This is a genomic window from Nonomuraea sp. SYSU D8015, from assembly GCF_008065375.1.
Taxonomy (GTDB): domain Bacteria; phylum Actinomycetota; class Actinomycetes; order Streptosporangiales; family Streptosporangiaceae; genus Nonomuraea.
This window is the reverse complement of the sequence record NZ_VJYI01000040.1, coordinates 1-54,204: the sequence shown is the minus strand read 5'-3', so window position 1 is coordinate 54,204 and position 54,204 is coordinate 1. Positions and strand designations below refer to the sequence as shown.

Below are 54,204 nucleotides of genomic sequence, written 5' to 3'. Positions count from 1 at the left end.
GTTCACCGCGGCAACCGGCACCACGTCGCCTTCGGCTACGGCGTGCACCAGTGCCTCGGGCAGAACCTCGCCCGGGCGGAGCTGGAGATCGCCTTCTCCACCCTGTTCAGGCGCATCCCCACCCTGCGGGTCGCCGTGCCGGTGGACGATCTGCCCTACAAGCACGGCAATCTCGCGTACGGCATCCACGAGTTGCCCGTCACCTGGTAGGCCGAGCATGCGGATCACCGCGGACACCACCGCCTGCATCAGCGCCGGCATGTGCACGCTCACCGCGCCAGAGGTCTTCGACCAGGAGGACGACGACGGACTGGTCGCGGTACTCCGCCCTGAGCCCCCCGAGGAGCTGCGCGAGGCCGCAGCCGCGGCTGTCCGGCTGCGCCGCTGACTCAGCTCAACGAATCGACACAACAGGAAGGGACGAGCATGTCTGGCCTGCAGGAGAAGGTAGTGATCGTGACGGGTGGCGCCCGCGGGATCGGTGCGGCCGTGGCCGCCCGCATGGCTCGGGACGAAGCCAAGGTGGTAGTCACCGACCTGCTCGACGAACAGGGTGCGAAGACCGCCTCCGCGATCGGGGGCCTGTTCCTCCGTCACGACGTGACCAGCGAGGATGACTGGAAGAGCGTGGTTGAGGCGACCGTCGAGCGCTACGGCCGGGTGGACGGCCTGGTCAACAACGCCGGGATCGCCGCGGGGGCACCTCTCGAGAGCGAGACGCTGGAGCAGTTCGAACGGGTGCTGAAGGTCAACCTGACCGGGGTGTTCCTCGGGTTGAAGGCGGTCATCGAAGCGATGCGGGCGGCCGGCGGCGGCTCGATCGTCAACATCGCCTCCATTTCGGGACTGATCGGGCTTCCTGGGGTCTCGGGGTACGGGGCGTCCAAGTGGGGCGTCCGCGGCCTGACCAAGATCGCCGCGGCGGAGCTGGGCCGCCACCGGATTCGAGTCAACGCCGTCAACCCGGGCGTCATCTACACCCCGATGACCATGGAGCGTAACGCGCAGTTGGGAGAAGGCAACTTCCCGCTGGCCCCGCTGGGCCGGATCGGCGTCCCGGAGGAGATCGGCGAGGCGGTGTCCTTCCTCATCTCGGACGCGGCCTCGTACATGACCGGCGCGGAAATCACGGTGGACGGCGGCTGGACGTCCGGACAAGCCATGATGACGCAGCACCTCGACACCACCGACAGGACCACCCCGGGGCGGCGCTGATGGCTCGCACTCGCAGCCCGCTCGTGGCGGTGGTGGACGATGGGCGGCTGCTGGGCGCCGTGACGCTCCAGGCGCTGCTGGACTGGGCGGTGGCCGCGTGACCGTCACCGCATGGGCGGCGGTGGCGGTCTTCTTGGCCGCGTACGCGCTGATCGCCACCGAGAAGATCCACCGTGTCGTGGCGGCGCTCGGCGGAGCGGGGATCATGCTGCTGATCCACGCCACCGACGCCGAAGCGGCCTTCTTCTCTGAGTTGACAGGCATCGATTGGAACGTCATCTTCCTGCTGCTCGGGATGATGGTCATCGTCGGCGTGCTGAAACTGACCGGGATCTTCGAGTACTTGGCGATCGGGGCGGTCAAACGCGCCAAGGGGTGTCCGGACCGGTTGATGGTGCTGCTGGTGGTGATCACTGCGATCGCCTCGGCGCTGCTGGGCAACCTCACCACCGTGCTGCTGATCGCGCCGGTGACGTTCCTGGTGTGCGAGCGGCTGGCGCTGCCGGCGGCGCCGTTTCTGATCGCCGAGGCGATGGCCTCCAACATCGGCGGCGCCGCCACGCTGGTCGGCGACCCGCCGAACGTCATCATCGCGAGCCGCGCCGGACTGAGCTTCAACGACTTCCTCATCCACATGACGCCACTCGTGATCATTCTTATGGTCGTCTTCATCGGGATGTGCCGGATCCTGTTCCGCAAGTTCTTCCGCTACGACCCCGAACGGGCGGCGGAGGTGATGGCGCTGGACGAGCGCGAGGCCATCGCGGACCGGCGGCTGCTGTGGCAGAGCCTGGCGGTGCTGGCCCTGGCGATGGCGGCGTTCGTGCTGCACCCTGTGCTGCACTACGAGCCGTCGGTGGTGGCCATCTTGGGCGCGGGCATCCTGGTGGCCGTCACGAAGGTCACCACGCGGGGCGCGATCGGCGAGGTGGAGTGGCCGACCCTGGTGTTCTTCGCCGGGCTGTTCGTGATGGTGGGCGCGCTGGTGGAGACCGGCGTGATCGGCCAGATCTCACGGGCCGCGGCCGAGGCCACCCAGGGACAGCTCGGGCTCACCACGATGGGCCTGCTGTGGGCCTCCGCCGGGCTCCAATGTGGTCATCCTGGGCATCGCGGCCCGCAACGGCACGCCGATCAATTTCTGGCAGTTCACCAAGTATGGCCTGGTGGTGACCGTGGTCACTATCGCGTTGTGTGTGCCGTACCTATGGCTGCGCTACCTATGGGCCACGCCGGCCACATTACAAGGGCTGGGCGAGTGGGCCGGTGCAGTTCTGCGGACGAGGTGTGGGGAGGCGCTGACGCTCGCGTCGGCGCTCTCTGCGGCCTGGCCGTGCGCCGCACGGTCCGCCGTGCCGGCTGACAGGCCAGGTCTGTCAGGAGGCGGTCCAGCGCCGATGGGCGGTTCTTACTTAAGCCGTGTTGGTCTCCCACTCCCCGGGCAGTCCCGGGCAGCAATGGACTGCGACTTCCCGGCGAGTGGACGACCTTGATGTCCCCGTCTCAAGACCGGTCAGCGCCGCTGCCCAAGGAATACCTGATCGTCGGCTGAGTGCAGGGGCGAGATGGCTATGCTCGGAGATCATCCCGTCGTACCAGGCGGCTGCTCCGGCTCTCGGCCATGGCCGGGCTCATGCCTGCCATGGGAACCGTTCGGCGAATGCCGGTCGCAGATCCGACAGCCACAGCGCATGGGGGTCGTAGTCGGCGAAGAACGGCCTGCCCACCAGTGCCGGATCGCGAGCCTGGAGGAGGTGCAGCACGAACACCTGGCGACCGCCGACCTCTGCCACGCCGTCGACGCACACCTTGCCGGGAGTGGCCGACATCGACGGGCCCCGTACTGTCCGGCACAGCCCCGACACCGACGCATAAGCATCCCGGAAAACCTCGAACGCCCTGGCCAGCGGGACGGCGAAGTAGTCCTGCGGACCGGTGTCGCGCTCCACGAACATGTAGTACGGCACCATGCCCATCACGTGCTGGCGCCGCCACATGGCCGCCCAGGTGCCCGGCTCGTCGTTGATGCCCCTGATCAGCGGCGCCTGCGTGCGGATGACCGCGCCGGTGCCCGCAATGCGCTGGACGGCGTGGCCGACCAGCTCCGGCTCCAACTCGCGAGGATGGGAGAAGTGCGCTTGGAAGGCGAGCGTCTTGCCGGCGGCCACCACACGTTCGAACAGGCGCAGGGTGTCGTCGGCATCGGGATCGCTGACGAAGCGCTGTGGCCAGTAGGCCAAGGACTTGGTGCCGATGCGCACCGATTCGATCTGCTCCAGCTCCAGGAGCGGCTCGATGTAGCGCCGCAGCACCGGCTCGCCCATGATCATCGGATCGCCGCCGGTCAACAGGACGCTGGTGATCTGGGGATGGGCACGAACATAGGCGATGATGCGATCGATCTCGCCGGTGGCCATTTTCAGATCCGGCTCACCCACGAACTGGGCCCACCGGAAGCAGTAGGTGCAGTACGCGTGGCAGGTCTGTCCCTGCTTCGGAAACACCAGCGCGGTCTCGGGATACTTGTGCTGTACTCCGTTGACCGGCTCCTCATCCATGCTCGGCACGTTGAGCTGGAGTTGTCCGGCGGGGTGCGGGTTGAGGCGAGCCCGGATCTCGCTGGCTCCGCCTGCGGCGCCTCACGTCTGATCAGGCCGGCCAGCCGCGCGACGTCCTGCGCAGGCAGCATGTCCGGCTGCGGGAACACCAGCCGGTAAATCGGGTCGCCGGGCGCCGCCGACCAATCGATCAGCTCGTCGAGAACGTAGGCGTTGACGCGAAAGGGAAGCACGGTCGCCACCGCACGCACCGCAAGGCGTTCCTCTGTGCCGAGGCCCGCACGTCGAGTGAGGTCGTCCAGGTGCTTTCCACTGTAGGCGCGAAAACGACGTGTCGTGCCGAAGGAGGTGCTTGTCACGAGTGCCTTTCTGGCCGGATGAATTGAGACATTGCCGACCAGACTTCCCGGCGCACCGCGCACACCATACCAGGGCAATTCACCCTCACGCGGGTTTTGGGAACATATGCCCTCCATGTGTGCTCGCCTCCCGCTGTCGCGAGGAGACGTGCAGGCCATAACCCACTCGAACGGGGCCGAGCATGATGCCGCCGAGTTCCCGCGCAGCGCACAAGACATCCAAAAAAGCCCGAATTGCCTGTGGAATTGGCTCAAGGGACACCGACGCCACGACGAAAGGGTGACGGGGTTCAGATTTCCCTGCAGCGTAGGAGCAACATGGCGGCATCGTCCTGCAATGGTCCGTCAACATGGGCCACAAGATCCAGGCGCAGCTTCTCCAACGCCTCCTCAGGGTCATCGCCGTCCAGCAGATGCAGGCGTTCGGCAAGCGGGTAAAAGCGCCCTCTTCGGTCGCGAGCCTCGATCACCCCGTCGGTGTAGAGGAGGATCTGATCGCCGGGTTGGAAGGGGATCCGGTGCGGTTGCGGCCGCTGTGCCTGAAGTTCGGACAGGCCGAGTGGCGCGGCGTAGGCGTCCGGTTCGGCAGGGACGACCTTCCCGTCGGCGCGTAGCAGCAGCGGAGCCGGATGACCGTAGTTGAGCAGCGTCAAGGTCTCATCGGCGGCTTCGGCGACGATCGCGGTCACGAACTCCTCGCCGGACAGCCGCCGGTTCAGCGCTCTTTCCAGGCGTTCGCTGACGCCGGGCAGATCGGCTTCGTCGTGAGCGGCCTCGCGGAATGCGCCGAGCACGGTCGCCGCGCTCTCGACCGCTTCCAAGCCTTTGCCTTGCACGTCCCCGACGATGACGCGTACCCCGGTCGGGCCCGTCACCACCTCGTACAGGTCTCCGCCGATGCGGGCCTCGGCGTTGGCGGAGGTGTAGGAGACGGCGACCCGCAGGTGCCCGGCACGGCGCGGCACCGGGCGTAGCAGTACCCGCTGTGCCACCTCGGCCACCGACCGGACGCTGGCCAGTTCCTCCTCACGCTGCTGGCGTCCTATCGCGGCCAGGACACCGGCGGCCGTCACGCCCACGATGGAGATCAGGCTCAGATAGCCCTGGCGCGTTCCGATCAGTTCGTCATAGACGCTCAGCAGCAGCGAAAGCGCCAAGGCCACAAGTCCGATGAAAATCGTCCGGCGGACCCGTCCGACCAGACTCGCGAACGCGGGGCCCAGGGCAAGCAGCGACAGGTAGCCGTACTGAGGCCCGGCCAGGACATCCACGACCGCCACCACGCCCATCATGACGAAGGGCCAGGCAGCCATCGATCGAGCCGCACCCTCCTGACTCATCCATGGGCGACTCGTCACGTGTGGCCTCCAGGGGGAGATCGGCAACTGATTGCCGACCAGACTTCCCGGCGCACCGAGGCAACTGTAACCCGCGTGCGCCTCACCTGACAGCCTGCCGCGAGACCCGGACCCGCGCGGCTGACGTGACCCGCGCGGTTCTGTAAGCTGCCCTGACGTATGTCCCCAAGGGCGTACATGGTGTGCCGGGAAGTCTGGTCGGCGTCATGGCAGAGCTCCCGACAAGACGAAATGCAGATCACCATGTGCCCCATTTCCGCCCCCATGCTGGGCGGCATCGCGTGAACCAGCCGATTCTCACTGCGCTCCTGCTTGCCGCAGGGCTCGCCCTCGCGATCGCCGCACAGCGGTACCGCTGGCGCCTCTCGCTGCGCACGACTCTGCTCGTGGCCGTGAGCCTGCGTGTGGCCGTCCTGATCATCGCCGCCGCCGGGGACTGGCAGCCGGTCGACTTCGTGCAAAGCTTCCGACCGGCCGGAGAGGCCATCCTGCGGTATGAGGACCCGGTGCTGTCCACCGACGGATCATGGCGGTTCTTGCCCATGATCCCCTACGCCTACGCCGCCACGCTGGCCGCCGGCATCCCCTGGGAGGTCGGCGGGCGGCTCGTCACCGTCGTGGCCGATGTCGGCTTGGTCATTCTGGTCGGCAAGCTCGCAGGCGGCCGGCACGAAGCGCTGCGACGCTTCCAGTACGCCTGCTGCCCTCTTGCCGTGATGGTCGCCTCCATCCACGGGCAAGTGGAGCCGGTCTCCCTGGTGTTCCTGGTCGGCGCCTACCTCGCGGCGCGCTCCGACCGCGGGCTGGCCGCCGGGGTCTTGTTCGGGCTGGCCCTGTCCGCCAAGAGCTGGCCCATCGTCCTGCTGCCCGTCGTGCTGATGATGCTCACGACGTGGCGGGGACGACTCATCGCGCTCCTGGCCTCCGGCGCGCTTCCCCTGCTGTTCTTGGTCACACTCCCGCTGGGGGCCGGCACGCCTGTCTCGCGCCTGCCTGATGTGGTGGCGATGCTGCGATGGGTCCGGCCCATCGTCGGCGAGTGGGGTTGGACGGCCTGGTTGACGGGTGGCAACTGGGCCTTGGAACCGGCCTACGCGACGGTCGGCCAGGTGTTCATCTATAGCGTGCTGATCGCGGCCTTCTGGCTGTGGCGCCGCGGCGACCCGGTGGACCTCACCTCTGCGATGCTGTTGGCCTTCATGGTGGTGACGCCGCGGCTGGGCGCCCAATACCTGTTGTGGTTCGTTCCTTTCCTGATCGCGCGCCCGACCCGGTGGAGCCAGACGGCGCTGACGGCCTGCGCTGTGTGGGCGGGGCTCGGCTACATCTACCTCACCCAGTTCAACTACGCCGATTGGGCCCACCACCACTCGTGGTGGGCCATGAGCTCGGTCCTGGTGATCCCGTTCCTCGTCCTGGCCATGCCCTGGGACAGGAGAAAACCACCGGGCCGCAATATGCCGCGACGTGCGGCATCCAAAGAGGTAGCGGCAGCGAACGTATAGCGGGATCGGACAGCGCGTGCGGATCTTTTCAAAGGTCGCCAGCGAACGGAACCACCCATGCGCCTCCTTGTAGGGAACCCGAGCGTGAGTGGCTCCATGCCGCTGCTACAGGCGCAGGTCTGGTGGCGATCGACCTCCACTGTTCATGGCGCGCCACTGCTCGTCCAGTTCCGCTACCGCTGTCTTGGCGACCCGCCAGTTGTGAAGGTGCGACAACGCCACCCATGTCGGCCAGCCTGTGAAGAAGCCGGCAAGCAGGAAGGCGAAGCAGATGTCCACAGGGCCGAGCGGTCGCGGCGTCAATCTCCCCTGCTGGTGCCAGATCCGGGCTTGACCGTCGGAAAGGTGATCGAGCGGCTGCCGTACCGTGCCGCTCCGTTTCACGCCGACCTCGTCCGGCCACGTCACCCTCGCGACGATGGCATGCTCCTCCACCACCTGCGCGACGATTTGGCGGTGTGTGGCCCGGTAGTCGTGCAGTGCGTCGACAAGCACGCCGGTGGCCGGCACGCCGGCGGCGCACCCGACTATGAATGAGAGAACGGCCATGATGGTGCGTGGGCTGGACCAGCGCCGATGGGCGACAGCCGCAGGGATGGTCAAGCCGGGCATTGCATCCTCCCGGGTGGGGCGATGTTGCCGACCAGGCTTCCCGGCGCACCATCGCCGACGTTAACAGTGCGGAACTCTCGGCACCAGACTGTCGGCCTTGGTAGTGGTCCGGGCTGCTGGATGGTTTCGTGACACGGACATCAAGGGACGATCACGGAAGCTTTCTTACGTGGAGGCGGAGATGCTGTCGTTGTGATCTTGGCGGTTCTTGATAAGTTGTCCGGAGGTGTGCCGGGAAGTCTGGTCGGCGGGTCCTTATCCGCTTTGCCCAGAAGGATGTGCGCCCGCCTGGCCACCCGCATCGGCATCCTCCACCACGGCCGCCTCATCGGCGAACACGACGCCGACCACCTGGACCGCCACCGCCGCCAATGGGACGTGCCGACCAGACTTCCCGGCTCACCTGAGTGCAGCCTATGACGAATCGGACGGTGCGGGCAGAGCCTACAAGTGAGCCGACTTCGGCAGCGTGGCTCCATGGACGCCCGCCGCTACCCGCTGCCGCTCACGCTGTGGCCTGCGAGCTGAGTTCGGCCGGGCTGGCCGCGGAACAGCGTGATCACTGGAGTGAGCTGTGCTGGTGGTGCTGCCAGCGTTCGAGCAGGGCGGGTATCTCGCTCAGCAGGAAGTGGTAGAAGTCGCGCATCTGGGTCAGCCGCCGGTGGGCGGGGTCGTCGGCCGGGGTGGTGTCGATGCCGGTCTGCGCGGCTTGGAGCATGATCTGGATGACGGTGTTCTGGCTGGTGAAAAGGGTGGCCCAGGCGTCGTCACGGAGACGGTAGTGCTCGCGGCGGCTGCCGGGAGCGGGCAGGCGTTCGATCAGGCCGACCGACAGCAGTGATTTCACCGCCGCGGAGACCGAGCCGGCGCTGGCGTCGAGCCGTTCGGCGATCTCGCCCGCGGTGACGCTCTGCTGGTCGGTGAAGAGGAAGACGGCCAGGGTGCGCGCGGCCATGCGCTGCAGTCCGCCGTCGGCCAGGGTCAGGGCGAGATGTTCGGCGACCTGCCACCGGTCTTGTCTGTCGCTCACGAGCGCAGGATATCGAATCACGCGAGTGCTTCAGAAGTTTCTGAAAATTCGCTATGTTGCGTGTATCGGGTTCCGCCGTATGGAGCGCCGATGGTGTGCCGGGAAGCCTGGTCGGCGATGTGACATCCGCTCCGTCCATCAAGGAGATGACCGGCGATGACCCTGCTCAGCCGCCTGTTCGATGTGCTTCCCGCCATCCGGCACCCGGTGCGCCTGCGGCGCGACGTCGAGATCCCCGCCGCCGATGGGGTGCGGCTTCTGGCCAGCCACTACTACCCGGCCGATGTGGACAAGGCGCCGCTGGTGCTGTTGCGCAGCCCGTACGGCCGCGGCAACGCGCTGGACCAGCTGCCGAAACTGCTGGCCGAACGCGGCTACCAGGTGCTGTACCAGAGCCTGCGCGGCACGGCCGGCTCCGGCGGCCGCTTCGACGGCTTCACCATCGACCCGGCCGACGCCGACGGCACGCTGAGCTGGCTGCGCGCCCAGCCGTGGTTCGGCGGCGTGCTGGCCACCTGGGGAGCCAGCTACCTCGGCTACGCGCAGTGGGAACTGGCCGCCCGTGAGATCCCCGAGTGGAAGATCGCCGTCATCCAGGACGCCCCGGCCGAGTTCGCCCACCGCTTCATGTACCCGGGCGGGGCTTTCGCGCTGGGCAACGCCCTGGGCTGGGTCCAGCTCGTGGACCGGATGTTCACCAGCGGCTACTCCGTCACCCGGCAACTGCTCAGCATGATCACTGCCGCTCGTAAGCTCCGCGACGCTACTCTGGCGCTTCCGCTGAACGAGGCCGACCTGGTGCTGACCGGACACCGCGTCCCCTGGTTCGGTGAGTGGATCGAGCACGGCCCGGACGAGGCCTATTGGGCCCGCACGGACCACCGTGCGAACGTCGCTCGCATGCCGCCCGCCGTACACTTGCAAGGCGGCTGGGACGACTTCTTCCTGCCGGGCATGCTGGCCGACTACGCCGCGCTGCGGGCCGCGGGACGCCAGGTGAGGCTGCTGATCGGGCCATGGGGGCACGGCAAGGGCCTCTACACCCGTCACGGCATGCGCGACGCGCTGGCCGCGTTGGACGCCGCGCTGCTGGGCGGGCAACCGCCGTCGGGGGTGCGGTTGTTCATCACGGGCGCGGACCGCTGGCAGGAGCTGCCCGAATGGCCGCCCTCGCATGAGCCGACCTCCTGGCACCTGCACTCCGGCGGACGGCTCAGCGCTGAACCCGCCACAGAAGGCGTACACCCCAGCCGCTACCGCTACGACCCCGGCGACCCGACTCCCACGGTCGGCGGCACCGCGGTCGGCCTGTCCGCCGGCCGCAAGGACAACCGCCGCATCGAGGCCAGGCCGGACGTCCTCACCTTCACCTCCGATCCGCTGCCGCACGACATCGACGTCATCGGCCCGGTCAGAGCCCGCCTGTACGCCCGCTCGTCCCTTCCGCACGTCGACTACTTCGCCCGCTTGTGCGACGTGTCACCCGGTGGCCGTTCGACCAACCTGTGCGACGGCATCGTCCGTCTCAGCCAGCCCGGCGACGTCCGGACCGCCGACATCGACCTGTGGCCGCTGGCCCACCGCTTCGCACGTGGCCATCGGATCCGGTTACAGGTCTCCAGCGGCGCCCATCCCCGCTTCGGCCGCAACCCCGGCACCGGCGACCCTCTCGCCACATCACGCGAGCTGCGCTCATCCAGCCACGAGATCTTCCACGATCGGGACCGTCCCTCCGCCATCTGGCTTCCCGTCTTGTCTGGAGCGTCATGAAACTGCTGGTCCTCGGCGGAACCCACCACGTCGGCCGCGCCGTCGTGGAGACCGCGCTGGAGCGCGGCGACGAGGTCACCACGCTCAACCGCGGCCTCAGCCGGGGGCCGGCGCCCGGCGCCCGGGCGTTGATCGCCGACCGCACCGACCCCAAGGCGGTCCGGGCCGCGCTGGGCCGGCAGGAGTGGGATGCCGTCATCGACACCTGGGCCTGGGCACCGCGCGTGGTCCGCGACAGCGCCCGCCTGCTGGCCGACCGAGCCGGGCACTACGGCTACGTCTCCAGCCGCGGCGTCTACCGCTGGCCCTGGCCGCCCGCCGCTGACGAGAGCGCTCCGCTCGTGGACGGCGAGGCGGCGAGCGAGGACGCCGCCGACTACGCGGCCGCCAAGCGAGGCGGGGAACTGGCCGCCCTCGAGGCATTCGGCGAGCGTGCCCTGCTGGCCAGGGCCGGCATGATCCTCGGCCCGTACGAAGACGTCGGCCGCATCCCATGGTGGCTGCGCCGCCTGGAAAAGGGCGGGCCGGTGGTGGCGCCCGGTCCCGCCGATGCGCCGCTGCAGTTCATCGATGCCATGGATCTGGCCGTCTGGATGCTGAGGTCGGCCGAGAACGGCGTCGGCGGCACGTTCAACGTCGCCGGACCGCCCGGCGCTGTCACGATCGGCGAACTGCTGCAGACAGCGCTGGAGGTGACCGGGTTCGACGCCCGGCTGCTGTGGGCGCCGCCGGACCTGCTCCGAGAAGAGGGCTTCGCGCTGGGGATGGAGTTCGGCCTGCGCTACCCGCACGACCCGGCGCCCACCGGTATCCACGACGCCGACGTCGGCGCCGCTCTCGCCGTCGGCCTGACCTGCCGACCGCTGCGGGAAACGCTCGCCGCCACGTGGGCCTGGCTGCAGGCCGAAGGCGACCCACAGCCGCGCCCCGACGCCCCTTCACCCGACACCTGGCTCGACCCCGCCGCCGAGCGGCGCGTCCTCGAACAGCTCTGACCCCCACCAGCTTCAGCAAGGAACCTTTATGCGCGCCGTCATCATCGGAGCCGGCATCGCCGGCCTGGCCACCGCCCTCCGGTTGTCCCAGATCGGCTGGGACAGCCTCATCGTCGAACGCGCTCCGCAGCGCCGCAGCGGCGGCTACGCCGTCACCTTCGGCGGCATCGGCTACGACGCCGCCGAGCGGATGGGCATCCTGCCCGACCTGGAGACGAAGGCCTTCGTCACCGAGGAGCTCGTCTACCACCGCCCCGACGGCCGGCGTCGGTTCTCCCTGAACCGCGAGACGATCGCCGCGACCATGGGCCCCCGCTCGATGAACATCCTGCGCGGCGACATCGAAACTGTCCTGTACGACAAGGTCTGCGACACCGCCGAGATCCGCTTCGGCACCACCATCACCGCCGTCGACCAGGACGCCCACGCCGTCCATGTGACCCTGAGCGACGGCAGCGTCGAGCACGCGGATCTGCTCATCGGCGCCGACGGCCTGCACTCGGCCACCCGCGCCCTGCTCTTCGGCCCCGAGCGCGACTTCCTGCTCGACCTTGAGCACAAGGTCGCCGTCTACATGCTCGACAAGCGCCCGGCCGCCATCGCCCCCGGCACCACCGGCACCCTGTCGTCCGGCGGCCGTACCGTCGCGGTGATCAGCGTCGGTGACGGCCGCAACGTCGCCTTCTTCGGCTACCGCACCAGCCACGCGGTCCCGGGCGAGGACGCGGCCACGCAACTGCGCCGCGTCTACAGCGACCTCGGCTGGGTCATCCCGGAAGCACTGGACGGCCTGGACAGGACCGACTCCGTCTACTTCGACACCATCAGCCAGGTCGTGGCCCCCTCCTGGAGTCGCGGGCGCGTGGTCCTGCTCGGCGACGCCGCCTGGTGCGTCACGCTCTTCGCCGGATACGGCTCCGCTCTGGCCGTCGGCGGCGCCGACCGGCTCGGCACCGAACTGGAGCGCCACCCGGGTGACGTCGGCGCCGCCCTCGCCGCGTGGGAGGCCGCGCTGCGGCCCGAAGTGGATAGGAAACAGAAGCTCGGCCGCTGGGTCAAAGGTGTCTACGCGCCCGCCAACCCGCTGCTGCTGTGGCTGACCCAGCTCCCGCTCCGCCTGGCCGCACTGCCGCCGGTGCGCCGGTACCTGACCCGACGCTTCATCAAGGGCTGAACCGGCGGCGAGTGGTGCCGCTGTGCCGGGGCCCGCATCGGGCGCCCCCGGCTCAGTAGCGGGTGCCCGACGACGGCAGGTGCAGCGTCTGCCATCGCCAGGTGGCCCCGCCGTCGGCGAGGCCCTCGCGCCACAACACGGCGCGCAGTTGGGAGCGCCAAGAATTCCGCCGATCGCCCGTAGCCCATGGGTGTGGTGGTAGGGGAGTTCAGGCACCACAGGCCGCCTGGAGACAGGGGCTGCCGACCGTGGGCCATCCGAGGGCCTCGATCCCGACCGCGTACCTCGATCTAAAGATCGATCACGCAGGGGGTGCCCATGAGCGCAGGCATGCTTCGCCACTCAGCGAGATCGCCCGGGCACAGGACCGGGCTGGATCTGTTGCGCGCGACCACGATCTTTGCCAGGGTGGCGGGACGCCACGGGCACGCCGCTGACAAGCGGCCTCGCGTGGCCGGTGAGCCGGGAAGCCTGGTCGGCGATCTGACCCGACGTCCCCGCGTGGAAAGGCTCTCCTGTTGACTTCCCCGACCATCTACGTCTCACCCGCCGGCCAGCGGCGCGTCCGCGACTGGTGCCGAGAACGGCTGGACTCCTGGACGACAGAGCACCGCATGCGCACGATGGAGACCAGCCTGGGGACCACGGCGGTGGTCATCGCCGGGCACGGCCCCTGCGTGCTGCTGCTGCCAGGCACCAACTTCTGCGCCGCCACCCTGCTCGAGGTGGCCGATGCCCTGCTGCCAGACCATCGGGTGATCATCGCTGACCTGCCGGGCCAGCCAGGTCTGAGCGCTCCACAACGGCCCGGGCCGGGACGCCTGGCCGCCTACGGGCGGTGGGTAGGGGAGGTCGTCGGCCAGGTGAGCGCTGGACCCGCTGTGGTGGTGGGACATTCGCTGGGCGCGGCCGTGGCCCTGGCGACGCGACCTGGACCGCAGATCAGCGGCCTCGTGCTGGCGTCCCCGGCCGGACTGAGCCGAGCCCGACTGACCCCCGCTCTGCTCGGCGTCACCCTGCCCTGGCTGGCGGCTGCCACGACCGATCGCAGTCAGGCCCTGCTGCGCTACATGAGCGGCCAGACGCGCGGCATGGCCGGCGCGGACCACCGGCTGGCGGAATGGATGACGCTCGTGGCCCGACACAGCCGCACCAGCCTGGCGCCCCCGCCGGTGCCCAAACCCATCGTGCGCCGCTGGGCAGGCACTCCGGTGGTCGTGGCCACCGGAGCCGAGGATCGTTTCTACCCGCCCGCCCGCATCGGCAGGCCGGCCCGCGCTCTGCTGGGCACCGACGTGGTCGCCGTGCCGGGCCTGGGGCATCTCGGCCCGCACGAGGACCCCACACTGCTGCCCGCCCTCCTTGACCGCCTGCGGGCATAGCACGGCACGCCCTTGCCCGGGCACGGCGATTCCACGACCCGGCGTCGTCCGGTTCCAGCCGAGGGCGGTGGCCACTGGTTCGGCGATCATTGATACGTTGGTGTCAGGTGTGCCGGGAAGCCTGGTCGGCGATGTCATGTCGTCGATCTCAAAAGAGGCTTGCGGATGCGTGCGCGCGATCTGGCCACGGAGTTCCCCACCGTCGCTCTGGACACCCCCGTCGTCGAGGCCGCCCGGCTGCTGGCCGAGCAGGATCTGCCCGGCCTCATCGTGGTCGACGAGCAGGGGCTGCCCTCGAGCATCCTGCCGGGCACGCAGGTGCTGAGGCTGGCCGTACCGGGCTATTGCCAGGACGATCCCGCGCTGGCGCGGGTGGTGGACGAGGCGCACGCCGACCTGTTCTTGCGGTCGCTGTCCGGGCGGACCGTACGCGAAGCGCTGCCGAGGGAGCCTCGCGAGCTGCCGGTCACCGATCCCGATGCCACGGTGCTGGAGCTGGCGGCGTTGATGGCCCGCACGCGCAGTCCACTGGTGGCGGTCGTCGAGGGCGGGCGGCTGATCGGCGCGGTCACCCTGCAGGCGCTGCTGGACTGGGCGGTGGCCGCGTGACGGTCACCGCGTGGCTGGCGGTGGTGGTCTTCCTGGGTGCGTACGCGCTGATCGCCACCGAGAAGATCCACCGTGTCGTGGCGGCGCTCGGCGGAGCGGGGATCATGCTGTTGATCCACGCCACCGACGCCGGTGCGGCGTTCTTCGACGAGCACACCGGCATCGACTGGAACGTTATCTTCCTGCTGCTCGGCATGATGGTCATCGTCGGTGTGCTCAAACAGACCGGGATCTTCGAATACCTGGCCATCTGGGCCGCCAAACGCGCCAAGGGGTATCCGTACCGGCTGATGGTGCTGCTGGTGGTCATCACCGCCGTCGCTTCCGCGCTGCTGGACAACGTCACCACCGTGCTGCTGATCGCGCCGGTGACGTTCCTGGTGTGCGAGCGGCTGGCGCTGCCGGCGGCGCCGTTCCTGATCGCCGAGGCGATGGCCTCCAACATCGGCGGCGCCGCGACGCTGGTCGGCGACCCGCCGAACATCATCATCGCCAGCCGCGCCGGGCTGAGCTTCAACGACTTCCTCATCCACATGGCGCCGTTGGTCGTCGTCCTCATGATTGTCTTCATCGGGATGTGCCGGATCTTGTTCCGCAAGTACTTCCGCTACGACCCCGAGCGGGCGGCGGAGGTCATGGCGCTGAACGAGCGGGAGGCCATCGCCGACCCGAGGCTGCTGTGGCAGTCGCTCGCCGTGCTTGCCCTGGTCATGGTCGCGTTCGTGCTGCACCCGGTGCTGCACTACGAGCCGTCCGTGGTGGCCATCCTGGGCGCGGGCATCCTGGTGGCCGTCACCAAGGTCACCACCCAGGACGCGATCGCCGAGGTTGAGTGGCCGACCCTGGTGTTCTTCGCCGGGCTGTTCGTCATGGTGGGCGCGCTGGTGGAGACCGGCGTGATCGGCCAGATCTCGCAGGCTGCGGCCGAGGCGACGCAAGGTCAGCTCGGGCTGACCACCATGGGGCTGCTGTGGGCCTCGGCCGGGCTGTCGGCGATCGTGGACAACATCCCGTACGTCGCCACGATGAGCCCGATCGTCGCCGAACTGGTCCAGGCAGCCGGCGGCAACGGCCCGGCCCAGGTGCTGTGGTGGGCGCTGGCCTTCGGCGCCGACCTCGGCGGCAACGCCACCGCCGTCGGCGCGGCCGCCAACGTGGTCATCCTCGGCATCGCCGCCCGCAACGGCAGTCCGATCAGCTTCTGGCAGTTCACCAAGTACGGGCTGATCGTCACGGCGGTGACCATCACGTTGACCGTGCCGTACCTGTGGCTGCGCTACCTGTGAGCCACGGCGGCCGTGTCGAGGGACCGTAAGAGGAGGCCGGTGCCGCTCCGCGGGTGACGGCAGGGAGGCTTCCGCATGAAGATGGGCCTGCGGGAGAGGGGACGCCGTCCAGGTCGTGTACGCCGCGGCGAACCCGGATGAATTGCGCCCAGGGGCGCCGCCGAAGTGGGTGTCGGAGTTGGCGGAGGCCACGTACTGTGTCGTTGTCGAGCAGGACGAGAGGGCTACCAACCCTAGGCGGGGTGTGACGATCGCGAGCAGACGGCGCTGAGCTGCGCTGGCCTTGGGCCCTGGCTCAGTGGTACGTGGTCGGCGACGGCAGGTGCGGCGGCCGCCACCGCCAGGTCGCGTTGCCGTCGGCGGCGATGCCCTTGCGCCACAACGGCGCGGGCATCAGCCGGATCATGGTCACCAGCGCCCGGTAGGCGGCCGTGGAGGTGGTCCGGGCGCCGTCCTTGCGGGCGCCTCGGGCGGTGGCCTGGGTGCGCGGGCGGCGCTCGGCGTCATAGCGACGCAGCGCGGCTTCGATCGCGGGCTCGCCGGCGAGGGCGGCGGCGAGCACGACGGCGTCCTCGAGGGACTGCCCTGCGCCCTGGCCACGATCGGGGCTCATCGCGTGCGCGGCGTCGCCGAGCAGCGCCACCCGGCCGCGGACGTAGGTGGGCAGCGGGTCCAGGTCGCAGATGTCGATATGGATCACGGCCTCGTCCGGGGTGGCCTCGATCAGCGCCGGGATCGGCTCGTGCCAGGTGGCGACCCGGCGGGCCGCCTCGGTCTTCTCCTCCTCGTAGCGGATGCCCGGTTGGTCGGCGGTGGTGACGTAGACCCAGTACGCGCGATCACGTGCGATGGGATGAATGAGGAAGTAGCCGCCTGGTCCGAGCGTGATGCTGCCGGGCACGCCGGGCACCGGGGCGATGCCCAGCCAGGCGGTGCGGCCCAGGAAGCGCGGCGGCGTGTCCGGCCACAGCAGCCGGCGGACGGTGCTGCGGATGCCGTCGGCCGCGATGACCAGGTCGGCAGTCAGCTCGCCGTCGCCGAATCCGACGCTCACACTGCTGGCGTTGTCCCGGACGGCGGTGACCTCCGCACAGGTGCGCACCCAGCCGACGGGCACCGCCTCCAGCAGCACCCGGTGCAGGTCGGCGCGGTGGAAGGCGAGCAGCGCACTCGCATCCCCGGGCCGCGCTTGTTGCAGGTAGCGGCCGTCCGGCGTGCGCAAGTTGCCGGAGGCGTGGGTGGGCACCCCGACCGCGCGGGCCCGCCCTTCCACGCCGAGTTCGGCCAGCGCGCGCAGCGCGTTGGGCGCCTGGGACATGCCGCCACCGATCTCGCCCAGCTCGGTCGTTCGTTCCAGCACCGTGGCCCGCCAGCCGATCCGGTGCAATGCCAGCGCCGCGGCCAGCCCGCCAATGCCGCCGCCGACCACGATGGCGTGTCCACTCATGGTGTCTCCTCATCGTCGGGGTGCTCGGCGCTATCAGGGCCGTCGGGGCCGTCTGCCTGCAGGGGCGGCGCGTTGTCGAAGACCTTGGCCATCCACTCGAAGGTGGCGTGCGCCTGCCGGACCCGCGCGGCACGTTCTTCGTCCGCGCCCACCAGGTCCACCCCATCGTGCGTAATGTCCATGAACGAGGCGATGGAGGCGACCTGGCGGCGCACCACGACCGCCCAGGCGTCCTCGGCCATCCGGTAGTAGACGGTCCGCTCACCCGGCCGAGTGCGCCAGGTGAGGAACTTCATGCTGGTCAGCAGCCGCAGGCTCGAGGTGAGCGAGGCGCGGCTGGCGCCGATCGCCGTGCTGATCTGCCCGGCAGACTGCTCAGGCGGATCACAGATCATCAGCCAGCCCAGCACCCGCCCCGCGATCGGCGGCACCCCATCGCGCGCCAAGTACATGGCGACACGTTCCACCCACTCCAGCAACGGCTCCTGTTCGGTCACGCCCGACCAGCCTCCTCTTGCAGTTATTTCAGTATGAGCTAAAATCCATGTATTGATCAAGTGACGTCCCGTCGCAGGGCGTTCCGTTGGTGAGCCGGGAAGTCTGGTCGGCCCGTGACCTATTGGGGTCACGGAGAAGCAGGAGGACGTCCCCATGGCCACGCCTGCTCTCAAGCCGCTACCCGGCAGCGGCGTCGCCGCCGGTGTGCTCGTACCGGTGGTGTTGTGGGCCGACGGTGCCACCCGGCCCGGCGCTGGGCTATCCGCCCGGGCGGTCCGCCCCGGCAGCCGGCGCGCCCACCACGAGCGGCCTCATCCATCAGGCGGCCGGCTTCGCCCTGTTCGCCGGGCTGAGCGCAGCCGCGTTCGTACTGGCCCGGCGCCTGGGACAGGCGAGGCGCGCCTGGGCCGTCTACTCACGCCTGTCCGGCGCACTGATCATCACCTTCGCCTTCGCCGCCGGCATCGCCTACCGCCTCGATGTTCTGGGCCTTTGGCGGCCAGCCCCCGCGGGCATGCTCGAACACCTCTCCCTGCTGACCGGCTTCGGCTGGATCATCGCCGTGGGCGTTCACCTCCTGCGCGGCCACGTCCCGGCAGGCCCGAGCACGTCCGCGGCGGGCGCTCAAGGGTCTGGACCTGTCAGCTCCCAGGCTGGATGACAAGAAAGCAGGCCGCCAACAGTCCGTCGGCGGCCTGCTGCCGCGCAACGGGAGCCGCGTTGACCGGCTCCCGCTCCGCGGCCCCTCCGACGGCAGACCACTCTGCGCTATCCCAGGTCGTCGTCGGCGAAACAGCCGCGAACTGTCGTGCCGGCTGACTACGGTGCAGCAATGACGAAGACGTGCCAGGTCTCCGGGTTGTGGCCGGGCCGTCGGCGCGGAACCGGGAGGAAGGCCGTCCTTCGCCCCGGGTGGTATGGAGGAGGATCCGCTGGTGGATGCGCCTGTGAAGTACGACATGACGGCGACGAACCTGGTGTTCCGCCGCAGCGAGGACACCGGTGATTGGGTCGCCGGTGTGGCCTATCACGTCCGTCTCGGTGGGTTCCTCCCGGCGGGTGGGCACTGGGAGAACGGGGAAACGCTGGTTGAGACGGCGCTGCGGGAAACCGTGGAAGAACTCGGCTGCCGCACGTTGATCATCCCTGGGCTGTCGTCGATGCCTGCTCCAGCTGGCTACCCGCACGCCGTCTGCCCTGCCCCCTGGTGGATCATCGACTGCAGGGCCTCCGCCGACGGCCACACTCCCGAGCCCCACCGACACCTGGACCACACCTTCGTTTCGATCTTCGAACGGGAGGTTCAGGCTCCGGAGACGGCAGTGGACTGGTTGACCAGGCAGCAGGTCAAGGACCGGGCCGACCTATCCCATGACAGCCGCCTCCAGCTAACCGTCAGCGAGGTGGTCGACTGACCGACTAGCCAGCGGGATCTAGGGTTCACAGATGCGCATGTATCTGTCCTCCTGGCGCATCGGCGACCACCCCGAGCAACTGCTAGCCCTGCTGGGCACTCCCAGCACGGACGAGGTCGCCATAATCGCTAACGCCATCGATGCCCAGCCCGAACCCGAGCGCCGAGCCGCGATCGAACGCGAGATCAACTCGCTCACCGCGCTCGGCCTGCGGCCGGTTGAACTCGATCTGCGTGCCTTCTTCGACCAGCCTCCGAACCAGGTCAAGGCCGCTCTCCGTCGGTTCCCACTGGTCTGGGTGCGGGGAGGCAACGTGTTCGTCCTGCGTCACGCCCTGGCTCGCAGCGGCGCCGATAAAGCCTTGATCGAACTGTTGCGGCAAGACGCCATCACGTATGCCGGCTACAGCGCTGGTGCCTGTGTCCTTGCCCCCGACCTGCGCGGCCTGGAACGGTGCGACGATCCACGCGCGGTGCAGGCTGCCTACGGCGCCCCGGCCGACTTCAACGGCTTGGCCCTTCTCGACTACGCCGTGGTGCCGCACATCGACTCGCCCGGCCACCCCGAAACCGAAATTCTGGGCACCGTCGCCGACCACTACCGCAAGCAGGGCATCGCCCACAGCACCCTTCGCGACGGCCAAGCCATCGTGATCAACGGCCCGGACACCCGCATCCACTGACCGGCACCTTGCCCACGAACGACGACACCTCACCGATGAACACCCCGTCGCGCGCCCCCGCGGCGGGGTGTTGCCGTCGCAGATCGTTGGCATCTTCGACGCCCGCTTCGTCGGCATTTTCAGCGCCGGGCAACATCCTGGGACGCAAAAGGGGGGACAGCGCCACACCATCATCCATCGGCAGGGTGGAGCCGAAGGGGCATCGCCACCGCCGTTGCAAGGCTTCGGCGCGACGCTGTGAGTGCACTCCCGCCCTTGGCAACATGATCGACGCGTCCGCCTGTCGGCGGCAATGGCGGGGCCGTTTGCGCGCGGGTGGCGCGGTCGGCGCGCATCAGCGCTCGATACCGAGGTCGGGTTCTCGGGCAGGCGCGGGGCGGACGCGATCTCGCAGATCACGCTGGAGGGGCGGGACCAGCGTGCGCCCTTGGCGGCGGTCGTCCACGACCTGACGCTCGCTGCGGCGCTCACGCTCGGCGTGCTCGGCGCGGGCGGCCTGTTCGATGTCGCGCCGGTCCGGTGGCAGGTCGGCACGCCTGGCCACCTCTTCCCTGACGGCGGCGAGCTCCTGCTGCAGGACGGCGTGGGAGGCGCGAGCCTCGTTGGCGCGCAGGGCGGCGTCGGTGACGTCACGACTTCGAGCGGCGCGCTGGACGGCGTCGAAGTCGCGCTCCAGTCGGCGTGGCGCCGCCGCACCAGGGGCCAGGCCACCTGCGGCGGGGCCTGCTCGGCCGCCTGGCGGGCGAGCTGCCCCAGCTCCCTGCCGTGCTCGAGGACCTCATCCAGGCGTTCCTGGTGGCGGGCCTGAAGGTCGCGGACTTCGGGCAGTTCGGTTTCCAGGTCGCGGCGACGGGCCCGGTTCCAGGGTCGCAGGGTGTCGAGCTCGCCGCTGATGACCAGTTCGCGCTGGCGCAGGGCCTCCAGCTGCTGGCGGGTCTCGGTGATGGATTGACGGATCTGCCGTACCCGGTCGGCGGCCTGGGCTGCCGCCTCGACCAGCCGCACCTGCTCGGCCAGCTGCCGGCGTTGGCCGGGCCGAGCGCTCCAGGGAGGATTTCCCGGCCAGCCCCTCGCCGCCGCTTGTCCACCGGCAGCCAGAACCGGGGGCGAGCGTGCGTGAGCGCCAGGACCCCATCAGGCGACAGCCGGACCCGGCGAGCGGGACGGCACCAGCCGGTACGCCCGCTGCGCGGGGGTCTGGGGGCGGCGGAGCCCCCAGCCACCCCGTGCCAGATGCCAGCCGGTCACCCCGTGACCACCTGGCACTGCCTCTCCTTCCGGCCGGCGCGAGCCCCGCGCACAGGGTCGGCCGAAGGCCGATCCCGCGTGACGCGAGCACAGCGAGCGCCCTGTGCGCGGAATAGCCAGACGGCCACCCACGGTGGACGGACACGGCCGTACGGACGGGTCGCCGGTCGCCTCCCGGCCATGGGGAAGATGCGGCGTCGCCGCGGGGATCGCGCGGGGCGGGGGGTGCGAACTCCGGCCTAGGCGGGGCGGCGCGAGCCCGGCTCGAAGGCGGAGCGCCAGCGGAGTCTTCGGGCCGACGCGAGCGTCGCCCCGTGTCCAGGATCGGCCTTCGGCCGATCCGAAGGACGCGAGCGCAGCGAGCGCCCTGTGCGCGGAATATGTACGGCCTGCAGCCCAGCGGGCGGGATGCGGCTCGCGTCCGCTCAACCCCGCTCGGTCTGCGGCGGGTTCAGCGGGCCGCAGGCACGCAGTGCGGCGCCCGGCCCAACGGGTTCCCAAAGGATCTTCTCCTCTTTGCTCGGATGGGAAAGGCTCGCCGCGGCGACCGGCCACGCACGGATTCGGGTCCCGGGTTCCACAAATCCGACCGCGGCTGAGGAAGATCACGAAAGGCAGGTCGTCCCGTGGGCGCAGTCTGCGGCGTGCGCCTGGGCGCACACTCGCGGCCGCCTTCGTCAAGCCGGTTCCGCGGCCATCGCGCCGCCCGGGCGGCCTCGCGGTCGGCGGGCTGGAGCTGGTGGAGCTCCTGATGAAGGAGGCGTGCGACCAGAATCAGCGCACGACGTGCGGCGGCCAGGACGTTGCCGGTATGGGCGGCCGCGCGGTCGCTGACTTGCTGCTCGCTTCAGGGCTTGACCCCTCTTGTCCGGCAGGTCTTGAGCCCGGGCGGGAATGGACAGATGAGGGCACGGTCGGCAGTCGGCTGATCTTGCTCGGATCGCGAGACGGGGAGGTCCCGCCTTCACCGGGGGCTGCAGGGGGCCGCTCGGGAGCCCAGGCCCCCGGAGCGGGTGTGCCTTCTGGCGGCACTGAGTGCTAGGCATACGAGCGGCTCGAGTACACATTCCCAGTCGCATGCCCACGCCTCTCACCCTTGACGTGCTGAAATTCCGGTGATCGGTTCTGGGGGTGGGAAGAGGCGTAGAAAGCGCTCCGTGGTGGCCCGTGGTCCAGTCAGCGTGATATCGCCTCTGGCGAGGGCGTCGTCGAGGGTTCGGGCGCGGCCGAGCAGGGCGGTCAGGGCCTGTGGGCTGGTCTCGATGAGCAGGTCCGCCTGTGCCGGGTTGGAATCGAGGCGGGTCAGGTGGAGGCGGTCGCGGTTGATCCGGAGCAGGAAATGGTGCTCGTCGAGCTGCAGGCTGACGGTGAGGTCGAGCGCTTGGTCGGCAGGAGGCGTGAACAGGGCCTTCAGTGACAGGGCGGCGGAGTCGGCGCTGAGTGGGAGGTCGTGTGGCAGCGCGGGGGAGCGGCTGCTCCAGCGGGCGAGGTCGGTGATGATGGGCTCCAGCTCAGCGCCCCAATCGGTGAGTTCGTAGATCCGGGAGCCGGCGGGCGGGGAGAGCTTGCGGCGCTGCAGGATGCCGGCCTCTCCGAGCTCGCGCAGGCGCTGGGTCAAGATGTCCGCGCTGATCCCTGGCAGTCCGGCGCGCAGGTCGGTGAAACGTTTGGGCCCGAGGATCAGCTCCCGCACCACTAGGAGCGCCCAGCGCTCTCCCACGAGTTCGAGAGCGTGCGCGATTGCGCATCCGTCGCCGTAGCTTCGCTTGCCGACCATGTTCCTATCCTACCGGCGATAGTCCGTCATCCCATCTTGCTAGTTGTATTTTCCAACTAGAGAGTTGTAGTGTCCGACCATGCAATGGCTACGAGAGGGGCCAAACATGGACGACCGCAACCAAGACAACAGGCCGCGCGCCCTCGCCGTGTTCCTGCGCGTGTACGGCGTGCTGTCACTTGCGATCTTCGCGCCGCTCTTCTTCGGATTCATGGTGCAGACCCCCTTGCTGGCGGAGGCTGGCGGCCCGCTGAACTGGACGATCTGGAACGACATCAGCTCCGGCCACGAGCACGCCCACGTGCCGCCCATGCTGTTCACGATCTACATCGTGTGGGGCGTCTTCCTCCTGGCGGCGGCTCGGGACCCGCTCGCCCACAGGTCGTTCCTGTCCTTCACGATGTGGGCCAACCTGGCCCACGGCCTGCTCATGATCGCGCAGGCGGCCACGAGCCTGGACCGCTACTGGAGCAAGTTCCTGACCGATATCCCGTTCATCCTGATCCTGGCCCTCGGCATCTTCTTCCTCAGGCCCTCCGAGAGAGTGGCGGCCGAGCGATGACCTCGGGAGATCACCCGGTTGATCATCTGTCATTGGGTGATCTCGCCTTGGCCGACGCGAGCGTCGCCTCGTGTCCAGGCTGCCTGCACGACACGCGGTGGCTCTGAGCCGGTCAGCCGCCACATGCGGAGCGTGCCGTTGCCTTCTAGTGCTGGTTACATGCTGCCCGTCAGGGCTGAACGCCACTGCGGTCACCGGATCTGGCTTCGCTGGCACTCGGCTCGCTACGTTGTCCGGTCCTGCCGGGACGACAACACGTTGACGAGAGTGGGAGGCTATGGGACGGCCGGAGCGCAAGCTGGACCCGGACAATGATCCACTTCATCGATTCGCTCATGAGCTGCGGCGGCTGCGGGAGGACGCGGGCAGGCCCAGCTACCGAGAACTGTCCAAGCGCGCCGGCTTCTCCGTGACGGCTTTGTCTGAGGCTGCGGGCGGCACGGTCATGCCCAGCCTGGCGGTCACGCTCGCGTATGTGCAGGCGTGCGGTGGCGACCAGGACACGTGGCGCGAGCGCTGGGAATCCCTGGCGAGGGAGCTGACGCCAGCCGAGTCCGAGGAGGTGGCACGGCCGTACCTGGGCCTGATGACCTTCCGTAGCCAGGACGCGCCGCTGTTCTTCGGCCGGGATCGGCTGGTGGGGCAGATGCTCGAACGGCTTGCGCATGCACGGCTGCTGGCCCTTTTCGGCCCATCGGGGGCGGGCAAGTCGTCGCTGCTGTATGCCGGGCTGCTCGCCGCGCTGTCCGCGGACAGGATCGAGAGCGGCCGGGAGTGGCCGGTGGTCTTGTTCACTCCCGGGGAGCGGCCGTTACGCAAGCTGGCCACTTACCTCGCCGATGCGCGGGCGGCTGCGGCGTACGAGGCGCTCTGCGAGGACCCCGGCGCCGTCGCCACGTTCATCGCTGAAGTCCTGGACGGCGCGCCGCCCTCGGCCAGGCTGTTGATCGTGGTGGACCAGTTCGAGGAGGTCTTCACCCACTGCACCGGGGCTGGCGAGCGCGATCGATTCATCGCCGCCATCTTGGCCGCTGCCCGGGAGCGCCGGGCCCGGGTCGTGCTGGGGGTGCGCGCCGACTTCTACGCGCGCTGCGCCGAGCATCCCGGCCTGGCTGCGGCGCTGCAGGACAACCAGCTTCTGATCGGCCCGATGGAGGAGGACGATCTGCGTGAGGTGGTGTGCCTGCCCGCCGAGCGGATGGACCTCAAGGTCGAGCCCGAGCTGGTGGAGCTGGTGCTGGAAGAGGCGAAGGGGCGGGCTGGGGCGCTGTCGCTGGTCTCGCACGCGCTGCTGGAGACCTGGCGCCGCCGTCGCGGCGCGACGCTCACGGTGGCGGGCTACCGCGCGGCCGGCCGCCTGCGGGGCGCGGTCGCGCAGACCGCCGAGCGCGTCTACACCGCCTTCACCCCGGAGGAACGCGAGATCGCCAGGCGGATCTTCCTGCGGCTGACTCTCCCCGGTGATGGCACTGAGGACGCCCGGCGCCGCGCGCCGCGCGCCGAGCTGGCCGGCGGGGCGGAAGCGGAGGTCCTCGACACGCTGATCAAAAGCCGTCTGGTCACGGCCGATGAGGAGGGCGTCACCCTCGTCCACGAAGCCCTGATTCAGGCATGGCCGCGGCTATCCGCTTGGCTGGAGGAGGACCGCGAGCTGTCGCATGCGCATCGGCGGCTGAGCGAGGCCGCCGCTGAGTGGGAGCAGCACGGCAGGGACGAGGCGTTCTTGTACCGTGGCGGCCTGCTGGCGAGTTGGGATGCCCGGCCCGCCGACCGGCTCAACGATCTGGAACGCGCCTTCCTCGACGCCGGCCGCCATTATGAGGCACGCGACAGGGCCGCCAGACGCCGCCGCGTCCGGCTGGCCCTGACCGGGCTGGTGGCAGCCGTCGTCGCGGTCAGCGCACTGGCTGCCGTCGCCATCGTGCAAGGCAACCTGGCGAGACAGCAGCGCGACATCGCGCTCTCCCGCCAGCTGGCCGCCGAGGCGCACAACGCGCTGCAGCTGTATCCCGAGCGCGGGCTGCGCCTGGCCAGACGCGCATACGCACAGTGGCCCACCACCGAGGCGGAGACCGCACTACGGCAGGGCATCATCGACCACCACCAGCTCGGGATGGTGTCCGGGTTGGGCCGCGCGCTGGGTGTGGCCTTCAGCCCACGGGGCGACCGGGTGGCGGTCACCACCGCCGACGGGCTGGTGCGTATCTGGCGGTGGGCGGGCGACCGCGTGTCCGGATCGCCGATGGCGGTGCTGCGCGGCCACGACGGCGAGGCGTGGAACCCGGCCTTCAGCCACGACGGCCGGCGCCTGGTCACCGCGGGACTCGACAAAACCGTCCGGGTGTGGGACCTCGACGGCGGCACGCCGGCCGTGGTCTTGAAGGGACATCAAGGGCCGGTCTGGGCCACGGTCTTCAGCCCGGACGGACGACACGTCGCAAGTGCCAGCGATGACGGCACCGTGCGCGTCTGGGACTCGCGCGGCATCCGGCCGCCAACGGTGCTGCGCGGGCACAAGGGCCTGGTCTCGGCCGCGGCGTTCAGCCCCGACGGACGCCATCTCGCCAGTGGCGGCGTGGACCGCGAAGTGCGCATTTGGTACCTCACGGGCGGCAGCGACCCCGTCGTGCTGCGGGGACACGAGGACCAGATCAAACGCCTGGCGTTCAGCCCGGATGGCCGGCTGCTGGCCAGCGCCTCCATCGACGAGACGGCCCGGGTGTGGCCCATGAAAGGGGACGGCGACCCCATCGTGCTGCGCGAGCATGAAGGCTCGGTGGAAGGGCTGGCCTTTAGCGCCGATGGCCGCAAACTCGTCACGGTAAGCAACGACGCCGCGATCCGCGTCTTCAATCCGGCAGGCGGGGGCGACCCTCTGGTCCTGCGCGGGCACGAGCAAGTCGTGTGGAGTGCGGCCTTCAGTACCGACGGGCGCCGGCTCGTCAGCGCGGGCGAGGACGGCACGGTCCGTACCTGGAACGCCGCAGGGCCAGGGGGCGATCCGGTTATCCTGCGCGGCCACGGCAGCGAGGTGTGGAGCGCCCGCATGTTCGCCGACGGGCGCAAGGTCGTCAGTGGCGGGAACGACGGCACCGTTCGGATATGGGACTCCACTGGACGGGATGCCCCCACCGTGCTGCGCGGCCACGACAGCTACGTGCTCGGAGTGGCGGGCGCCCCAGACGGACAGACCGTGGCCAGCGCCGGCTCCGACGGCACGGTACGGATCTGGGACGCCACCGGCAGCGTCCCGCCCCGGGTCTTGCGTGGACACGAGGGCACGGTGACCGCCGTGGCGTTAAGCCCCGACGGGCGGCACGTGGCCAGCGCAGGCAGCGACGGCACGCTGCGCATATGGCCGCTGACCGGCTCCGCGCCGCCGCGAGTCGTACAGGCAAGCCAGGAAATCGTCAGGTATGTCGCCTACAGCCCGGACGGCCGGCGTGTGGCCACGGCCGGCGTGGACGGCCTCGTGCGCATCTGGGACGCCGCCACCCTGGCCGGCCCCGTGGTGCTGCGCGGGCACCACGGCATGGTCTGGGCTGCGGTCTTCAGCCCGGACGGGCGGCGGGTGGCCAGCTCGGGCAGCGACGGCACCGTACACGTCTGGGACGTCACCGGACAGGGCGCCCCTCAGGTGCTGCGTGGCCATCAAGGCTCGGCCTGGCATGTGGCATACAGCCCCGACGGCCGCTGGGTGGGCGCCGTCGGGCACGACGACACCCTGCGCCTGTGGCAACTCGATACGACCAGCACTCCGCTGACGGTCACCGGCTTCGCCGCAACGGCGGAGAACGTCGACCTCGGCCACGGCGGCCAGGTGGTGACCGGCCACGGCGACGGCACCGTGCGGGTCTGGCGTTGCGAGGCCTGCGCCCCGATCGGCGACGTACTTGCCGAAGCCGACAAGCGACTGGCACCGGTGGGCTGATCTTCGTACGCACAGACGGACCGTGCACGGCGTTCCCGTCATCGCCACGCCGCCATGGCACGCCGGGCGAGGGTTCACACGTGAGCCACGGTCCCACTCCTCGTCGGCGCCCAGATCTCGCTCATCAGGAGGCGGAACTGGACTCCTTGGCCAGCTTGGCGGGGCCACCTCGGGCTCGGAGAACCCGTCCGCGCGGCGGGCATCACTGCGCGCCGGTTTGTCCAGCAGGAGAAACGCTTGCTGGACAACTCTTCCATGATTAACAAGGGGTGGGTGGGCGCCCACAACACAATTACGAATCGACAGAAAGGAATTCATGCGCATCACATGCAAACGAGCGGCCCTGGGCATCGGCATCATGCCCCATTGGTCGCGTCTAGCGGACCTTCCAACTCGCGTACGGGTGGCCGGACCGGCTCGACACCATCAAGAGCAGGAGTAGCCGGTGCCTGTGAACAGGACCGTCCTCCTTGCGGGCATCGCTGCGGCGATCGGCCTGCAGACAATGCTCTCGGCGGGCCCCGCCGCCGCGTCGAGCGGGAAGGTGAGCCTCTACCGCAACGCCGACTTCACTGCGCCCGCAGTCGCCCGCAGCTACACCACCTGTACAGGAACCGCCACACTCACCAGCCCCGTTGGCTCCTTCGACAACCGACCTCTGCCGGGCTGCAGCGTCATCCTTCAGACGCGAACGGGAGCGGTCTTCACGCTGTGCATAGGGCGCGGAATCGTACCCCCGGCCTACCGGGAGGCCACCCGAGCGCTCATCAAACCGGGCACGGCGCCACCGTGCATGATCACCACAGCGGCGTCCACCTAGGAACACCCTTACGACGCCCAACCAAGGTTGCACATTCTCAGGGGCGCCATCTGCGCCTGCCTGGCCACAGCTACCTATCCGAAACACATGGACGACCAGACCGATTTTCCGGCTCCTGGGCCACTCGAAGTGAGGCCGGACGCTAATCCGTGCCTGTCGTAGGCCCGCTGGAAGTCGGAAAGTGAAAGAGTGGGGATTCGATGAGAAGACGTCTCGGCATCCTGGCAGTGGCGATGTTTGTCATGCCCGCGGGCATCCTGGGGCTGGCCGGTCCAGCCTCGGCAGCAAAGGGCCCAACCAGAGCCAGTGGCTGTGTCAAGACCGGCAACAACCCGTACAGCACCTACGGGACGGCCGACAACACCACCAATCGGGTATCGGTCACCAACAAGAGGGCGGTTATCAGCGCGGAAGGGATCGGCCGCACCTACGACTGCGGTCCCGCCGGGCGGCCTCAGGCCGTACCGGACCTTACGGTGGAGATCACGTACACCGTGGACGGTTCCGCGGTCAACTGCTCGATCGGCGGGGACCTCCAGGGGAACGCCAGTTTCAGTTGCGCCAGGGACCGCAGCCGGATAACCGCTACGGACACCTACACCTGCAAGAACACGTCCACTTGCAAGCTCGGCTACAGCAGTGCGACCTTCACCGCTGCTTCCAATGGCAGAATCACCAATGTCCAGACCGTAGTGAAGGTGACGCTGTCCGGTAGCGGCGGCTCGCAGAGCGCAGCGTCCGATGTGGACATCGTGTGATGGCCGCCCGCCTCGCCGCTGCCACCGCGGCACTCGTCGCGGCCATGGTGGCCACCGTAGCGGCCCCGCCAACCGCACATGCGGCAGCCCCCTGCAGGATCGAGATCGGCGACACGACCACCGAGTATGACACGGTCAAGGGGCACGGGAGCATCAGCTCCAACGGTTGCTCGGCCTACACCGTCACAGTCAAGATCTGGCGCAGCACCTGGTACGGCTGGAAGGCCGTCAAGTCGGCCACCGTGCCCGGCCCCGGTGTGGACAAGTACGTCTTCTACTCGTGCGCGGGAACCGGCAGGCACGACTACAAGACGGTCATCACTGCGGACCCGGGCTACGCGGAGGGCGTGATCTCCAAGACCTCCAACATTCTCCGCGGAGTCTACTGCGGCTGAGTCGCCCGTCCGGTCCCGCCCGCAGTCATGGCGGGACCGCTGATGCGGTACGGGTTCGTCGCCTGCGAATCCGTACAATCCCGCGGGAGACCTGGTGCCTGGCCGATATGGCCGGAGGAGCAAGCACCCACACGCCCTTACGAAGAGCTGAAGAACGCGGCGCCAGGCTGGGGGCGCATCCCGGCCGATCATTATCGTCAACGGCAGACCACGAACCTCCACGACAAGGAGACCCATGTCATCCAAGCGGAGCGTCCGCACCATAGCCACAGCGATCGCCGGATTGTGCGTCGCACTCGCCCCAGGTCTCGCCCAACCCGCCTGGGCCGAACCCACAGGATGCCGATCAAATTTCGGATGGCAGGACACCAGCACATGGTCGAACTGCACCGGTGGCACCGGCCAACACCGAGCCGTCGCCACCTGCGCCAACGACCAGAACCGCCGCACCGTCTATGGCCCCTGGAAGCCCACCGGACCTCACAACTCCGTCACTCAATCAACCGCTCACTGCCCAACCCTGTACCCATGGGCGGTCGCCCACCGCTACCAAACCAGATAGACGCCCCCGCGAACCCCACCTCAGGCACGGGAGCAAACGCATGCGGGCATAGACAGCGGGCGCTCGCTCACCCCCGGGCCGGCAGGACCGGGGGTGAGCCAGCTGCTGCGCGCGGCCCCGGACATGCGAAAGCGGCCGCCCCGCTGGCCTGCGGGACGGGCGCCTGTTGAGCTATGCGGTAGTTGTTCTCCAGCATTCCGCCGCCGCTTCTCCGCCTCATGCCACACCTTGTGCGCGTGCGCGCCGAGCAGAGTCGCTTCAAGACCGCACGTGACCTCCATGACCAGCCCGATCAGGTCCGGATCGGCGCCGCCCTGGAGCAGCCCGACCGGTCAGGACTGATGGCGACCGCCGAATGGGCGATCCACGCCTACATAGACAAGAAGGAAGACCCTCCCCCACCCAAGATCCCCTCATTGCCCATACGAAGGGCTGGCCGACCTCCATAGGCCAGCCCTTCGCTCTTGAAGCACAGGAAACCGAGGCGAACGGAGCTCGGAATAGCGGACCTCCGTCCGGTTGCCGCGCGACTTCCAAGGACGACTCTTCGTCATGGAGGACGACGCTTCGCGATTCTCATAAATGATCAGTTGTGACAGTTCTGAGAACGCGCCAAATCGTGCCCGATTCGTCCGGGTTCTGGTTCGCAATGCGAGGCACCGGCCGGCAGCGCCTGCCGCACCCGCGGTGGCAAGACCGCGACCAAGTACCACACCGCGCGTTTCATCCTCGTCCCCTCCCTCCGGGAGGAGCTCGAGGTGCCGGTGCCCGACGACCGCGGGCCCGGGCGGCCCTGGCGGCAAGGACCGCCGATCGAGGCACTCCCCGAAACCAGCCTCGCCGCCAAGCCGATCCGCATCGGCTACGCCCGCTGCTCGACCGCGCAGCAGGAACTGCAGAGCCAGCTGGACGCCCTGGAGGCCGCGCAGTGCAAGCGGATCTTCTCCGAGAAGATCAGCACCCGCGTCAAGGTGCGGCCCGAGCTGGAAAAGGCCCTCAAACTCGCGCACGACATCAAGCAGGCCGCCCCCGACCAGCCGGTCATCCTCACCGTGCATGAGCTCAAGCGCCTGGCCCGCGACTCGGCCGAGCTGATGACCCTCTCGGCCACCCTGCAGGCCGGCGACATCCAGCTCGAACTCCTCACCGGCCCGCTCACCGGCATCTACGACCCCAGCGGCATGGGCTCCATGCTGTTCGCCGTCCTCGCCGTGGCCGCCCAGCTCGACCGCAACTACATCCGGGAGAAGACGCTCGAGGGCCAGATGGCCGCCGCGGCCAAGGGCAACCACGGCGGGCGGCCGAAGGTCATCGACGCCGACATGCTGCTGTTCGCCCGCGCGCTGAAGGACAACGGCACTCCGGTGCCGGAGATCGCCAAGAAGCTGACCATCAAGACCGGCAAGAACGCCGGCAAGCACCCCTCGGTGGCCTCGCTGTACCGGGCGCTGGCCGAGGCCGAACATGCCGATCGCGCAGGCGGTGCAGGGTGATCTCCGGTCGGCCCGCAAAGTGCGAGCCTTGCTTTCCCACCTCCCCCGATTCAGAACAGGAGTGCGCCCATGTCCGTATCTCAGGTGCGTCTGCAGGCCGAGCAGGACGGCCGCCGCTACGAGCTGACCCTGGCGGCCGTCGACGGCGACCGGGTGCAGGTGGACCTCGTCGCCGGCGACGCCGACGGGCAGCTGCTGGCCGAGTGGCGCAGCCAGCAGCCGCTGCCCAGCGGCGACCTGGCCGCGATCGCCGAGCTTCTCACCTCCGGCGCGGCCGCGCTGAGGCGGTCAGGTCCGACGATGGCGGAGCGGCGGCGCGTGCACGGCAACTCCCACCAGCCCTGGACGGCCGAGGAAGACCAGCGGCTCAAGGACCTCGCCGCCGCCCCCGGCGCGAGTATCCCGGCGCTGATGCGCGAGTTCGGTCGCAGCCGCGGCGCGATCCGGGCCCGGCTGGAGCGCCTGGGCGTCACCCAGCTCGGGATCTCCCCGGCGAGCAGCTGAACCGGCGTACCCGCATCGTGCGGTCCTTCCCGGCTGCCAGGACCTTGCCCTGGCAGCCGGGAAGGGATCTGGGTCAGTGCCGGGTGGCGGTGCGGTCCTGGTCGGTGAAGCCGTAGCGGCCGGTGCGGCTGCCACGGTCGACCATCTCGCCGGCGGTGGAGAGCGCGGCCTGGCTCAGGTCGTGGTCGTAGTGGATGGTGGTCTCCTGCCGGATGCCCAGCGTGTCGGCCACCTTCGTGACGTAGGAGCCGGCGCCCAGGAGGACGAACACCCACTTGCGCTTCTTGGCCTGCAGGCTCTCGATCCAGGGGCGAAGGCGTTCAGGACTGTACCGCTGAGAGGCGTTGTCCATGCCGTCGGACAGGATGACGGTTGATTCGTCGGTGAGTTCGGGGACCAAGCGTCGGCCTCTTTTGGCTCCACTTGGTGATCGACCGCCCATGATCTGAAGGCGAGTTTTGGTACCAGTCTGGTTGGCCGGGTTCGTGCTGGCGCGAGCAGCAGCAGGGTTGTCGGACGAAACGAATCTCCCCCCTGAGCTGGTCAACGGGTCCATGACTGCGATCTGCGGTGGCGCGCAGGGAGACGGTGCGTTCAAGACCGTTCACGTCCCCGCCGTACGAAGCGGGGGACAAGGTGGACGGGCCAGACCCGCCCGATGTGACACGCCCCGGGTATGCCCGGGGTATGTCCCCGGGTCCGCGGCGCTATGTTTTGGTGCGCCCCCGACGCGGTGCTGCGACTCTTCTCCTGCTGTTCCTCCCCAGAGAAAAGAGTCACCATGAAAAAGGCACTGGCCCTGTCCGCCGCCGTCCTGGCGGCGGGTGCCATGCTGGCCGCTCCCGCACAGGCGACCGCGCTCGACAAGACCAAGGCGCAGCGCCTGGCGATGGCGCTGACCCTGACGAAGAACACCAAGGCCAGCTACAACGCGTGGGCCCGGTTCAAAATCAACAAGGACACCCCGCAGGTCAAGGAGTACAAGTTCAACTGGAACACCGACGGCTGCTCGGTGCCCAAGAAGATCGGAAACTCTGAATACTGGAAGGGCGTCTTCAAGATTCCCTGCGATCGTCACGACTTCGGCTACCGCAACGTCAAGGCGCTGGTGAGCTCCAGCAAGTGGCGTAACACCTACAAGAAGCCCGTCGACGACGCGTTCCTCTTCGACATGGGCAACGTGTGTGTGAAGTTCTCCGGCACGAAGAAGGCGTCCTGCCGGGTGGCCGCGGCGGCGTTCTACGGCGCGGTCAGGGCAGCCACGTAGGAGGGCCACATGGCAGACTGAGCTCCGTGGTGAGAAAGATCGAGGCCCCGACCCGCATCCCGGTGCCGGGCGGCAAGATCATCAACGAGCACATCGGACAGGTGAACACCGGTGACGAGGCGATCTCCATCGCCCACATGATCGCACCGCGGTCTTGAGCAGCTTCTTCATGATGCTCCTTCTGTCGGGCGGGTTCTGGTGCCCGCCGAGAAGGAGCATGGATCAAGGGTTGAGTCAGGGCGACAGATCCCTTGGACACAGTGCGGTTCGGCCAGCAGCCGTGCGGACTTTGGTCGTCGGCTGCTTGGTCGTGGAAAACCTAGCGTCCCACTAGCGCGCTCCGAGTGGTCTGATTGGGACATACCTCCGCTATACCGCGTCTCCGTATGGTCTCACCTCGACGGGAAATCAACGGAGGGAACCATATGAAGATCATGCGTAACGCGGTCGTCGTCGGGGCCATGGGGGCCGTGGCCATGATGGGCGCGCCTGCGTCGGCCTCGGCGTCCGCGCCGGCGGCGTCGGTGACCACGTCGGCAGACTTGGCCCTCGTCGCGACCTGTTCGAAGGGGTCCTACAAGCTGAAGGTGACCGTCACCTATGTCAACGGGTTGGGTGCGCACCGCTTCCGCAAGGTCTTCTGGACGGCCTCTGGCGGCCCCACCAACGTCAAGGTCAGCCTCGTCCAGGACCGGGGCGGCCTTCCGGACGTCGCGTTCAAGTCGGTCGTGATCACCGGCAATACCGGCCACAAGGACATCCCGGCGACGCGGCCTATGGCGCATCGGGTCTTCGTGAAGCTGGCCGGTAAGACGGGTGTCACGAGCTGCGTCGGGCAGAGCGGCGTCATCTGATCCTGACCGCTCGGCGCCCGCTGTCGCGAGAGACGGCGGGCGCCGAGCGGTCAGGGCGAGGGGTGGGGGAGTTCGAGGTCGGCCGCGATGGGGAAGTGGTCGGAGGCCTCGGTGCCGATCAAGCAGCCCCCGCCAGCCCAGACAGCGTCATCGGCCGCCGCCCTGCAAATGCCCCTCGCTCGTGGCCTGTCCGGCAAGGGTAGACCCCAACCCGCATCCAACGCCGCAGGCGAATAGCGTCAGAATAGAGTCCGCATCCGAGTTTCTTGACGCATGTCTGCTGGGCCCTTGGAGTTCAATCCGAGCCGATCAACACGGCCGTCCCACGGTCATACAGCGCTGGAGATCCCGGCAGATAGCCCCAGAGCTCGGGGCCTTTGGCCGTGCGTGCTTCCCGCCGCCGGAATGATGGTCGGTCCTCGTCGCAGGTCAAGGTCGGTCGTCCTCGCTGCGCTGCGGGCGCTCCACCTTGACCTGCTCCTGCGGCCGACGGATTTGGCGGCTATCGGGAAGAGCGCGCCGGAGGTCAGCTGGGAGCCTGCTGGGCAGACTTGACGGCCTGGGTCTGGGTATAGCGGTAGGACACGGTTCCGGTCTCGATGATGTTGCCGCCGTAGGTGAGCCGATCGACGATCGCCGCGCACAACCGCAGGTCGGTAAATGTCTTGGTCCATCCCGAAAACGACTCATTTGAGGCGATCGCGATGGAAGCCCGCTCGTCCCGTTCGGTGATCACTTGGAAGAGCAGTTCGGCACCCCGCCGGTCCAACTCCATGTAGCCCAGTTCGTCAAGGCAGAGCAGCTCGAGCCGGCTGTAGCGGGCGATGGTCTTGGTGAGCATCTTCTCATCGGCGGCCTCGACCAGCTCGTTGACCAGCTTGGCGGCCAGGGTGTACTTGACCCGGTGCCCGGCCATGGCCGCTTCGGTGCCCAGCGCGATGAGCAGGTGCGACTTGCCGGTGCCCGAGTCGCCGATCAGACACAGCGGAAGGCCCTTGCGGACCCAGTCGCTGGTGGCCAGGCTATGGATCATCGCGGGGTCGATATTGGGGTTGGCCTCGAAGTCGTCTCGAGCTGGGCGACTTTACGGGCCTCCAAAGCGACGGCGTCCGCGGTCCACGCGCCCACCCGCAGCTCCGCGGCGATCCCCGCCGCCACATGCTCGTGAGCCATGTGGCGGTGCAACAGCAGCACCTCGATCAGCGCGCGGGTGCCCTCGGCCTCGCCGTGCGCCCGGCGGGCAGCGGCCCACCACGCCTCGTGCTCACGGGTGAACTTGCCCGAGCGGCGCGCCTGCTCCAACGCGGTGGAGCCGGGCAGGGCGCCGGGCTTCTTCAGCAGGATCTCCAGGTAGTGGTCCAGCTCCAGCCGCGAGCCGCCCTTGGCGATCAGCCGTTCGTGCCGGGCCACCTCCTGCCCCTTGTGGTAGACCACCAGGTGTGAGGCGTGCAGCATCACCCGTACCGCTTGCCCGATCAGCCGGGCGGGCACCGAGTAGCGGTTGGTGCGCACCACGATCACGCTGTAGCGGTCCACCCGCGGGGTGAACAGCCGTCCCGTCTCGAACCGTTCGGTCGGCAGCGGCCGCAGCAACGGGGCTTCGATCGCGAACCGCTCACCGATGCTCTGGGGCCGGGAGCGGCGCCGCGTCTCGTCCTCCACGTCCCACCGGTCGATCATGGCGTTGAGCTCATCGATGGTGGTCACATCAGGGACGGGCACCAGATGGTTGCGACGGAAGTAGCCAATCTGACCCTCCACGCCGCCCTTTTCGTGCGCGCCCTCCTTGCCTCGGCGGCAGTAGAACGGCTCGATCCCGTAGAAGGAGCGGAAGATGACCCAGCGTTCGTTCTCCACCCGCGAGCGGTTGAAACCGAGCACCTTGGCCACCGCGGGCCGCAGGTTGTCATAGCGCACCTTGCCGTACGGCACGCCACCCAGCAGGGTGAGAGCGTGGACGTGGCCCTCGAAGAACGCCTCCTGCGAGCAGGTCAGGAACATCCGATGCACAGCCTTGCCCGACCACGACAGGCGGAAGGAGAACAGGTAGCAGCGGGTCAGCGTGCCGGCCAGCCGGATCCACACATCGCCGAAATCCACCTCGGCCTCAGCTCCCGGACGGTGGGACTGCTCGATGAAGCCGGGCACCGGTCCGCGGCCTTCCTCCATCCGGATCTTCGCCCGCCGCTGCCGCACGTAATCGCGGACCATCGGGTAGGAGACCTCCACCGCCTGGTGCTCCTCCACCAGCCGATTCCAGATGCGGACCACGGTGTGCCGCTGCTTGCGCGGCGCGTCCAGATCAGCCCGCAGCATCGCATCGATGACCGGCTTGTAGGGATCCAGCCGCGACCGGCGCGGTGGCGGCTTCTTCCGCTCCGGCGGCCAGGGCGAGGCCAGCGCCTGAGCCACCGTCCGCCGATGCACGCCGTACTTGCGGGCCAGCGCCCGCGCCGACATGCCTTCCAGCCGGGCGTCCCGACGGATCGCCGCGAACAGTTCGGCCTTCCCCTTGTTGGCCATCGGTGCCTGCTCGCTATGCGGAGCACCCCGATCGTCTCAGCAGCCGGACATTCGTGGTACCAAAACTCACCGACACCATTTTCCGGCTCAGATGGGTGGAGCCTCACCTGACCGACATCTGGTACCCGCCCTCACCTACATAGCCATGACGGTGATGATCTCGTCGGGGTGCTGCCACTTGGGCAGGGCCAGCACCTGGCTGCGGGCACGTTCGATGGTGTCGCCGATCGCGTCGTACAGGGCGGTGGCGCTGCGCGGCCGCAGCTGGATCGGCGGCACGTCGGCCAGCTCCAGGTTGCTGAAGACCAGCTCGCCGACGTCGTCGAACTGGTAGAGGGTGACGGTGGTGCGGCCGGGGGAAGGCTCGCCGCGCGTCCAGGAAGGCGCGCAGGCCCGCCTCCGTCCGCGCGGCGATGGGGCGCATGGATCCGGAGCGGTCCAGGACGAGTTCGATGTGCCGCCAGCGGGCCGGGGTGTTGAGGGAGGTCACCGCGTGGTCTCCTTCACGGGTCGGGTGCGCCGGGCCGGGGGTGGCCCCGCGCTTGGGCCGTCTCGACCACGGGTTCGCGGCGCGGGGAGCGGCTCGCCGAAGGCGACGCGAAGCGCTTGGCCGTGACCCGCGCCGGGGTTCCGTGGTAGGCCCGAGCAAGCGCCGGGCCACCCTGACCGGCGCAGCATCCCGGCAGGACAGGGCGGTGCGAGAGCGCCGGCGCGCCGCGCGCGCGGGCGTAGGCGGCGCTCGGCGGTCTGGGCGTGTCGGCGCAGCTCGACCGTTGGCGGCGGCCGAGTTTGGAGGCCGCGCCGTTGCGCGCATCCGGCGGGAGTGGCGCCGCCGCCGGCACGTGGCCAGGTCACCTGCTTGCCGTCCGCGATGGCCCGCTGACACAGCCGCACGCAGCCGGGGCACAGCGCCTCGCGCTGCACGAGCGGGTCGCCTCGCCGTGCTGGATAGCCGTCGGGGTCGACGGGCGTGCCGGTGGCCTGGTGGATAAGGACGGACACGGCGTTGTCGGGATCGACGATGAGCGGGTACAGTCCGCACCGGCAACAGCTGGTGATCAGGAGCGTGTGGCCCTCGGACGGGCGCGGCTCGTACTCGCCGAGGTCGTAGCCGGTCACAGATCGGCCCATCCGTTCGATCTGCGCTGGATGTGGCGCACGTCGTTGTCGTGGCGGACCTTGAGCAGGGCGCCACCTTCCCGCACGGCCAGGATCTTGGCGGGGCCGCGGCCGGGAAGGCGGATGACCTGACCAGGTGTCATGGGCCCGTCCGTGGTGGGCTCCGTGGTGAGCGTTGTGGCCTGGCCCAGCACGGCGTCGAGTTCGCGGTCGTCAATGTCTTCGACCAGCAGACGGGCAAGCTCGGCGGTGACGTGCAGCAGGGTGGCCCGCAGGTCTGCGTGGGGGTCGTTGAGTTCGCATCCCACGTAGCTCAGGAGTTCGGTCAGGTCGGTACGGGTGGAGGTCGGCATCATCGAGGAGAGGTCCTCCTTTGGAAGAAGTCCGCCCCGCCTCCATGGGAGAAAAGAGGGAGGCAGGGCGGAGCGAAGGGGAGGTGCGGGTTCACAGGGGGAGTTGCGGGGCGGTGCCCGCCCGCAGGGAAACCGGGCGGGCACCGCAGCGCGGTTAGAAATCCGGGTCGTCACCAGCCGCTGCAGCCGTGCCCGCCATGGCGGGCACCGACTCACCGGGCATCGACTCGCCGGCCGCCTCCTGACTCTCCACGGGCATGCCGTCCCAGGGGTTCTGCGGGGGAGTGTTGACGGTGCGGCTGCCACGGACCTTGACCACCTTGGCGGTGGCGTGGCGTACAGACGGGCCGATCTCGTCGACCTCGGCCTCGTAGACGGTGCGCTTGTCGCCTTCCTTGGTCTCGTAGGTGCGCTGGCGGAGCCGGCCATGCAGGATGACGCGCATGCCGCGCTGGAGGCTCTCGGCGGCGTTCTCGGCCATCTGCCGCCACACGTTGCAGGTCAGGAAGAGGCTGTCGCCGTCCTTCCACTCGTTGGTCTGGCGGTCCATGAACCGCGGGGTGGACGCGAGGCGGAAGCGGGCCACGGCCTGTCCGGTGGGGGTGAAGCGCAGCTCAGGGTCGTCGACGAGGTTGCCGACGAGGGTGATGACGGTGTCGCCTGCTGCCATGGTGTCCTCCCAGGACGTCGAAGGTGGGATGAGCGGTTGCCGAAACGGGACGGAGCGGGGCGGGGGCCGTCGGGCCCCCGCCGAGCCGGGCCTAGAAGGGGACTCGCGGTCGGCGACGGTCGCCAGCCGGTACGCCTCCACCTGCTGACCGATGCACCCCAGGCAGATGCGGCCGCCGTCCAGGGTCTTCCAGCTGTGCTCGACCTCGTTGGCGCAGCGGCTGCAGGCGGTGATGTCGGTGCGGTAGAGGGGGAGGCCGAGTTTGAGGGTCATGGTGTGTGGCTCCTTCCGTACGGTGCCCCTGCTGGGTGGCCGGTCCGTGTTTCGGTGAGGGAGGACACGCAGGCGGAAGCGACGGAAGGCAACCCGGCGGCCCCGCCCCGGCAAGATGTTTTGGCGCCCCGGCCGGCGCCGGTGAACACCCCGCTCGCGCCAAAAGATCTTGGCTGGGTGGGGTGAGCGCAGTGAAAGCCGGGTTGCCTGAAGGAGCGGGCCTGCGAGGCTGACTGAGCCGGAATGCGGGGCGGGTCCACCAGCAGGGCACTGACGGCAAGGCGGCCCGCCCTGACCCCGGTTCCGGCCGCACGATCAGCGCCACGCGGGCGTCCGATCGGCTGCGACGGCGAGGTCGTCCGCTCGTACAGCGTGACCGCCGCACGGCGCCACGCGCCGGAAAGGGGACGTTGTGGTGGCGCTGCGCAGGCGCTTCCCGGACGCCAATGGGCACCGTCATGCGGTCGGTGGAAACCGGCGTTAGCAGCGCTCTGATCGGCTGCCGCGTATCGTCGAAGAGGCGTCCCCGCTAAAGGTGCCGTCGCCTCGAAACCGGGAAGCCCCGTCCTGGTCCACGACCAAGGGCGGGGCTTCTTCGCGCTGTACGGAGATCCACGGTGCTGAATCGGGCAACTGCTGGTGCGCCGCCGCGTGGATCACCTTCGGAGGGGCAGTCGGCTCTGTGAGCGTGGGTGTCCGGCCTTCGACCAGGATCCTGCCGGGCGCCCGCGCCTCCTCATCGGGTTATCGCTCGGTGTCGTAGAGAGCTCCCACCGCCGCGCTCAGATCGGCCGGTGGCTGCTCTCCCTCTACCAGGAGCAGCCGTGGCCGCTCCATCGCGTAGTCGGCATAGACCCAGTCGTTTACGTAGGCGCGGAGCACGGGCACCGTCGAGCTGGCGAGGGGCGCCGCGACCATCTCGTCCAGCCACCTGTCCGGCAGGTTGCCGCCCGTCGCGGTGTTGATGAGGAGGCGCCGGCTGTCAGGAGAGGCTTTGCCATAGGTCGCAGTTGTGCCGTACACCGAGGTCGGTGGGGCGGACGCCGCCAGGTTCCGGGGACAACGACTGGACGGTCGCGGCGCTGGAGGTAAGGCGAGTCCATTGAGGCGATCCAGGTGCGTTCGGGGTCCCGGTGTGAGCGAAGCGGGCCCAGTAGCCGATCATTGTCTTCGACAGCCTTCGCTGGGCTGAATTGGGGGTGATCTTCGGGTCTGGGAATAGGTAGGGCAGCTCGGAGGCGTGGTAGGCACCGAGTGGGAAGGGCGGGGGCTCGGGATAGATCCAGGGCGCGGTACGGTCGGCGAATTCGAAGCCGTACAGGGTGGTTCGCTTGGCCAGATGGCGGTCGTCGGCCAGGGTAGGGCAGGCCCAGCCGCTGTCGGTGGCGATGGCGGACCATGCCTCGGACGGCGAGGCGAAGCTGGCGAGTGGGTAACGGGCGGCCACTTGCGGAGCGTCGTTGCCGAAGGAATCGGTGATGAGCTCCCGATATTGCTCGGCGGTGATCAGCGGATCATATGTCCAGGCAATCATGAGTCGGTGCTCGTCACGTGTGTGCCCGTTCATCACCGGGACCTTGTGGAAGCGTCCGCCAGCGAGTGCCTTGGCGGGGTGTTCGGGCAGAACGGAGGTGCCGTACACGGGGCGGGAGAAAAGGGAAGACAAGGGGTCGGCGAGCAGGCCCCGCTCACCTGCTGCGGGGATTTTGCGCAGGCAGTCCACGGTGTCGCAGCCATGCCCGGTGGTGTAGAGACGGGCAAGTTCATGCACCTCCTGCGGGGGACCCCAGGGAGAGATCACGGGCGAGCCGGCGCCGTAGCCGTTCTTGGGCCAATGAATTCCACAGCTGCCGCTCTGCAGAATGGCCTGCTGGAACAGTCCTTGGCGATGGGAGAAGTGAGCTGAGCGCACGTGCTCAGCCCGCCCGCGGACTGCCCGAAGAGCGTCACCTTGTCGGGGTCGCCGCCGAAGGCAGCGGCATTGCGGCGTACCCAGCGAAGTGCGGCCTGCTGGTCCGATTCCGAATGCGCCGGAGCCGGGCAGGTCAGGGTGGGCGAAGAAACCGAACACACCGAGCCGGTAGTTCACGCTCACCACCACAATGTCGCCCTCGACGGCCAGGCGGGTGGCGTTGTAGTGGTGGTTCGCCCCAGAGACGAAGCCACCCCCGTGCAGGTAGACCATGACAGGCCGAAGATTGTGTGCGCGCGCTGTGCCAGTTCTATGGGTGGTGTGGCGTGGCCACCTTGGAGTGGTGACATTGAGATGGAGGCAATCCTCGAACGCGCTACCTGGTACGCCGGCCAGATCGTTCGGGGCCTGTGCACAAGCGTGGCCGGGCTTGGTGGCGTCGCGGACTGTCGTCCACGGCTGGGGCGGTTGCGGCGACCGCCAACGCAACTCTCCCTCGGGCGGCGCGGCGTACGGGATGGCCTGGAACGTCCGATGATCCGCCATCACTGTCCCCCGCACAGGGCCGGCGTCCGTCCGCACGATCGACTCACCCGTTTCCCCCTCGTGGGCGCTCGCTTGAGCCGGTGCGGCCAGCAGCCCGGCAACCGCCGCACAGGCGGCCGGAAGCACCAGAGCGAGTACGTCCGCCGCCTATTCGCCTGCCTGTCGTCACCCGTCTGGGTGCTTTCAAAGATGCGCGTGCCTCGCGTGCCTCGCCACGGTTTTCTCCTCCATTGCATTGCAGTTTGTGACACCACGACCGTAGAAAGCCTGAATCGGCACGAACATCCGGCAAGGTACAAGCCGGGGGTGTAGCTAGGTACGCCTCGTACGCGCTCGTCCAACCACCGGTGAATCCCAGCATCGGCGCGCGGCCGTCAGACGAGGAGGGTGTTTCGGCGTCCGCCGAAAGACGCTGGTCCGCGGGCGGACCGTCCTGCGAGGAGGTCGGCGCCCAGTTCGGTGGGGTAGTGAAGCACCAGGTTGAGCTGCCGGACGCTGGCGATCAGGTTGGCTTGGCGGAGCACGTGGACGTGCTCGCTGGCCGTGGACAGCGAGACCCGCGCCCGGTGGGCCAGCTCGCCGGTGCTGCAGCCCGGCGCGTGGGCGACGCAGCTGAGGATCGCCGCTCGGGTGCGCCCCAGCAGCGCCGCCAGCGCCTCGCCCCCGGCGGCGGCACTCGCGGCGGCGGTTGCTGCGGCGCGGCGGGGGATCGGGTAGGCCAGGACGGGCGGCAGCGCCGGATCCACCAGCGCCACCGGGTTGCCCCGGCAGAAGTAGGACGGTATCACCGTCAGGCCCCGCCCTCGCAGGTGGATCTGGCGGTCCAGTCCGGCCGGATAGTCGACCTCCAGCACCGGAGGGCGCCAGCGCATCGCCGGCGGCAGGTGGGCGAGCAGCTGCTCGGCGCCACCGGTGACCAGGTGCCGTGACAGGAGGGCGCGCTCGTGGGCGAGGGCGGGCTCGGCCTGCGGCCGGTGCGGCGTGAGCACCGCTTCGCAGTAGCCGGCCACGAGCCGCCCGAGCCGCTTGATGGCCTGCCGATTCCCGCGTGCGAGGTCGGCCAGCTCCGCGCAGGGCAGGCCGGCGGTGCGGCGCAGCAGCTCCATCTCGGCCCGCATTCGTTTGCCGGGCGTGTCCGCGAGCGTCTGCAGGGCCTGCTCGTCGCCGAGCTGGGCTTCGATCGGGGTGAGGAAGTCGGGAAAGTACGGCCCTTTGGGCGCCAGGGGCAGCAGCAGCGAGCGGACGGACGCCAGCAGGCCGGCTTCGGTCAGGCGGGCCCGGGCTTGGCGCCGCCAGCCGGTCATGGTCTGTCCGCCGTCGCGGGCTTGCAGGCGGTGCAGGCTGCCTACCATCTCCCACAAAAGGTCGGTCCGGGTCGCCAGCCGGGTGAGCGCGAGGTCTTCGGAGGTGAAGACGATCCTCAGCACGCCGCGAGAACGAGTGGACATGTCCTTCCCTTCCGGTGGATGGGGAGGTGCGCTTTCCTGACCGTTCCGGTTGCCCTGTGGTTGACGACAGTGCCAGAAACGCCGGGCATCCGCATTACACGGAAGCTCTCCCGGCCCCCCGTGAATGCCGTCGGGCGGCGTGGCCATGCCGTCTTGATAGCCCCCTAGCAGTTGGGCCAGCGGGCGGCGGCTTGCGCAGCGTTCGGCGCAACATGCCTTGAGGGCTAGCCAACATGCCTTACGAGCCTGAAAAGATCATCTCGCTCTGACCTGCGAGAAGGGAGCAAGAACCCAAGATAACCATCGGTTCATCTCCTTCTCCCACAGTTCACGCAGGGCCGCGTCTACGGGGATGTCAGGCTCGTCCATGAAGGTCATCCCTGGCCCTGTCGATGATCGTCCTCAGGAGTGTCCGTAGGATCCGGTTCGTACCACATGCACCACCCGGGAGCACTGCCATGGCCGATCTCGACATCCCACCCGAAGCGATCGCCGCCCAGCGCGTGTACGACAAGGCGACGCCGAAGTGCAGCGCCTCTTCGCCGAGCTGCCGTCAGGGCTCGCCATCGCCGAAGGCAAGGCGGTCATCTCCGAAGAGCAGCACATTGCGCTCGGCAAGGCGCAGGCGAAGCGACACGAGAAGCTGGTCGAGCTGCGGGACCTGAAGTGGTGGCAGGAGGTGGACGACCCGATCAAGGCGGAGATGGCGCTACGGAAGGCTGCACGGCAAGCTAAGAGGGCATTTGATTTGAGTAGATTGCGTCTTATGTCCTAGTAGGTACCTCGCCAGGTTGGGGTGGTTTCGTCTGTTATGCGCTTGGTGAGGTTGTTGATCGAGGCGATGTGGATCATGGCTTGGGAGCTGGCGGGCAGCGTTTCATAATCGCGGGTTAAGCGGCGGTAGAGCATGAGCCAGCCCAGGCTGCGTTCGACGACCCAGCGGCGTTTGACGACGTGGAATCCGCGGGTTTCAGTCTTTCTGGCCACGACTTCGACGTCGATGCCTAATTTGGCGCCGTGCTGGATTACGGCGTTTCTGAAGCCGGAGTCGACCCAGGTTTTTGATATCGCCGGGTAGGCGGTTTTGGTTTGGTCGAGTAGCCGTATCCCGTTGCAAGTGCTCTGCGACACTTTGCAGTCGCAGAGTCTGCAGGCCGGGTGAGTGTGGTCGCCGAGATCGGGCCGGGCATGGCATCGTTATTGGAGCGTTTGACGGCAGATGAGGCTGCGGCCCGGCAACAGTTGGCCGATCTGCGTGAGCAGGTGGCGGCGCTGGAGGAGCGGCTGAGCGAGCTGTCCATCGCGCGCAAGGTGATCGAGCCGCTGCCGGCTGAAGAGTCCGCTGCGCAAGACGCGAATGAGTCTCGTCCCGATCAGAACCGGCGCCCCGGCCCGCCGCAGTCGACTGCGCACCGGGGCCGAGCATCGTCGGATCGGCGCGACCTGGCCGGGGCTGACGAGCAGGTGGTGGCGGCGATGACCAGCGAGGGCCGGCCGATGCGTGCCAAGGAGGTGGCCCAGGCGCTGGGCGAGCCGCAGGCGCGAGGTCGGGTGGAGGCCACGCGGGCCGGGGAACGCGACGACGGGCACGCTGCTCTGGTCGGGCGGGATCCCCACGCAGCGCTGACGGACCTGAACCGCACCACCGCGATCACCCTCCTCCCGCTCGACGTCCACCTGCCGGCGCTGCGGGCGGGCTACGGCCCGGTGTACGACCAGGTCCACGTCCCGGCGCAGGCTTATCAGGAGTCGGCGAACTGCGCACGATCGGCGTCGCCAACCGCCTGCTGGCGGCGTCTTTCCCTGCCCGACGACGTCGCGGCCTCCGTGGCGCGCGTGCTGGTCGGCCACGCCGTCGACCTCGTGCCAGCGCCTGCGGTGGGGACGCAGTTCCTCGAGGTCCGGACACTGATAGGTACGGGCAAGGTGGCGCGCTGCACCCCGGGGCCGCGTCGGCCTACCGCACCCTTCACGGGTAGGAGCACGGCTCCTTCCGAAGACGGATGCGCGTAGTACCGAGGCGCTGCCAGGGTCGGAAGCAGGCGGCCGCTGGGCCGCCCGATCCGGAAGGACTCCAGCAGTGTTATCGAGACACACCAGGGTGGTGCGGGGTTTGGCGCTGATCGCGGGCCTCGCGCTCGCGTGCGGGCTCACCGCGACCGCTCCCGCCGTGGCGGCGGAGCAGGCCAAGCTCACCGCGCCGACCCTCACCGGCCAGTACGACGTCGGCACCACCGACCTCCACCTCGTCGACCCGTCCCGCCCCGATCCGTGGAAACCGGAACGGCGCCGGGAACTCATGGTCACCATCACCTACCCGGCGGACCGGTTCGCCAAGGGCCCGCGGGCACTGTGGCTCACGCCCGGCATGAGCACTGTCATCGATCAGGCGCTGGCGGGCGAGGACTACCTCGATCTCCCGGCCGGCTCCATCGACTGGGCATCGGCGAAGCGAAGGGCCGAGACCGGCGTCCCCGTGGCGCACGGCGCGCCGAAGCCGGTCGCGCTCTTCTCTCCTGGCTTCGGCTTCCCACGCGAGACGTACACGGCGATCGTCGACGACCTGGCGAGCCGCGGCTACGTGGTCGTCTCGCTCTCGCACACCTATGAGAGCGTGGCGGTCGAGTTTCCTGGCGGGCGACTCGAACTCGCGGTGTCCGACGGTGAAGGCCCCGAATTAAAGAAGGCGCTCGACGCCCGGGTCGCCGACAGCCGGTTCGTCCTCGACCAGCTCACGAAGATCACCCGGGGCGAGAACCCCGACGCGGGGAAGCGGCCGCTCCCTCGCGGGCTCGGCCGGTCGCTCGACCTGTCCCGGGTCGGCGCCTACGGCCACTCCTACGGCGGGTCCACCGCGGGCGAGACGATGGTCCACGACCGCCGTGTCGACGCCGGGATCAACATGGACGGCGCGATGGCGACCGCGGTCGGCTATCCCCCGGGAACTCCTTACGTGCCGGCCGAAGTCACCAAACGCGGCCTGGACAGGCCGTTCCTCCTGATGGGCGCCGAGGGCGTCGACGAGAACGGGAAACCGCTCGAACACACCCACCGGAATCCCGAATTCGACCGCAGCTGGGCGGACTTCTGGGCCAACCAGCGAGGCTGGAAGCGGGATCTGCTCCTGCGCGGCAGCACGCACGAGTCCTACAGCGATCTGCAGATCATCGTGCCGCAACTCGGCGCGCGCGTGGCGCCGGAGAAGCGTGAGGCGCTCATCGGCACCATCGATCCCCGTCGTTCGCTGGCCGCGCAACGGGACTACATCGGCGCGTTCTTCGATCTGCACCTTCGCGGACGGGACCGGCACCTGTTCGACGGCGAATCCCCGCGGCACCCGAACATCGACTTCATCGACTAGGGGGGCTGAAGGGGACCTTCCCCGCATGTGCTGTGGCGCATGCTCTCGCACCTCGCTTGTAAAACGCCATCTATCTGGCGGCTGGGACACGTTCGGGAGCGGAGGGCCGTGTTGTTCAGGTCTTCCTGTCGGTGAGAGAACTTAACGTCCGGGGTAGGGCGGCGGCGCTGTGGCGGGCCACCGATCGGTGACCAGCCCGCGCCGCGCCGCCGCCGGTCACGGTGTGGCCGTGCCCCCGTCCACGCCGATCGCCGGGAGCGGCCGCGCCGCCCTGGTCGCCGCCCCCGCGTCAGGCCCGCACGCCGCCTCCAGCAGGTGGTTCCCGATCGCGAAGTCGATGGCGTGCGTGACAGGACTACCGTTCTCGTCGAGCTGCTGGTAGTTCCTCAGGTTGGTGCCGAAGGCGAACTGGTGGCCGCCGTCGGCGTCGGAGAACGCGAAGGTCTGCATGCCGGGGATGCTCCCGTCGTGCCCCCAGAACCTGCCGCATGGCAGGTCGAGGGGGTAGATCCCGAGACCGTAGTCGATCACGGCGCCCGAGAACGACCGGATGGGCACGGTCTTGTGCATCTCGGCGAGCAGGCTCGCGTCGATCAGCTCGCCGCGCAGCAGCAGCCGGAAGAAGCGGTTGAGGTCCTCCATCGTCGAGGCGACCGCTCCCGCCGTCCAGGCCCAGGACATGTTGTAGACGCTGTAGTCCTTGGGCGGGTCGAAGTAGCCGAACAGCGCCTCGTACGCCTTGGAGCTCGGCCCCGGGATGTACGGCGTGCGCGGGAACGACGTGTGCCGCAGCCCGGCCTTGCGGAAGACGTGGTCGGTGATGTACCGCTCGGCACTCGTGCCCGTCACCTTCTCCAGCAGCAGGCCGGCGATGACGAAGTTCGTGTTCGAGTACGCCCCGGGTGTCACCCCCGGCTGCCCGGTCGCGGGGGCGCCGAGCCCCGCCCGCGCCAGCTCCTCCGGCGAGAAGGCGCGGAAGCGGTTGGCGTCCAGGCTCTCGATCGTCGGGAAGATCACGCTGGTGTGGTTGGCGATGTGGCTGGTGTGGTTGAGCAGCATGCGTACGGTGATCTGCTGCCCGCGCTCGCCCGGGATCAGATCCGGCAGATAGCGGCCGATGGGGGCGTCGAGCTCGATCGTGCCCTTGCCGACCTGCTGTAACACGGCCACGGCGACGAACGACTTGGTGATGCTCCCGGCCCGGTGCACCATCTCGGGCCGCATCGGGCGGCGGGTCTCGACGTCGGCGACGCCTGCGGCGCCCTTCCAGCTCCGCCGGCCGTCCACGACGTTCGAATAGATGCCGTACATGCCGGCCTCGTGCACGGCGTCCAGCGTCTGGCGCAACCGCTGCCGGTCGAGGCCGCCGTCCTCGGCGGCGGCCACGGGTCCCGCAGCGAGCAGCGCGGCGGCCAGGGTCGCGGCTCCCAGCCGCGAGGCGAGTGTGCTGAATCGACGAATGGTCATGGCGCTCAGCATGAGTCTTCCGCTCGGCGGAGGTCAGTGCGCTGTGTGGGACTGTACGGTCACTGGCTCTGGCGCACTTTCGGTGGTGACGGAACGTGATTGTTCGTGTCGGTACATGGCTATCCGGGGTGCTGTGTCAGCGTGACGCCGGTGTGACATAAGGGATCTTGCGGGGCTGGTATTCCCGCAGTTGGCCGGCCTGATCATTGTCAGCGTTCAGTCCGAGGCCGGGGCGCTTGTGGTGCATGTCGCGTCCACCGGCGCGCCGGTGGCGTGTCCCGGCTGCGGGGCAGTCGGGCGGGTGCACGGCTATGTGGATCGGCAGCTGGCTGACCTGCCGGTTGGTGGGCAGCGGGTGCTGGTGCGGCTGCGGTTTCGGCGGTTGAGGTGCGCGAGGGTCGGGTGCGAGCGGCAGACGTTCCGGGAGCCGTTGCCCGGGTTGGCCGAGCCGTATCAGCGCCGCACGGTCGCCTTGACGACGCAGGTGGGTGCGGTGGTGCGGGAGCTGGCCGGGCGGGCGGCGTCTCGGCTGCTGGCCGTGCTGGGAGTCGGGCTACCGCGGCAGAGCGCGATCCGGTCGTTGCTGCGCTTGCCTTTGCCGGTTCGTCCGGTGCCGGCGGTGATCGGGGTGGACGACTTCGCGCTCCGCAAACGACACCGCTACGCCACGGTGATCATCGACGCAATCACGCGGGAGCGGATCGACGTGCTCGCCGATCGTCAGGCCGACACCTTGGAAGTGTGGCTGCGTGCCCGCCCCGGTGCGCGGGTGGTGTGCCGGGACAGCAGCGGCGCCTACGCCGAAGCGATCCGTCGCGCCCTGCCTGAAGCGGTGCAGGTTGGTGATCGCTGGCATATCTGGCACGTGCGCCGTGAGGCGCTGATTGATCGAGCGGAGGTGAGAGACCTTCGCCGCCGTCCTGTCGCAGCAGGGCGGTGAAGCTGGGGGCAGCCCGACCTGGGAGGTGCCGGGGAGGGTGGCAAGCGGCCCCGACAAAGCCGGGACGTGTCAGGACTGCCAGATGGCGCGGGTCCGGCGAGCGAGACGGAGAGGTATAAGAGAGGAACCGGTGCGTGAAGCCTCCTAAGGTGACATCAGCTCGAACCTGGCGGATCTGGGCTGGTTGCGGTGCGTGCTCGCCTTTGTTCCAGGGCGGGCAACGGTTGCGTCCACGGGAGTGGTGTACGAGTTTGGCCTGGTCACAGGCGTGGCGCCGTGAAATGAAGACGGCCATCGCGTGATCCTTCGAGTAGCAAAGATCAAGATTCGAAGGAGAACCAAGCGATGGCCGTAGATCCCAGTGTGACGCCCGAACAGTGGCTGGCGAAGCAGATCGAGACCGACGACCCCGACTTGTTGCGATCCATGGTGAAGACCATGGCCGAAGCGTTGATGTCGGCCGAGGCCGACAGCCTGTGCGGCGCCGCATACGGCGAGCGCAGCCACGAGCGGACCAACTCCCGCAACGGCTACCGCAAGCGCGAGTGGGACACCCGGGCGGGAACGGTTCAGCTGGCCATCCCGAAACTGCGGTCGGGCTCCTACTTCCCGGACTGGCTGCTGGAGCGTCGGCGCCGGGCCGAGCAGGCGCTGATCAGCGTGATCGCCACGTCCTATCTGCTCGGTGTGTCGACCCGGCGGGTGGACAAGCTGGTCGAGCAACTGGGCATCAAGCATATCTCCAAAAGCCAGGTCAGCCAGATGGCCAAGGTGCTCGATGAGCAGGTCGAGGCGTTCCGGACCCGCGTCTTGGACGCCGGCCCGTACACCTTCGTCTGGCTGGACGCTTTGACGCAGAAGGTGCGTGAGGGCGGCCGGATCATCAACGTCCACGTCCTGGTGGCCACCGGCGTCAATGCCGACGGCCGGCGCGAGATCCTCGGCCTGGAGGTCACCTCGGCCGAAGACGGCGCGGGCTGGCTGGCCTTCCTGCGCAGCCTGGTCGCCCGCGGCCTGTCCGGCGTGCAGCTGGTCATCTCCGACTGCCACGCCGGGCTGGTGACCGCGATCGGCGCGACGCTGGCGGGCGCGGCCTGGCAGCGCTGCCGCAGCCACTACCTGCGAAATTTGCTGACGGTCGTCCCTCGCTCCGCGCAGCCGTTCGTCGCCACTCTGGCGCGCACCATCTTCGACCAGCCCGATGCCGTCTCGGTGCGCGCCCAGCACGCCTGGGTGGTGCAAACGCTCGAGGCCAAGCATCCGGCCGCGGCCGAGCATCTGGACGCCGCCCGCGAGGACCTGCTGGCCTTCGCCGCCTTCCCCCGCGAGATCTGGCCGCAGATCTGGTCCAATAACCCGCAGGAACGGCTGAACAAGGAGATCCGCCGCCGCACCGACGTGGTCGGCGTCTTCCCCGACCGGCCCGCCATCATCCGCCTGATCGGCGCCGTGCTGGCCGAGCAGACCGACGAATGGGTCGAAGCCCGCCGCTACATGGGCTTGGACATCCTCGCCAAGGCTCGTGTCCGGGTGATCCCTGGCGACACACCCACACAGAACCCGATCCCGCAAACACTTACCGCTTAACCTGCAGAAACAGGATCACGCGAAGATCGATTCATACACCACGTCCGTGGACGTGACCCCACTGGTTCCAACTGCCGTGATCCGGCTCATTGACCCGGGTCGTTCACTTTACGACGGCCGTGAGACCCGGTCAGGCGTTCGTGCGTGATAGGTGGCGGGAGGTCGGTGAGGCGTTCGATGCGGAACACCGTCTCGGCTGCCGTCGGCGATGGTCCACCGGTGACGAAGTCGATGCCACGGTCCAGCCAGATGCCGGTGAGCCCGGCGAGGGCGGCTGCGTTCACGTCGCTTTCCAGCATGTCGCCCACGTTGACCGCCTGCGCGGGGTCCGTCCGCATCCACCGGCAGGCGGTGGCGTAGGCGACGGGCTTGGCCGCACCGAGCTCGGTCGAGGTCAGGACGGCTTCGAAGTATTCGAGGAGGCCGAAGCGGGCGAGCTTGGCGCGCTGCTGCTCGGGATCCCCGTTGGTGAGAACGGCCAGACGCGGTCCTCGGGGAAGCCGTTTCAGGGTCTCCAAGCATGGCTGGACATCGGGATAGCACCGCCAGGACTCCTCGAACACGGTGAGGTAGCGCTCCGCTGGGCGTGGTGCGAGGCCGCCGCCGCGGAGTTCGAGGAGGCGTTCCTCTTCGGCGACGCGGAGCGCTGGCGCCTTCGCCCGTTTCCAGCCACGATGAACCTGCTGGTCGCCGACCCCGCGCTGGCGGACCACCGGGCCGCGCCAGCCGAGATCGAGGCCGAGGTCGCCCGCTTCGCGGCCGGGATCCGCGCCGGGTAGGCAACGGCGGGCGCTGGATTCCACGGGGCAGGCCTTGGCGGTGGCACTCCTGCAGCGGCATGGTGCTCTACATCACACTCATACCGGTTTGCGTTGGAGTGCACTCCAACTCCTACGGTTCTCCCATGGCCAGCGAACAGCCACTACCTGCGAAACACTCACGATCGCGGAAGCGGCCGACCGGACCGGGCTGTCGCCCGACACCCTCCGCTACTACGAAAAGGCCGGGCTCGTCAGCCCTGCCGGCCGTTCAGCGGGCGGACAGCGCCGTTACGCCACCGCCGATCTCGCCTGGATCGACTTCCTGCTCCGGCTGCGCGACACCGGCATGTCCATCGCCGACATGCAACAGTTCGCCGAGCTGCGACGGCAAGGCAACGCCACGGTCGCCGACCGGCTGGCCCTGCTGCGCCACCACCGCGCCCATCTGGACGACCGCATCCGCCGCCTGCAGACCAACGGCCAGGCGCTGGACGACAAGATCCGCCACTACGAGCGACTCCTGGAGCATTCGTGAACCGCGAGCAGCAGTACCAGCACGGCCTGACGGTGCTCAAGCAGATCGACGGCGAAGCCGGGCAGAGGGTCGTGGACTCCCTGGCCGACATCTCACCTGAACTCGGCCATCAGGTCGTCGCCTGGGCCTTCGGTGAAATGTATGCCCGCCCCGGCCTGCCACCCCGCGACGGCAACTGGTCACCCTCGGCATGCTCACCGCGCTCGGCGGCTGCGAACCCCAGCTCGAGGTTCACATCAACGCCGCGCTCAACGTCGGCCTGTCCGCCACCGAGATCACCGAAGCGCTCCTGCACGCGGCCGTCTACTGCGGCATGCCCCGGGCCCTGAACGCCACCTTCGTCGCCAGGAAGGTCTTCGACGAGCGCGGCCTGCTGCCCGTCGACAACGCCACCCCGTGACCGGCGGCACCACTCCGTACTCAACGCAACGTTCATCGCCGGTTCGGGAAACGATCACTCTCCATGCGGGAAGCGATCATCTGAGGTGTCCAGTCCGGCCAGTCACGCCCATTCGCAAACACCCCGCTCATGCATCCGGCCCGCATCAGCGCGGCAGCGAAGCAGCGCGGCCCCCAGCACCCAGCTTGCGCTCCGGACCCCGTATCCCGAAGCGGACGGACCTGATCTCTTCCCAACACCTCACCCATCCCCCCGCCGGCCTTCAAAGGAGGAGCCCATCATGGTGAGCGAGCATGTCCTGCCGCAGCGCGAGCCGATCATCGCGCCGATCGCAGCGATCAAGCCTCGTCCGGTGCCGGCCTGGAGCATGACGGTGATGCTGCTCGGCGTCATGCTGATCTCTTATCTGGACAAGGCGATCCTCGGGCTCGTCGCCCAGCCGGCCATGGCCGATCTCGGGCTTTCGGCAGCCGAGTTCGGCGCCATCAGCAGCGCCGCGGGCCTGCTCGGTCCGCTCTCGACACTCCTGTACGCCCTGGTAGCCGACCGGCTGCCCGTCAAAGTCACCCTCTTCACGGTCGTCGTCATCTGGTCGCTGCTCCAGTTGCCGATCGTCTTCGCCGCCTCCGGCACGCTGCTCCTGGCGACGCGGTTCATGCTCGGCGCGGCCGAGGGCCCTGCGGCGCCGGCGGCGTACGCCACCGCCTACACCTGGTGGCCGAACGAGCGGCGCGGCTTGCCCACGGCATTGCTCACGACTGGAGCTTCCTTCGGCAAACTACTCTTCGCTCCGCCTTTGGCCTTCGTCATCGCCGCCTTCAGCTGGGAGGCCGGATTTCTCGCCGTCGCCCTCCTGGGCTTCGCCTGGGGCGTGGGCTGGCTGTTGATCGGGCGAGAGGGGCCACATGGCCAGGCGGCGGCCGCCGAGACCGTCGCGGAGACCGGATCGCGTGCGCCGCTTCGTTCCATCCTGCTGACGGGCACGTTCGCCGGTTTCGTGGCCGCGTACACCTCGGTGGCGATGCTCGCGATCGTCGTCCTCACCTGGCTGCCGTCCTACTTCCAGGTGAGCCTGGGCTTCTCTGCGGTGGCCGCGGGCTCGTTGTTCGGCGTGCCGAGTATCGCCGCCATGGTGTTCCTGTACGGGTACGGCGCATGGAGCGACCGAATGCTCAGGAGGGGGATGTCGGCCCGCCGCGCCCGCGGGCTGTGGGGCGGTGTGCTGCTCGCGCTGGGCGGCGCGTTTCTCGCCGCACTGCCGCTCGCCTCCGGGCCGGTGGTGCCGTTCGCCCTGCTGATGCTGGGCTATGGACTGGCCATCAGCGTCAGCGCCGTGCTCAATCCGGCTCTCGTGCTGATAGCGCCACCGGGACAGCAAAGGAGCGTGCTGTCGGCCGGATTGGCCGTGGCCGGTCTCCTGGCCGCCACCGGGCCATTGATCACGGGTCACTTCCTCGACACGGCGCGAGCGGCGGGCACGCTCGCCGAGGGCTACGCCACCGTGTTCATGCTGGCCGGTGGTGTCGCCATCGTGGGAGGAGCGCTGTTCGCCTTGCTGGTCAACCCCGAACGCGACGCGGCGAAGGTTGAGGCGGCGGCCAGGCTTGCCCACTCGACCCACCTGGACTCACCTGAACGCCGGCCCGGTCCCGTTCGGTGACCTGGCCTGGGAACACTCGCAGAAGATGCTCGCCCGCCGCGGCATCGACAAGCCCACCGAGGAGCAGATCGCCCAGGCCGCCGCCGACTTGCTCGACCGGGCAGAACAAGGCCCGGGCCGTGAAACCGAGACGAGCCGGCCCGCGGCCGACGCAGCGCAAGAAGATCATTACAAGCAAAAGCGTCTTTTCGCTATGACAGCAATCAAAGATGTTCCCTACCTCGCCACGGCTATCTTCTGCGGCCTCCTGATGATCTCCGATGACGTTCTCATCGTAGGAATTCCGCTATGGATAGCCAGTCATCCGGACATTCCCGCGATCTTTTCCACTTCGCTCGCAGCGCTGAGCACCGGCATCATCGTTCTCCTCCAGATGCGGCTGAGCAAAGCAGTCAGTTCCCAACGGGCGGCTGTACGTCGCTTCCAGTTCTCTGGCCGGGTCCGTCCAGTGTGTGATCGGCTCTGGCCCGTAATCGGTGGTGGCACTGAGTGATCCCTGCCAGGCTGGGCCGTGCTGAAGATCGACGATCTTGTGGGTGTGGTATTTGCGGGACTGTCTTCCCTGGTCATCGAGGCAGTACAG

The 54,204-nt window shown here is 68.7% G+C and carries 49 protein-coding genes and 3 pseudogenes; 33 read left to right on the top strand and 19 right to left on the bottom strand.

Annotation, left to right across the window (positions count from 1 at the left end; all coding sequences use genetic code 11):
* The 4 genes from ID574_RS56735 to ID574_RS56720 all read left to right on the top strand — a co-directional run.
* Positions 1 to 210, top strand: a 210-nt coding sequence (locus tag ID574_RS56735; protein ID WP_188197395.1) for a cytochrome P450, incomplete at its 5' end; no start/stop codon positions are given.
* A 7-nt stretch (positions 211 to 217) separates the two neighbouring features.
* Positions 218 to 388 carry a ferredoxin gene (locus ID574_RS56730; protein WP_188197394.1) on the top strand — a complete coding sequence of 57 codons (171 nt, stop codon included), beginning with the start codon at positions 218 to 220 and terminating at the stop codon, positions 386 to 388.
* A gap of 38 nt (positions 389 to 426) precedes the next feature.
* Positions 427 to 1,215: a glucose 1-dehydrogenase gene (locus tag ID574_RS56725; RefSeq protein WP_188197393.1), complete on the top strand. Its 789-nt coding sequence runs from the start codon at positions 427 to 429 to the stop codon at positions 1,213 to 1,215.
* Positions 1,216 to 1,312: 97 nt separating this feature from the next.
* Positions 1,313 to 2,578: an ArsB/NhaD family transporter gene (locus ID574_RS56720; RefSeq protein WP_336245669.1), complete on the top strand. Its 1,266-nt coding sequence runs from the start codon at positions 1,313 to 1,315 to the stop codon at positions 2,576 to 2,578.
* Positions 2,579 to 2,846: 268 nt separating this feature from the next.
* Here the strand turns inward: ID574_RS56720 and ID574_RS56715 are convergent.
* Both ID574_RS56715 and ID574_RS56710 read right to left on the bottom strand, forming a co-directional pair.
* A pseudogene (locus ID574_RS56715) lies at positions 2,847 to 4,075 on the bottom strand (KamA family radical SAM protein).
* A 347-nt stretch (positions 4,076 to 4,422) separates the two neighbouring features.
* Positions 4,423 to 5,445 (bottom strand): PP2C family protein-serine/threonine phosphatase, encoded by a 1,023-nt coding sequence (locus ID574_RS56710; protein WP_223168128.1) that lies wholly within the window; start codon positions 5,443 to 5,445, stop codon positions 4,423 to 4,425.
* Between the two features lie 326 nt (positions 5,446 to 5,771).
* Here ID574_RS56710 and ID574_RS56705 point away from each other — a divergent pair, with 326 nt between their 5' ends.
* Complete coding sequence (locus tag ID574_RS56705; protein WP_188197392.1) at positions 5,772 to 6,995, top strand: glycosyltransferase 87 family protein; 1,224 nt, start codon at positions 5,772 to 5,774, stop codon at positions 6,993 to 6,995.
* Positions 6,996 to 7,100: 105 nt separating this feature from the next.
* Here the strand turns inward: ID574_RS56705 and ID574_RS56700 are convergent, their stop codons facing one another.
* Positions 7,101 to 7,598, bottom strand: a complete 498-nt coding sequence (locus ID574_RS56700; protein WP_188197391.1) for a hypothetical protein — start codon at positions 7,596 to 7,598, stop codon at positions 7,101 to 7,103.
* 568 nt (positions 7,599 to 8,166) lie between these two features.
* Entirely contained in the window at positions 8,167 to 8,637 is a 471-nt protein-coding gene (locus ID574_RS56695) for a GbsR/MarR family transcriptional regulator (protein WP_223168127.1), read from the bottom strand.
* 156 nt (positions 8,638 to 8,793) lie between these two features.
* Here ID574_RS56695 and ID574_RS56690 point away from each other — a divergent pair, with 156 nt between their 5' ends.
* The 6 genes from ID574_RS56690 to ID574_RS56665 all read left to right on the top strand — a co-directional run bounded on the left by ID574_RS56690 (position 8,794) and on the right by ID574_RS56665 (position 15,853).
* Complete coding sequence (locus ID574_RS56690; RefSeq protein ID WP_188197390.1) at positions 8,794 to 10,407, top strand: CocE/NonD family hydrolase; 1,614 nt, start codon at positions 8,794 to 8,796, stop codon at positions 10,405 to 10,407.
* A complete protein-coding gene (locus ID574_RS56685; protein WP_188197389.1) occupies positions 10,404 to 11,402 on the top strand; it encodes an NAD-dependent epimerase/dehydratase family protein in 999 nt (332 codons plus the stop codon). The genes ID574_RS56690 and ID574_RS56685 overlap by 4 nt, the downstream gene beginning before the upstream one ends.
* 28 nt (positions 11,403 to 11,430) lie before the next feature.
* The gene (locus ID574_RS56680) at positions 11,431 to 12,576 is read left to right on the top strand and encodes an FAD-dependent oxidoreductase (RefSeq protein WP_188197388.1); all 1,146 of its coding nucleotides are present in this window, start codon (positions 11,431 to 11,433) and stop codon (positions 12,574 to 12,576) included.
* Positions 12,577 to 13,094: 518 nt separating this feature from the next.
* Entirely contained in the window at positions 13,095 to 13,958 is an 864-nt protein-coding gene (locus ID574_RS56675; RefSeq protein WP_188197387.1) for an alpha/beta fold hydrolase, read from the top strand.
* 165 nt (positions 13,959 to 14,123) lie between these two features.
* Positions 14,124 to 14,567, top strand: coding sequence for a CBS domain-containing protein (locus tag ID574_RS56670; protein WP_188197386.1), 444 nt, complete (start codon positions 14,124 to 14,126; stop codon positions 14,565 to 14,567).
* Entirely contained in the window at positions 14,564 to 15,853 is a 1,290-nt protein-coding gene (locus tag ID574_RS56665; RefSeq protein ID WP_188197385.1) for an ArsB/NhaD family transporter, read from the top strand. The genes ID574_RS56670 and ID574_RS56665 overlap by 4 nt, the downstream gene beginning before the upstream one ends.
* A 295-nt stretch (positions 15,854 to 16,148) precedes the next feature.
* Here the strand turns inward: ID574_RS56665 and ID574_RS56660 are convergent, their stop codons facing one another.
* On the bottom strand, positions 16,149 to 17,300 hold the full coding sequence (locus ID574_RS56660; protein ID WP_188197384.1) for an FAD-dependent monooxygenase: 1,152 nt from the start codon (positions 17,298 to 17,300) through the stop codon (positions 16,149 to 16,151).
* Positions 17,297 to 17,797, bottom strand: a complete 501-nt coding sequence (locus ID574_RS56655; protein ID WP_188197383.1) for a GbsR/MarR family transcriptional regulator — start codon at positions 17,795 to 17,797, stop codon at positions 17,297 to 17,299. Before ID574_RS56655 ends, ID574_RS56660 begins: the two co-directional genes overlap by 4 nt.
* A gap of 236 nt (positions 17,798 to 18,033) precedes the next feature.
* Between ID574_RS56655 and ID574_RS56650 the strand changes: the two genes are divergently transcribed.
* The 4 genes from ID574_RS56650 (at position 18,034) to ID574_RS56635 (ending at position 20,703) form a co-directional block, all read left to right on the top strand.
* Positions 18,034 to 18,459 carry a DUF998 domain-containing protein gene (locus tag ID574_RS56650; protein ID WP_188197382.1) on the top strand — a complete coding sequence of 142 codons (426 nt, stop codon included), beginning with the start codon at positions 18,034 to 18,036 and terminating at the stop codon, positions 18,457 to 18,459.
* Positions 18,460 to 18,715: 256 nt separating this feature from the next.
* Complete coding sequence (locus tag ID574_RS56645; RefSeq protein WP_188197381.1) at positions 18,716 to 19,213, top strand: NUDIX domain-containing protein; 498 nt, start codon at positions 18,716 to 18,718, stop codon at positions 19,211 to 19,213.
* Positions 19,214 to 19,244: 31 nt separating this feature from the next.
* Positions 19,245 to 19,895 carry a Type 1 glutamine amidotransferase-like domain-containing protein gene (locus tag ID574_RS56640; protein WP_188197380.1) on the top strand — a complete coding sequence of 217 codons (651 nt, stop codon included), beginning with the start codon at positions 19,245 to 19,247 and terminating at the stop codon, positions 19,893 to 19,895.
* A 427-nt stretch (positions 19,896 to 20,322) separates the two neighbouring features.
* Positions 20,323 to 20,703, top strand: a complete 381-nt coding sequence (locus ID574_RS56635; protein WP_188197379.1) for a hypothetical protein — start codon at positions 20,323 to 20,325, stop codon at positions 20,701 to 20,703.
* Positions 20,704 to 22,233: 1,530 nt separating this feature from the next.
* Here ID574_RS56635 and ID574_RS56630 read toward each other — a convergent pair.
* Positions 22,234 to 22,920 carry a winged helix-turn-helix transcriptional regulator gene (locus ID574_RS56630; protein WP_188197378.1) on the bottom strand — a complete coding sequence of 229 codons (687 nt, stop codon included), beginning with the start codon at positions 22,918 to 22,920 and terminating at the stop codon, positions 22,234 to 22,236.
* A 106-nt stretch (positions 22,921 to 23,026) separates the two neighbouring features.
* Here ID574_RS56630 and ID574_RS56625 point away from each other — a divergent pair, with 106 nt between their 5' ends.
* The 6 genes from ID574_RS56625 to ID574_RS56600 all read left to right on the top strand — a co-directional run bounded on the left by ID574_RS56625 (position 23,027) and on the right by ID574_RS56600 (position 31,945).
* A complete protein-coding gene (locus tag ID574_RS56625) occupies positions 23,027 to 23,482 on the top strand; it encodes a DUF6632 domain-containing protein (protein ID WP_188197377.1) in 456 nt (151 codons plus the stop codon).
* Between the two features lie 277 nt (positions 23,483 to 23,759).
* Positions 23,760 to 27,413 carry an nSTAND1 domain-containing NTPase gene (locus ID574_RS56620; RefSeq protein WP_188197376.1) on the top strand — a complete coding sequence of 1,218 codons (3,654 nt, stop codon included), beginning with the start codon at positions 23,760 to 23,762 and terminating at the stop codon, positions 27,411 to 27,413.
* Between the two features lie 1,020 nt (positions 27,414 to 28,433).
* Positions 28,434 to 28,991, top strand: a complete 558-nt coding sequence (locus tag ID574_RS56615) for a hypothetical protein (protein WP_188197375.1) — start codon at positions 28,434 to 28,436, stop codon at positions 28,989 to 28,991.
* Positions 28,991 to 29,386, top strand: a complete 396-nt coding sequence (locus ID574_RS56610; protein ID WP_188197374.1) for a hypothetical protein — start codon at positions 28,991 to 28,993, stop codon at positions 29,384 to 29,386. Before ID574_RS56615 ends, ID574_RS56610 begins: the two co-directional genes overlap by 1 nt.
* 1,188 nt (positions 29,387 to 30,574) lie before the next feature.
* Positions 30,575 to 31,441, top strand: coding sequence for a recombinase family protein (locus tag ID574_RS56605; RefSeq protein WP_188197397.1), 867 nt, complete (start codon positions 30,575 to 30,577; stop codon positions 31,439 to 31,441).
* Between the two features lie 69 nt (positions 31,442 to 31,510).
* On the top strand, positions 31,511 to 31,945 hold the full coding sequence (locus tag ID574_RS56600; RefSeq protein WP_188197373.1) for a hypothetical protein: 435 nt from the start codon (positions 31,511 to 31,513) through the stop codon (positions 31,943 to 31,945).
* 73 nt (positions 31,946 to 32,018) lie between these two features.
* Here ID574_RS56600 and ID574_RS56595 read toward each other — a convergent pair whose 3' ends face one another.
* Entirely contained in the window at positions 32,019 to 32,345 is a 327-nt protein-coding gene (locus ID574_RS56595; RefSeq protein WP_188197372.1) for a hypothetical protein, read from the bottom strand.
* A 381-nt stretch (positions 32,346 to 32,726) separates the two neighbouring features.
* Here ID574_RS56595 and ID574_RS56590 point away from each other — a divergent pair, with 381 nt between their 5' ends.
* From ID574_RS56590 to ID574_RS56585, 3 genes are all read left to right on the top strand, one after another.
* Complete coding sequence (locus ID574_RS56590) at positions 32,727 to 33,212, top strand: phospholipase A2 (protein WP_185085410.1); 486 nt, start codon at positions 32,727 to 32,729, stop codon at positions 33,210 to 33,212.
* A 26-nt stretch (positions 33,213 to 33,238) separates the two neighbouring features.
* Positions 33,239 to 33,370, top strand: a complete 132-nt coding sequence (locus ID574_RS62190; protein WP_262496186.1) for a hypothetical protein — start codon at positions 33,239 to 33,241, stop codon at positions 33,368 to 33,370.
* A gap of 276 nt (positions 33,371 to 33,646) precedes the next feature.
* The gene (locus tag ID574_RS56585; protein ID WP_188197371.1) at positions 33,647 to 34,066 is read left to right on the top strand and encodes a hypothetical protein; all 420 of its coding nucleotides are present in this window, start codon (positions 33,647 to 33,649) and stop codon (positions 34,064 to 34,066) included.
* Between the two features lie 526 nt (positions 34,067 to 34,592).
* Here ID574_RS56585 and ID574_RS56580 read toward each other — a convergent pair.
* The 8 genes and pseudogenes from ID574_RS56580 to ID574_RS56545 form a co-directional block, all read right to left on the bottom strand.
* The gene (locus ID574_RS56580) at positions 34,593 to 35,099 is read right to left on the bottom strand and encodes an ATP-binding protein (protein WP_270094324.1); all 507 of its coding nucleotides are present in this window, start codon (positions 35,097 to 35,099) and stop codon (positions 34,593 to 34,595) included.
* The gene (istA, locus tag ID574_RS56575; protein ID WP_223168125.1) at positions 35,096 to 36,589 is read right to left on the bottom strand and encodes an IS21 family transposase; all 1,494 of its coding nucleotides are present in this window, start codon (positions 36,587 to 36,589) and stop codon (positions 35,096 to 35,098) included. Before istA ends, ID574_RS56580 begins: the two co-directional genes overlap by 4 nt.
* A 135-nt stretch (positions 36,590 to 36,724) precedes the next feature.
* On the bottom strand, positions 36,725 to 36,868 hold the full coding sequence (locus tag ID574_RS56570; protein WP_188197370.1) for a hypothetical protein: 144 nt from the start codon (positions 36,866 to 36,868) through the stop codon (positions 36,725 to 36,727).
* 836 nt (positions 36,869 to 37,704) lie between these two features.
* Complete coding sequence (locus ID574_RS56565; RefSeq protein ID WP_188197369.1) at positions 37,705 to 38,064, bottom strand: hypothetical protein; 360 nt, start codon at positions 38,062 to 38,064, stop codon at positions 37,705 to 37,707.
* Between the two features lie 262 nt (positions 38,065 to 38,326).
* Positions 38,327 to 38,731: pseudogene (locus ID574_RS56560) on the bottom strand (single-stranded DNA-binding protein); the annotation flags it as partial.
* A gap of 1,017 nt (positions 38,732 to 39,748) precedes the next feature.
* Entirely contained in the window at positions 39,749 to 40,027 is a 279-nt protein-coding gene (locus tag ID574_RS62185; RefSeq protein WP_188197368.1) for a hypothetical protein, read from the bottom strand.
* Positions 39,987 to 41,498: a carboxylesterase/lipase family protein gene (locus ID574_RS56550; RefSeq protein ID WP_262496188.1), complete on the bottom strand. Its 1,512-nt coding sequence runs from the start codon at positions 41,496 to 41,498 to the stop codon at positions 39,987 to 39,989. Before ID574_RS56550 ends, ID574_RS62185 begins: the two co-directional genes overlap by 41 nt.
* Positions 41,499 to 41,836: 338 nt before the next feature.
* Complete coding sequence (locus ID574_RS56545; protein WP_188197367.1) at positions 41,837 to 42,910, bottom strand: winged helix-turn-helix domain-containing protein; 1,074 nt, start codon at positions 42,908 to 42,910, stop codon at positions 41,837 to 41,839.
* Between the two features lie 526 nt (positions 42,911 to 43,436).
* Here ID574_RS56545 and ID574_RS56540 point away from each other — a divergent pair.
* The gene (locus ID574_RS56540; RefSeq protein ID WP_188197366.1) at positions 43,437 to 43,685 is read left to right on the top strand and encodes a hypothetical protein; all 249 of its coding nucleotides are present in this window, start codon (positions 43,437 to 43,439) and stop codon (positions 43,683 to 43,685) included.
* On the opposite strand, the pseudogene ID574_RS56535 reads toward ID574_RS56540, so the two are convergent.
* Positions 43,682 to 44,020: pseudogene (locus tag ID574_RS56535) on the bottom strand (transposase); the annotation flags it as partial. The gene ID574_RS56540 and the pseudogene ID574_RS56535 sit on opposite strands and share 4 nt — an antisense overlap.
* 48 nt (positions 44,021 to 44,068) lie before the next feature.
* Here ID574_RS56535 and ID574_RS61275 point away from each other — a divergent pair.
* Both ID574_RS61275 and ID574_RS56525 read left to right on the top strand, forming a co-directional pair.
* Complete coding sequence (locus tag ID574_RS61275) at positions 44,069 to 44,923, top strand: type 2 periplasmic-binding domain-containing protein (protein ID WP_223168124.1); 855 nt, start codon at positions 44,069 to 44,071, stop codon at positions 44,921 to 44,923.
* Positions 44,924 to 44,990: 67 nt separating this feature from the next.
* Positions 44,991 to 46,271, top strand: coding sequence for an alpha/beta hydrolase family protein (locus tag ID574_RS56525; RefSeq protein WP_188197365.1), 1,281 nt, complete (start codon positions 44,991 to 44,993; stop codon positions 46,269 to 46,271).
* Positions 46,272 to 46,487: 216 nt separating this feature from the next.
* On the opposite strand, the gene ID574_RS56520 is transcribed toward ID574_RS56525, so the two are convergent.
* Complete coding sequence (locus tag ID574_RS56520; RefSeq protein WP_223168123.1) at positions 46,488 to 47,738, bottom strand: serine hydrolase domain-containing protein; 1,251 nt, start codon at positions 47,736 to 47,738, stop codon at positions 46,488 to 46,490.
* A 238-nt stretch (positions 47,739 to 47,976) separates the two neighbouring features.
* On the opposite strand from ID574_RS56520, the gene ID574_RS56515 reads away from it, so the two are divergent.
* Both ID574_RS56515 and ID574_RS56510 read left to right on the top strand, forming a co-directional pair.
* The gene (locus ID574_RS56515; protein ID WP_262496187.1) at positions 47,977 to 48,678 is read left to right on the top strand and encodes an ISL3 family transposase; all 702 of its coding nucleotides are present in this window, start codon (positions 47,977 to 47,979) and stop codon (positions 48,676 to 48,678) included.
* A 345-nt stretch (positions 48,679 to 49,023) separates the two neighbouring features.
* Positions 49,024 to 50,265: an IS256 family transposase gene (locus tag ID574_RS56510; protein ID WP_188197362.1), complete on the top strand. Its 1,242-nt coding sequence runs from the start codon at positions 49,024 to 49,026 to the stop codon at positions 50,263 to 50,265.
* 86 nt (positions 50,266 to 50,351) lie between these two features.
* Here the strand turns inward: ID574_RS56510 and ID574_RS56505 are convergent, their stop codons facing one another.
* Positions 50,352 to 50,978: an HAD family hydrolase gene (locus tag ID574_RS56505; RefSeq protein ID WP_336245670.1), complete on the bottom strand. Its 627-nt coding sequence runs from the start codon at positions 50,976 to 50,978 to the stop codon at positions 50,352 to 50,354.
* A gap of 154 nt (positions 50,979 to 51,132) precedes the next feature.
* On the opposite strand from ID574_RS56505, the gene ID574_RS56500 reads away from it, so the two are divergent.
* The 4 genes from ID574_RS56500 to ID574_RS56485 all read left to right on the top strand — a co-directional run bounded on the left by ID574_RS56500 (position 51,133) and on the right by ID574_RS56485 (position 54,114).
* On the top strand, positions 51,133 to 51,561 hold the full coding sequence (locus ID574_RS56500; RefSeq protein WP_188197360.1) for a MerR family transcriptional regulator: 429 nt from the start codon (positions 51,133 to 51,135) through the stop codon (positions 51,559 to 51,561).
* A gap of 175 nt (positions 51,562 to 51,736) precedes the next feature.
* On the top strand, positions 51,737 to 51,961 hold the full coding sequence (locus ID574_RS61270) for a carboxymuconolactone decarboxylase family protein (RefSeq protein ID WP_223168129.1): 225 nt from the start codon (positions 51,737 to 51,739) through the stop codon (positions 51,959 to 51,961).
* Between the two features lie 280 nt (positions 51,962 to 52,241).
* Complete coding sequence (locus tag ID574_RS56490) at positions 52,242 to 53,621, top strand: MFS transporter (RefSeq protein WP_188197359.1); 1,380 nt, start codon at positions 52,242 to 52,244, stop codon at positions 53,619 to 53,621.
* Positions 53,622 to 53,646: 25 nt separating this feature from the next.
* Entirely contained in the window at positions 53,647 to 54,114 is a 468-nt protein-coding gene (locus ID574_RS56485) for a hypothetical protein (RefSeq protein ID WP_188197358.1), read from the top strand.
* Positions 54,115 to 54,204 lie beyond the last annotated feature (90 nt).

Excerpts from the sequence above, each read along its gene's own strand:
- ID574_RS56670 (WP_188197386.1), top strand. The coding sequence starts at position 14,124 with ATGCGTGCGCGCGATCTGGCCACGGAGTTCCCCACCGTCGCTCTGGAC.
- istA (WP_223168125.1), bottom strand. The coding sequence starts at position 36,589 with ATGGCCAACAAGGGGAAGGCCGAACTGTTCGCGGCGATCCGTCGGGAC.
- ID574_RS56620 (WP_188197376.1), top strand. The coding sequence starts at position 23,760 with ATGGGACGGCCGGAGCGCAAGCTGGACCCGGACAATGATCCACTTCAT.
- ID574_RS56545 (WP_188197367.1), bottom strand. The coding sequence starts at position 42,910 with ATGTCCACTCGTTCTCGCGGCGTGCTGAGGATCGTCTTCACCTCCGAA.
- ID574_RS56685 (WP_188197389.1), top strand. The coding sequence starts at position 10,404 with ATGAAACTGCTGGTCCTCGGCGGAACCCACCACGTCGGCCGCGCCGTC.
- ID574_RS56610 (WP_188197374.1), top strand. The coding sequence starts at position 28,991 with ATGGCCGCCCGCCTCGCCGCTGCCACCGCGGCACTCGTCGCGGCCATG.
- ID574_RS56725 (WP_188197393.1), top strand. The coding sequence starts at position 427 with ATGTCTGGCCTGCAGGAGAAGGTAGTGATCGTGACGGGTGGCGCCCGC.
- ID574_RS56490 (WP_188197359.1), top strand. The coding sequence starts at position 52,242 with ATGGTGAGCGAGCATGTCCTGCCGCAGCGCGAGCCGATCATCGCGCCG.
- ID574_RS56640 (WP_188197380.1), top strand. The coding sequence starts at position 19,245 with ATGCGCATGTATCTGTCCTCCTGGCGCATCGGCGACCACCCCGAGCAA.
- ID574_RS56520 (WP_223168123.1), bottom strand. The coding sequence starts at position 47,738 with ATGACCATTCGTCGATTCAGCACACTCGCCTCGCGGCTGGGAGCCGCG.
- ID574_RS56580 (WP_270094324.1), bottom strand. The coding sequence starts at position 35,099 with ATGATCCATAGCCTGGCCACCAGCGACTGGGTCCGCAAGGGCCTTCCG.
- ID574_RS56600 (WP_188197373.1), top strand. The coding sequence starts at position 31,511 with ATGTCCGTATCTCAGGTGCGTCTGCAGGCCGAGCAGGACGGCCGCCGC.
- ID574_RS56625 (WP_188197377.1), top strand. The coding sequence starts at position 23,027 with ATGGACGACCGCAACCAAGACAACAGGCCGCGCGCCCTCGCCGTGTTC.
- ID574_RS56730 (WP_188197394.1), top strand. The coding sequence starts at position 218 with ATGCGGATCACCGCGGACACCACCGCCTGCATCAGCGCCGGCATGTGC.
- ID574_RS56660 (WP_188197384.1), bottom strand. The coding sequence starts at position 17,300 with ATGAGTGGACACGCCATCGTGGTCGGCGGCGGCATTGGCGGGCTGGCC.
- ID574_RS56585 (WP_188197371.1), top strand. The coding sequence starts at position 33,647 with ATGCGTAACGCGGTCGTCGTCGGGGCCATGGGGGCCGTGGCCATGATG.
- ID574_RS56485 (WP_188197358.1), top strand. The coding sequence starts at position 53,647 with ATGCTCGCCCGCCGCGGCATCGACAAGCCCACCGAGGAGCAGATCGCC.
- ID574_RS56590 (WP_185085410.1), top strand. The coding sequence starts at position 32,727 with ATGAAAAAGGCACTGGCCCTGTCCGCCGCCGTCCTGGCGGCGGGTGCC.
- ID574_RS56690 (WP_188197390.1), top strand. The coding sequence starts at position 8,794 with ATGACCCTGCTCAGCCGCCTGTTCGATGTGCTTCCCGCCATCCGGCAC.
- ID574_RS56565 (WP_188197369.1), bottom strand. The coding sequence starts at position 38,064 with ATGATGCCGACCTCCACCCGTACCGACCTGACCGAACTCCTGAGCTAC.
- ID574_RS56645 (WP_188197381.1), top strand. The coding sequence starts at position 18,716 with ATGGAGGAGGATCCGCTGGTGGATGCGCCTGTGAAGTACGACATGACG.
- ID574_RS56615 (WP_188197375.1), top strand. The coding sequence starts at position 28,434 with ATGAGAAGACGTCTCGGCATCCTGGCAGTGGCGATGTTTGTCATGCCC.
- ID574_RS56710 (WP_223168128.1), bottom strand. The coding sequence starts at position 5,445 with ATGGCTGCCTGGCCCTTCGTCATGATGGGCGTGGTGGCGGTCGTGGAT.
- ID574_RS56630 (WP_188197378.1), bottom strand. The coding sequence starts at position 22,920 with ATGGTCGGCAAGCGAAGCTACGGCGACGGATGCGCAATCGCGCACGCT.
- ID574_RS56680 (WP_188197388.1), top strand. The coding sequence starts at position 11,431 with ATGCGCGCCGTCATCATCGGAGCCGGCATCGCCGGCCTGGCCACCGCC.
- ID574_RS56510 (WP_188197362.1), top strand. The coding sequence starts at position 49,024 with ATGGCCGTAGATCCCAGTGTGACGCCCGAACAGTGGCTGGCGAAGCAG.